Below are 57,671 nucleotides of genomic sequence, written 5' to 3'. Positions count from 1 at the left end.
TTGTTGCATGTAGGAGAGACCTGTTCTTATACAAATTTACAACGGTATCTTAACATCATAGCGCTGCGTGCCCAATTACCATTAGCCTTTTTGTGGCAAAGCACAATCGGTGTGGCCTAGAACTGTGACAAAGCGCGTTTGTATAAATGCTGTTGCAATAAATTTGCTATATTGCCAGTTCTGCGGCGTTAGACTGAAGAAGGGAAGTCATCCGGATATGCAAATGGGCGTCAGAGCACAACAAAAAGAACGCACTCGTCGTTCCCTCATTGAGGCGGCTTTCAGCCAACTGAGTGCCGAGCGCAGTTTTGCCAGCCTGAGCCTGCGTGAAGTCTCACGAGAGGCGGGCATCGCGCCCACGTCTTTCTATCGTCATTTTCGCGATGTGGATGAGCTTGGGCTCACCATGGTTGACGAAAGCGGCCTGATGCTGCGCCAATTGATGCGCCAGGCACGCCAGCGTATTGCCAAAGGCGGCAGCGTGATCCGCACGTCGGTATCGACCTTTATGGAGTTTATCGGCAATAATCCCAACGCCTTTCGGCTGTTGCTGCGTGAACGTTCCGGCACCTCGGCCGCGTTTCGTGCGGCGGTAGCACGGGAAATCCAACATTTTATCGCCGAACTGGCAGATTACCTTGAGCTGGAAAACCATATGCCGCGTAGTTTTACCGAGGCGCAGGCGGAAGCTATGGTGACGATTGTGTTCAGTGCCGGTGCGGAAGCGCTGGATATTGATATTGAACAACGGCGGCAGCTCGAAGAAAGGTTAGTGTTGCAACTGCGGATGATTTCCAAAGGAGCCTATTACTGGTATCGCCGCGAACAAGAAAAAGCATCTGTATCCCACGTATAACAAGGTGAAAGTCATGGAAAAACTAAGCCGTGAGAATGGTACTTTACTGCTGGCGTTGATTGCCGGCCTGTCCGTAAACGGTTCCTTTGCCGCGCTGTTCAGTTCGGTGGTGTCGTTTTCAGCGTTCCCGTTGATTGCTTTGGTGTTGGCGGTATATTGCCTGCATCAGCGTTACCTGAACCAGCCAATGCCGGATGGTATGCCAAAACTGGCGGCTGGCTGTTTCCTGTTGGGCGTCCTGGGATATAGCGCGATCGTGCGTGCGGAATACCCGCAGATCGGCTCGAACTTCCTGCCCTCGATTGTCTGCGTGGTGCTGGTGCTCTGGATTGGTTTTCAATTAAAGAAACGCAATACCGTCACTGTTCAGCATTAAAAATGGTTTTATCGAGAAAAGGCACTCCGCGGAGTGCCTTTTTTGGTTTTTGCGCCTGTCTAGATCAGCGGCGTTCGAGCAATACGCCACATTCCATATGATGGGTGTATGGGAACTGATCGAATAGAGCCAGGCGAGTGATTTTGTGCGTGGTCTGCAGCGTATCCAGATTGGCGCACAGGGTCTCCGGGTTGCAGGAGATGTAAAGGATGCGTGGATAGGTCTGCACCATCTTCACCGTTTCCTCATCCAGCCCGCTGCGCGGCGGATCGACGAAAATCGTCTCACAGTTATAGCTGCTCAGATCGATCCCTTTTAACCGGTTGAACTCGCGAGCGCCGTTCATTGCCTGAGTGAAGTCTTCCGCCGCCATACGGATAATCTGCACGTTGTCGATATTATTGGCCGCGATGTTGTACTGCGCCGCCGCCACCGAAGGCTTGGCAATTTCAGTGGCTAATACCCGCTCGAAGTTGCGGGCCAGGGCCAGCGAGAAGTTGCCGTTACCGCAATACAGCTCCAGCAGATCCCCTTTTGAACCTTGGGTGACATCCAGCGCCCATTCCAGCATTTGCACGTTCATGGCGGCGTTTGGCTGGGTGAAGCTGTTTTCGACCTGGCGATAAATCATTGCGCGGCCAGCGACCGGCAGCACTTCGTCGACGTAGTCCTGATCCAGCATGATTTTCATCTTCGAGGCGCGGCCAATCAGTTGCACATCGAAGCCGTCTGCGCGTAACGCATCACGCAGCGCAGTGGCATCTTGCTGCCATTGTTCGTCCAGCTTGCGGTGATACAGCAGCGAGGCAATGATCTTACCGCTCTGCGTAGAAAGATAATCGATCTGGAACAGCTTGTGGCGCAGCACTGGATTGGGCTTGAGGGCCGCCATCAGGGCGCTCATCAGGCGGTTAATCAGCTCGCTGGCCGCCGGGAAGCTATCGACGCGAATACGCTGCTTGGTCTGCTGATCGAACATGATGTGGTACATATCGTCCTCATCATGCCAGATGCGGAATTCCGCACGCATCCGGTAGTGGCTGACTGGCGAGCGAAACACTTCCGGCTCGGGCGCCGTGAACGGTGACATCATGGTCTTCAGGCGGGCTGTTTTCTCCGCCAGTTGGTCGTCATAGCGTTCAATGGGCAAATTCTCGGGCGTCATGGTTTCTCTCGTCAGGCAAATTGGATCAGCGGGGATTGTAGGGAATCAGCCCGTGAAGTCCAGTTTTGTTGTGGTGCTATTTTGCAACACTGTTGGCAATCTAGACATCCATTTTCATTGATTGTAGCATTGCCGTCCGGTCTCAAGCAGCGAGTGAAAAGGGAATCCAGTGCAAATCTGGAGCTGACGCGCAGCGGTATGGGGAAGTCACGGCGATAGCGTTAAATGACGCAGACACTGTCCACTGCAGGATGGGAAGTCATCGCCCGGTGCGGGTTGCCACAGGCAACCGGCAAATCCCAAGCCCGAAAACCTACCGGTGTACGTCGCAATATCCATAGCCGTCGCGAACTACCGGCCGTGGCCCTGCGGCATCCCCAATGAAGTTTGGATGCTTTTTATAATGACAATGATAAAAAATACACTGCTGGCGGTGGTCTCCTCCGCGACGGCATTTTCTGGATGGGCGCAAGATAACACCACGGCTAAAAGTAGCGATGATCTGGTGGTGACCGCCAACCGCTTCCCTCAACCGGTCTCTTCCGTATTGGCGCCCGCCGATGTGGTAACCCGCGAAGATATCGATCGCTGGCAGGCCAAAAGCCTCAATGATGTAATGCGCCGTTTGCCCGGTGTCGATATTTCACAGTACGGCGGTATGGGGCAGGGGTCATCCCTCTCGGTACGCGGCACTGAAGCTCGCCATGTATTGGTTCTGATTGACGGCGTGCCAATGGCCCGTCTGGGGATCAGCAACGGCGTCGATTTTAACCAGGTTCCGTTGGCGCTGGTTCAGCGTGTGGAGTTTATCCGTGGGCCGCGCTCTGCCATTTACGGTTCTGGTGCCATCGGCGGGGTCATCAACATCATTACCCAGACGGATAAAGAGGGCGGAAAAGTCCAGGCGGGGATCGGTTCTAAAGGATACCAGCAGTACGATGGTGCCTTGCGCCAGCGTTTTGATAACACTGTTGCTACCGTTGCGGGCAGCTACCAGATGACCAACGGTTTCAATGTGCAGCCAGGCTCGCCTTATTCGGTCGACAGCGATCGTGATGGTTTCCGTAATAAAAGCTTCTGGGGCGGGTTGGAACAGCAGTTCAATCAGAATTTCTCAGGCTTCGTGCGGGGTTATGGTTATACCAATAACTCGGACTACGATGTCGGCAGTGTACCTTACAGCCCGAAGTACAGTAATGATGAAGACCGCCTGTATAGCCATACCTATGATATGGGGCTGCGTTTCCTGTCTGGGGCTTTCTCTTCTCAACTGACGGGCAGCTATCAGAAACAGAAAGATTACAACTACAGCAGCCAGAATGGCCGTTATGGCATTAGCACTACGCTGGATGATATGGATCAGCGTAACCTGCAATGGGGCAATACCTATGCTTTCGAGCACGGTAGCGTTACCGCCGGTGCCGATTTCCAGCAACAGCGCCTGACCTCTTCCGACAGTTCCTTTGCCGATACCTATAAAAGAGACAACACGGGGCTGTACCTGAGCGGTCAACAGCAGTTTGGCAGCGTGACGCTGGAAGCCTCTGGGCGTGAAGACAAGGCAGGTGACTTTGGTTGGCACGGCACTTGGCAGACTGCGGCAGGTTGGGAGTTTGTTGATGGCTATCGAGCTACCTTATCTTATGGTACGGGTTTCCTGACGCCGTCATTGGGTCAGCAATATGGCTCAAAACGCTTTGGCATTGATTCCAACAGCAACCTCAAGCCGGAAGAGTCCAAACAGTGGGAAATGGGTCTGGAAGGTTTGACCGGGCCATTGGATTGGCGTCTGTCTGCTTACCATTACAAAATCCAGAACCTGATCAACTATGATTCTGACCCGGTGACCTATCAGGGGCAGTATTACAATGTGGATCGGGCAACGATTAAAGGCGTTGAATGGACCGGTAGCTTTGATACCTGGATGTTCACCCACCGTTTGACGCTGCAATATATCGATCCGCGTAATGACCAGACCGATGAGGTGCTGGCGCGCCGTTCGAAACGTCAGGCCAAATATCAGCTGGATTGGACGATGTTCAACCTGGATATGGATGTCTCGTATCAGTACTACGGCAAGCGTTACGACAATATCTCTTCTACTTATAACCCTGAGCAGCGCGTATTGCCGAGTTACAGCACGGTCGACGTGAGCGCCTCATATCCAATAACCTCTCAGCTGACAGTTCGTGGTAGAATTGCCAACCTGTTTGATAAAGATTATGAGACGGCTTATGGCTACGCTACCCCAGGAAGAGAGTACTACCTCACTGGCAGCTATACCTTCTAACGCCACTGCGGCTCCTCGCCCGACGGCGCTGGTTTTTGATTCCGGCGTCGGCGGGTTGTCAGTGTTTCAGGAGGTTCGGCAACTGCTGCCGGATCTCCACTATATCTATGCCTTCGATAACGTGGCATTCCCCTACGGCGAGAAATCCGAAGAGTTCATCGTTGAGCGCGTGCTGGAAATTGTCAGTGCGGTTCAGGAACGTCATCCTTTGGCAATCGTCATCATTGCCTGCAATACCGCCAGTACCGTTTCCTTACCTGCGCTGCGTGAGCGTTTTGCTTTCCCGGTGGTGGGAGTGGTGCCAGCGATCAAGCCTGCTGCCAAACTGACCGCCAACGGTATCGTCGGTTTACTGGCCACGCGCGGTACGGTTCAGCGTACTTATACTCATGAACTGATCGAGCGTTTCGCGACAGATTGCAAAATTGAGCTGTTAGGCTCTTCTGAGCTGGTGGAGCTGGCAGAAGCCAAGCTGCATGGTGAACCTGTGCCGCTGGCAACGCTGAAGAAAATATTGCAGCCGTGGCTGAGCATGCGCGAGCCTCCGGACACGGTCGTGTTGGGCTGTACTCACTTCCCTCTATTATCTGAAGAGCTGATGCAAGTCCTGCCTGAAGGAACGCGTCTGGTGGATTCCGGTGCGGCAATTGCCCGCAGAGCTGCCTGGCTTATCTCTAATCAGGAAAATCTGGTCTCAACTCAGGAAGAGAATCTGGCGTATTGCATGGCGCTGAATGAAGACACCGATGCTTTATTGCCCGTTTTGCAGGGTTATGGCTTTAAATCGTTGAAAAAACTGCCGCTTTAATGGGGTTTTGCTTAAACATTCGACGGTCAGCAAAAAAAATGAATTTAGGGGTTGCGGCGTTCTGAGAACTCCCTATAATGCGCCTCCACTGACCGGGAACAACGACGAACAAGTCGCCCAGCCAGGAAGAAGCAACCCGGTGAAAACACCGCGTCTCGTAAGAGAAAAAGGTTGACTCTTCAGCGGGAAAGCGTAATATGCACCTCCCGCGTTACCGAGAAACTTCACGGTAACGAACGCTCTTTAACAATTTATCAGACAATCTGTGTGGGCACTCACAAGACGATATCCAGCTACTTCGGTAGCAAAAAAATATCAAGTCTTGAAGAGTGACCAAGCAGTCATTCATGCGAATGAATGATTACGAAAGTTAATTTTCGAGCATCGCTGCACCGTTCTTTAATGAACAGTGTCAGCAAATCAAGCTTTTAATTGAAGAGTTTGATCATGGCTCAGATTGAACGCTGGCGGCAGGCCTAACACATGCAAGTCGAGCGGTAGCACAAGGAGCTTGCTCCTGGGTGACGAGCGGCGGACGGGTGAGTAATGTCTGGGAAACTGCCCGATGGAGGGGGATAACTACTGGAAACGGTAGCTAATACCGCATAACGTCTTCGGACCAAAGTGGGGGACCTTCGGGCCTCACACCATCGGATGTGCCCAGATGGGATTAGCTAGTAGGTGAGGTAATGGCTCACCTAGGCGACGATCCCTAGCTGGTCTGAGAGGATGACCAGCCACACTGGAACTGAGACACGGTCCAGACTCCTACGGGAGGCAGCAGTGGGGAATATTGCACAATGGGCGCAAGCCTGATGCAGCCATGCCGCGTGTGTGAAGAAGGCCTTCGGGTTGTAAAGCACTTTCAGCGAGGAGGAAGGGTTCAGTGTTAATAGCACTGTTCATTGACGTTACTCGCAGAAGAAGCACCGGCTAACTCCGTGCCAGCAGCCGCGGTAATACGGAGGGTGCAAGCGTTAATCGGAATTACTGGGCGTAAAGCGCACGCAGGCGGTTTGTTAAGTCAGATGTGAAATCCCCGAGCTTAACTTGGGAACTGCATTTGAAACTGGCAAGCTAGAGTCTTGTAGAGGGGGGTAGAATTCCAGGTGTAGCGGTGAAATGCGTAGAGATCTGGAGGAATACCGGTGGCGAAGGCGGCCCCCTGGACAAAGACTGACGCTCAGGTGCGAAAGCGTGGGGAGCAAACAGGATTAGATACCCTGGTAGTCCACGCTGTAAACGATGTCGACTTGGAGGTTGTGCCCTTGAGGCGTGGCTTCCGGAGCTAACGCGTTAAGTCGACCGCCTGGGGAGTACGGCCGCAAGGTTAAAACTCAAATGAATTGACGGGGGCCCGCACAAGCGGTGGAGCATGTGGTTTAATTCGATGCAACGCGAAGAACCTTACCTACTCTTGACATCCACAGAACTTTCCAGAGATGGATTGGTGCCTTCGGGAACTGTGAGACAGGTGCTGCATGGCTGTCGTCAGCTCGTGTTGTGAAATGTTGGGTTAAGTCCCGCAACGAGCGCAACCCTTATCCTTTGTTGCCAGCGCGTCATGGCGGGAACTCAAAGGAGACTGCCGGTGATAAACCGGAGGAAGGTGGGGATGACGTCAAGTCATCATGGCCCTTACGAGTAGGGCTACACACGTGCTACAATGGCATATACAAAGAGAAGCGAACTCGCGAGAGCAAGCGGACCTCATAAAGTATGTCGTAGTCCGGATCGGAGTCTGCAACTCGACTCCGTGAAGTCGGAATCGCTAGTAATCGTAGATCAGAATGCTACGGTGAATACGTTCCCGGGCCTTGTACACACCGCCCGTCACACCATGGGAGTGGGTTGCAAAAGAAGTAGGTAGCTTAACCTTCGGGAGGGCGCTTACCACTTTGTGATTCATGACTGGGGTGAAGTCGTAACAAGGTAACCGTAGGGGAACCTGCGGTTGGATCACCTCCTTACCTAAAGATATGCAGTTGAGTGCAGTGTCCACACAGATTGTCTGATGAAAAAGTAACGAGCAGAAATACCTTTATAGGCTTGTAGCTCAGGTGGTTAGAGCGCACCCCTGATAAGGGTGAGGTCGGTGGTTCAAGTCCACTCAGGCCTACCAAATTCGCACTTGTGCTGCGTTGCACGCGATACGTTTACACCGTAAACGTCCAGTGAGCATGCCTTGCCTGAGCGAGTGGTAAATAAAGGTTTCTGCAAGTGACTGTATGGGGCTATAGCTCAGCTGGGAGAGCGCCTGCCTTGCACGCAGGAGGTCAGCGGTTCGATCCCGCTTAGCTCCACCATATCCATATGGTCCTTGATAATACTTCAGAGTGTACTGGCAACAGTATGCTGCGAAGTATTTTGCTCTTTAACAATCTGGAACAAGCTGAAAATTGAAACATGACAGCTGAAACTTATCCCTCCGTAGATGTATTGGGGTAAGGATTAACCTGTCATAGAGTCTCTCAAATAAACAGCACGACAGTGTTCTCTGTTTACAGAAACACCTTCGGGTTGTGAGGTTAAGTGACTAAGCGTACACGGTGGATGCCTAGGCAGTCAGAGGCGATGAAGGGCGTGCTAATCTGCGAAAAGTGTCGGTAAGGTGATATGAACCGTTATAACCGGCAATACCCGAATGGGGAAACCCAGTGTGTTTCGACACACTATCGTATGGTGAATACATAGCCATACGAGGCGAACCGGGGGAACTGAAACATCTAAGTACCCCGAGGAAAAGAAATCAACCGAGATTCCCCTAGTAGCGGCGAGCGAACGGGGAACAGCCCAGAACCTGAATCAGTTCTTGTGTTAGTGGAAGCGTCTGGAAAGTCGCGCAGCAAAGGGTGATAGCCCCGTACACTAAAATGCATTAACTGTGAGTTCGATGAGTAGGGCGGGACACGTGACATCCTGTCTGAATATGGGGGGACCATCCTCCAAGGCTAAATACTCCTGACTGACCGATAGTGAACCAGTACCGTGAGGGAAAGGCGAAAAGAACCCCGGCGAGGGGAGTGAAATAGAACCTGAAACCGTGTACGTACAAGCAGTGGGAGCACCTTCGTGGTGTGACTGCGTACCTTTTGTATAATGGGTCAGCGACTTATATTTTGTAGCAAGGTTAACCGTATAGGGGAGCCGTAGGGAAACCGAGTCTTAACTGGGCGAATAGTTGCAAGGTATAGACCCGAAACCCGGTGATCTAGCCATGGGCAGGTTGAAGGTTGGGTAACACTAACTGGAGGACCGAACCGACTAATGTTGAAAAATTAGCGGATGACTTGTGGCTGGGGGTGAAAGGCCAATCAAACCGGGAGATAGCTGGTTCTCCCCGAAAGCTATTTAGGTAGCGCCTCGTGAACTCATCTTCGGGGGTAGAGCACTGTTTCGGCTAGGGGGCCATCCCGGCTTACCAAACCGATGCAAACTCCGAATACCGAAGAATGTTATCACGGGAGACACACGGCGGGTGCTAACGTCCGTCGTGAAGAGGGAAACAACCCAGACCGCCAGCTAAGGTCCCAAAGTCATGGTTAAGTGGGAAACGATGTGGGAAGGCATAGACAGCCAGGATGTTGGCTTAGAAGCAGCCATCATTTAAAGAAAGCGTAATAGCTCACTGGTCGAGTCGGCCTGCGCGGAAGATGTAACGGGGCTAAACCATGCACCGAAGCTGCGGCAGCGACGCTCAGGCGTTGTTGGGTAGGGGAGCGTTCTGTAAGCCGTTGAAGGTGAACTGTGAGGTTTGCTGGAGGTATCAGAAGTGCGAATGCTGACATAAGTAACGATAAAGCGGGTGAAAAACCCGCTCGCCGGAAGACCAAGGGTTCCTGTCCAACGTTAATCGGGGCAGGGTGAGTCGACCCCTAAGGCGAGGCCGAAAGGCGTAGTCGATGGGAAACAGGTTAATATTCCTGTACTCGGTGTTACTGCGAAGGGGGGACGGAGAAGGCTAGGCTAGCCGGGCGACGGTTGTCCCGGTTTAAGCGTGTAGGGGGGTGTTCCTGGTAAATCCGGAACGCTACCAACCCTGAGGCGTGATGACGATGCACTACGGTGCAGAAGTAGTTGATGCCCTGCTTCCAGGAAAAGCCTCTAAGCATCAGGTAACATCAAATCGTACCCCAAACCGACACAGGTGGTCAGGTAGAGAATACCAAGGCGCTTGAGAGAACTCGGGTGAAGGAACTAGGCAAAATGGTGCCGTAACTTCGGGAGAAGGCACGCTGGCGCGTAGGTGAAGAGACTTGCTCTCGGAGCTGAAGCCAGTCGCAGATACCAGCTGGCTGCAACTGTTTAATAAAAACACAGCACTGTGCAAACACGAAAGTGGACGTATACGGTGTGACGCCTGCCCGGTGCTGGAAGGTTAATTGATGGGGTCAGCCGCAAGGCGAAGCTCTTGATCGAAGCCCCAGTAAACGGCGGCCGTAACTATAACGGTCCTAAGGTAGCGAAATTCCTTGTCGGGTAAGTTCCGACCTGCACGAATGGCGTAATGATGGCCAGGCTGTCTCCACCCGAGACTCAGTGAAATTGAACTCGCTGTGAAGATGCAGTGTACCCGCGGCAAGACGGAAAGACCCCGTGAACCTTTACTATAGCTTGACACTGAACATTGAGCCTTGATGTGTAGGATAGGTGGGAGGCTTTGAAGTGTGGACGCCAGTCTGCATGGAGCCAACCTTGAAATACCACCCTTTAATGTTTGATGTTCTAACTCGGCCCCGTAATCCGGGGTGAGGACAGTGTCTGGTGGGTAGTTTGACTGGGGCGGTCTCCTCCCAAAGAGTAACGGAGGAGCACGAAGGTTAGCTAATCACGGTCGGACATCGTGAGGTTAGTGCAAAGGCATAAGCTAGCTTGACTGCGAGAGTGACGGCTCGAGCAGGTACGAAAGTAGGTCTTAGTGATCCGGTGGTTCTGAATGGAAGGGCCATCGCTCAACGGATAAAAGGTACTCCGGGGATAACAGGCTGATACCGCCCAAGAGTTCATATCGACGGCGGTGTTTGGCACCTCGATGTCGGCTCATCACATCCTGGGGCTGAAGTAGGTCCCAAGGGTATGGCTGTTCGCCATTTAAAGTGGTACGCGAGCTGGGTTTAGAACGTCGTGAGACAGTTCGGTCCCTATCTGCCGTGGGCGTTGGAAGATTGAGAGGGGTTGCTCCTAGTACGAGAGGACCGGAGTGAACGCACCACTGGTGTTCGGGTTGTCATGCCAATGGCACTGCCCGGTAGCTAAGTGCGGAAAAGATAAGCGCTGAAAGCATCTAAGCGCGAAACTTGCCTCGAGATGAGTCTTCCCTGGGCCTTTAAGGTCCCTGAAGGAACGTTTAAGACTAAGACGTTGATAGGCTGGGTGTGTAAGTGCAGCGATGCATTGAGCTAACCAGTACTAATGATCCGTGAGGCTTAACCTTACAACACCGAAGGTGTTTTAGAGTAGACGACAATTTTCAGCGAAGTTCCGAGATTGGTTCTGGTGGTTACGAAAGTAACGGCCAAGAATGAAACAGAATTTGCCTGGCGGCAATAGCGCGGTGGTCCCACCTGACCCCATGCCGAACTCAGAAGTGAAACGCCGTAGCGCCGATGGTAGTGTGGGGTCTCCCCATGCGAGAGTAGGACACTGCCAGGCATCAAATAAACGTTATCAGTATGACACCTGGTAATGCGCGAAATCACCCAGGTGGTTTTGCCAGCATCGAAAGATGCGACGTAAAAGAATCGGTGGAGCGGTAGTTCAGTTGGTTAGAATACCTGCCTGTCACGCAGGGGGTCGCGGGTTCGAGCCCCGTCCGTTCCGCCACTTATTTAAATTATGCCTGCTAACTTTAGCAGGCATAATGTTAAGCGTAATTTAGGGGCGTAGCTCAGTTGGTAGAGCACCGGTCTCCAAAACCGGGTGTCGCGAGTTCGAGTCTCTCCGCCCCTGCCATATTAGAAACCCTTTGCGAAAGCGAAGGGTTTTTTTTGCTTTCTACTCGCCTAAAATTGCCATTCCTGCCGCTAGCGCGTACAAAATTCCCGCCGAAATCGTTCCCAATTTAGACATTTCTAGCTGTATCTATGTACAAAATGGTTGTAATCCCGCGCTGTGATATCGCTCATCATTCCTGTCTGTATTTCAACTACACCTTATAAGCCCCACGAGTTTGTTGGGCACACTCGATGAAAGCGAATATACCCACAGCCATCTCTGTCTGATCGATTCAGGCAGAGCGAGGAGAAAAACATGGTTAAGCGTTTACTGTTAGCGGCCGCCGTAAGCGGCGTGTTGATGGGAGCGGCGCAGGCTGCCCCCTTGGTTGTCGGCTTTTCTCAGATTGGTTCTGAATCAGGATGGCGTTCGGCAGAAACCAAAGTGGCGAAACAGGAGGCGGAAAAACGGGGTATTACGCTGAAAATCGCCGATGCACAGCAAAAGCAGGAAAACCAGATCAAGGCGGTGAGATCCTTTATTGCTCAGGGCGTTGACGCCATCTTCATTGCGCCGGTGGTGGCCACCGGTTGGACTCCGGTATTGCAGGAAGCGAAAGAGGCCAAAATTCCGGTCTTCCTGCTGGATCGCATGATCGAAGTGAACGATCCCTCGCTGTATACCGCAGCCGTCGCCTCTGACAGCGTCCATGAAGGAAAAGTCGCAGGCGAATGGCTAGTGAAAGCCGTTGCGGGCAAGCCCTGTAACGTGGTGGAACTGCAAGGCACCGTTGGGGCCAGCGTGGCCATTAACCGCAAGAAAGGCTTTGCGGATGGTATTGCCTCTGCCGACAACGTCAAAATCATCCGTTCGCAGTCCGGTGACTTTACTCGCAGCAAGGGTAAAGAAGTGATGGAAAGCTTTATCAAGGCTGAACAGAACGGCAAAAACATCTGCGCCGTCTATGCACATAACGACGATATGGCCATTGGTGCCATCCAGGCGATCAAAGAAGCTGGCCTCAAACCGGGCTCACAGATCAAGGTTGTTTCCATCGACGGCGTGCCGGATATCTTTAAAGCAATGATGGAAGGGGAAGCCAACGCCACGGTTGAACTGACGCCAAATATGGCAGGACCTGCGTTTGATGCCTTGATTGCATTGAAAAAAGACGGCACACAGCCACAGAAATTTATCCAGACCGAGTCGAAACTGCTGCAGCCTGAAACGGCCAGACAGGAATACGATATGAAGAAAAGCATGGGATATTGATCGTTAACAGGCGGAGCAGATAATGGCCACACCTCAGGCAGCATTATTGGCAATAAGCGGGTTATCCGTGGAGTTTCCAGGTGTAAAAGCGCTGGATCAGGTTGATTTCACACTACAACGCGGTGAGGTGGTGGCGCTTCTTGGGGAAAACGGCGCGGGTAAGTCCACGCTGATTAAGGCATTAACCGGTGTTTACCAACGCTCCGCCGGTGAGGTCTGGCTAGAAGGCACCGCGATTGCGCCACAGAATACGGCCCAGGCGCAATCGTTGGGGATTGGCACCGTCTATCAGGAAGTTAACCTGCTGCCTAATATCTCGGTGGCCGCCAATCTGTTTATCGGACGCGAACCCACCCGCTTTGGCCTAATCGATCAAAAAACCCTGTTGCGTAATGCCCGTAAGCTGCTGGAAGGGTATGGATTACCGCTGGATGTCAGCCAGCCGCTGGGTAACTACTCTATCGCCATTCAGCAAATTGTCGCGATTGCTCGCGCCGTCGATCTCTCCGCCAAGGTGCTTATCCTAGATGAACCCACCGCCAGCCTGGATGCCAAGGAAGTCACCATGCTGCTGGATATTCTTAGCCAGCTGCGATCTCAGGGAATGGGGATGATCTTCGTCACCCATTTTCTCGAACAGGTTTACCGCATCAGCGATCGTATTACTGTGTTGCGTAACGGCAAGCTGGTCGGGACCCGTGTCACCGCCGAGTTGCCACGGCTCGAGTTGGTACAGATGATGCTTGGCCACAGTTTTGATGAGACGTTGCTCAAACGCAGCGAACATCAGGCCGTGCAGGCTCCGCCGTTAGTGGAGTTTAGCGGTTATGGCCGACGCGGCATGGTTGAGCCCTTTGATCTGGCGATCCGGCCTGGAGAAATAGTTGGTCTGGCTGGTTTATTGGGATCGGGGCGTACTGAGACGGCACAACTGATCTTCGGCATTAAGGCTCGGGATAAAGGTACAGCGAAGGTTGAGGGCAAAATGGTGGCGATCCCTACCCCCCGTAAAGCGGCCAGCCTGGGATTTGGCTATTGCCCAGAAGATCGTAAGACCGACGGTATTGTCGGCGCGGCCACGGTAAGGGAAAACATCATTCTGGCATTGCAGGCGCAGCGTGGCTGGTTACGGCCTATCCCTTTGCGTGAGCAAACCCGAATTGCGGAGGATTTCATCAAACTGCTGGGGATCCGCACACCGGGGCTGGAGCAGCAAATCCAGTACCTTTCCGGCGGTAACCAGCAGAAGGTGCTGCTTTCCCGCTGGCTGGCGACTAAACCCCGTTTCCTGATCCTGGATGAGCCAACCCGTGGCATTGACGTAGGAGCCCATGCGGAAATTATCCGCCTGATTGAACGGCTCTGTGATGAAGGGTTGGCGCTGCTGGTGATCTCCTCCGAACTGGAGGAGCTGGCAGGCTATGCCGATCGCATCGTGGTATTACGCGATAGAAAACATGTGGCGCAGCTTGAGCATGATGCCATTACGGTTCCCGCCATTATGCAGGCCATTGCCGTGCAACAGGGGGCAGCATGAACCACAGGAGTTTTCCCATGACCGGTGGACCGCGCAAAGTAAGGTGGGTAATGCCCGCCGGAGCGACGCAGCTGGGGGCGCTGGCGGTGATTTTGCTTATCGATAGCCTGGTCGCCCCCCATTTCTTTTCAATTCATATCCAGGATGGCCGCCTGTTCGGCAGCGTGATTGATATTTTTAATCGCGGTGCCCCCGTTGCGCTGCTTGCCTTGGGTATGACGCTAGTGATCGCTACCGGTGGGATCGATCTCTCCGTCGGTGCGGTGATGGCGATTGCCGGGGCGACCGCTGCCACCATGACTAGCGCTGGCTACCCATTAGCTTACATCCTGGGGGCCGCATTAGCGGTTGGGGCACTGTGTGGCCTGTGGAACGGTTTCCTGGTGGCGGTGCTGCAAATCCAGCCGATCGTCGCCACCTTGATGCTGATGGTGGCCGGGCGCGGTATCGCGCAGTTGATTACCGAAGGGCAAATCGTCACCTTTGAAAGTGAAGGATTAGCCAAGCTCGGCAGTGGTTCGCTGATGTATCTGCCGATGCCGGTGATCATTGCTGCCATCATGCTGCTGCTGATTTGGTTACTGACACGCAAAACCGCTTTGGGGCTGTTTATTGAGGCGGTCGGTATCAATTTGCGCTCGGCACGTAATGCTGGCGTCAGTACTCGCTGGGTGATTATTGCGGTGTATATCATTTGCGGCCTGTGCGCGGCGGTGGCAGGGGTTATCGTCACGGCGGATATCCGTGGTGCGGATGCCAACAATGCGGGCCTGTGGCTCGAACTGGATGCGATCCTGGCCGTGGTGATTGGTGGTGGGTCACTGCTGGGCGGGCGTTTTAATCTGTTGCTCTCGGTGGTGGGGGCGCTAATCATTCAGGGCATGAATACTGGAATTCTGCTTTCGGGCTATAAACCGGAGTTTAACCTGGTGTTGAAAGCGGTGGTGGTATTAGCCGTGTTGCTGGTGCAATCCCCCAGTGTGTCATTACAGCGGCTGTGGCGGAGACGGAAATCATGATGAAACGTAACCTTCCCCTATTGATCACTATCGCGGTTTTCCTGCTGGGCTATGCCTTTTGCCTTAGCCAATTCCCCAGCTTCGCTTCCACCCGCGTCTGGTGCGATCTGCTGACCGACAACGCCTTTCTCGGCATTGTGGCCGTGGGCATGACCTTTGTGATCCTTTCAGGGGGTATCGATCTTTCGGTGGGCTCAGTGATCGCCTTTACCGGCGTACTGCTGGCCAAGCTGATTGGCACTTATGGTATAGCTCCAGGTTATGCATTTGTCATTGCCTTGCTGATGGGGGCCTCGTTTGGTGCGCTGATGGGTTGGATCATTGACGTGCTGAAATTACCTGCATTTATCATCACGCTCGCGGGGATGTTCTTCGTGCGCGGCATGAGTTTTATCGTGTCAGAAGAGTCTTTGCCGATCGATCACCCGCTGTATGCCACGCTGGCAAACTATGCCTGGAAAGTCCCCGGTGGTGGCCGATTTACCTTATTGGCGCTGGTGATGCTGCTGGTTGTGGCGATTGGCATGATCCTGGCGCATCGCACCCGTTTTGGCCATAACGTCTATGCCATTGGCGGCAATCCGGTCTCCGCTGCCTTGATGGGGGTGCCGGTAAGGCGTACCACCATCCAGATTTACATGCTTTCCAGTACGCTGGCAGCCCTCTCTGGCATAATTTTCTCGCTATACACTTCCGCCGGTTACGCTCTAGCTGCCAGCGGTGTCGAACTGGATGCCATTGCGGCGGTCGTCATTGGGGGAACGTTGCTGACCGGTGGTGTCGGCACCATCTTGGGTACCCTGTTTGGCGTGCTGATCCAGGGCCTAATCCAGAGTTATATCACTTTCGATGGCTCGCTCAGCTCCTGGTGGACCAAAATCGTCATCGGCATCCTGCTGTTCTGCTTTATCGGCCTCCAGAAGGCGATGAGCGCCTTTTGGCAGACCAGACGGGCAAAACCCCGCCATCCACGCCTGAAGCCGTCATAGCGGCTCAGGTTGCGGTATTTAAAGGTATTTTCAGCAGTTGGCGGATTAACGGCTGCTGGTCGCTGTTTTGCAGCCAGACGGCATAAAGCGGGCGGATGATCGGCTGGGCGTCAGCAACGGCGATCAACTGAGGGTACTCTTTTTCCCACTGGCTGGGGAGAAATGCACAGCCACCGGTTGTTTCCAGCAATTGACGCGTCAGATGTGCCGAAGTGGTGGTCAACACGGGCATGCTGTCGCCCTCAAGCATGCGGGCTTCCTGTTGGTGAAAATCGGCACCCCATTCCAGTTTGATGTAAGGCATGGGGGCGGATTTATCGCGTAGCGATGAGGAAAACAGGCGTAGCGAGAAGTTACCCAACAGCTGGCTGGCCAGCTCATCCATCTTTGGCGGTTCGGTGGTGATTAGCAAATCGAGCTGTCTTTCATGTAGCTGTTTCACCAAAGAATGGCGCAGAGCCACCCTGGCTTCGAGCTGCAAGGCCTCCCGCTGCTGGTAGAGAGATTGCAGCCAGGGCGTGAGGTAAGCTTCCCATAGCGACGCGGTGGCGCCGATCGAAAGTTCGCTGTGCTGTAGCGATCGCACCACCTCTTTCTTTGCTAACTGCCAAGTGTTCATCAGGCTCTCGGCATAGGGCAACAGCCGCTCTCCTGCTGGTGTCAGGCGGATGTTGTTGCGGTGGCGGGTGAATAAATTCGCCCCTAATTGAGTTTCAAGCTGACGGATACGGAAACTCACCGCAGACTGCGTTAAGTACAGGGATTCCGCTGCGCGGCCAAAGTGTCGCGTTCTACTGACCTCCAAAAAGGTTTTCAGTAATTCGGTGTCCACACCAATCTCCAAAATTTTTTATCGTTAAGATTTAAATGTTTTGTTTTACACGATGTCAAGCCTATCTAATACTCCGCGCCATAAACAGCACGGCCATGAGAGAATTAGGAGCGTGTCAGATGGCGGATAGCTTCACCACCAACAGTCGTTTTTTTGATAATAAAAACTATCCTCGCGGGTTCTCCCGTCACGGCGATTTCACCATTAAAGAAGCGCAATTGCTAGAGCGTTTCGGGTATGCGTTCAACGAGTTGGATGCCGGCAAACGCCAGCCAGCCACTGAAGAAGAACAGTTGTTCGTTGCAGTGTGTCGCGGTGAGCGTGAACCGGTAACCGAGCAAGAAAAAGTATGGTCTAAATATCTGGCGCGCACCCGCCGCCCGAAAAAATTCCATACGTTGTCAGGTGGCAAGCCGCAGGCTGATGCGGTAGAAGACTACACTGAAAGCGACGATTGATCATCATGGGGCCATTCGGCCCCATTTTTTATTCCAGGCTGCGGTGTAACTGCAGCAGCAGGCGATCCATACTGCGATAGCTGAGCGCTTCGCTGAGATGGCGTTTATCAATCTGTTGTTCCCCCGTCAAATCGGCCAGTGTGCGTGCCACTTTCAGGATGCGATGCCAGGCTCGAACCGATAATCCCAGTTGGCTCAGCGTTCTTTCTAAAAACTCCGCTTCCGCTGCAGGTAAATGGCAATCCCGATCCACCTCGCGGTTACTCAACAGCGCATTCACTTTACCTGCACGTGCCAGCTGCCGCTCGCGCGCCACCAGCACCCTTTGACGTACCTGTTGGCTGCTTTCCCCCGCATGGCGCTGCTTGGCCAGTACGCCTGGTGGCAGCAGTGGCACCTCAATCGACAAATCAAATCGATCGAGGAAGGGGCCAGAGAGCCTGCCGAGGTAGCGCAAAATCTGCTGCGGTGGCGTGCGGTTGTGTATGCCCTGATAGTGTCCGGTTGGGCTGGGGTTCATCGCTGCAATCAGCTGCACCCTGGCTGGGAAGCGTACCTTGGCACTAGCGCGTGAGATGACGATTTCACCGGATTCCAGCGGCTCACGCAGCGCATCCAATACTCGCCGTTCAAATTCCGGTAACTCATCCAGAAATAGCACGCCGTTGTGCGCCATGGAGATTTCCCCTGGCCGTGGCAAGGAACCGCCTCCAACCAGGGCAGCCATCGAAGCGCTGTGATGCGGGGCACGAAACGGCCGCTGTCGCCATGGCAGGGTTTCATCAGGGTGATGCAATAAGCTGGCAACGGCCACGCTTTCCAACGCCTCCCGATCGCTTAACGGCGGCAGCAAACCGTTGAGGCGGCTGGCCAGCATGGTTTTTCCGGTGCCCGGAGGGCCAAGCAGCAATAGGTTGTGGCCCCCGGCCGCGGCAATTTCCAACGCTCGTTTTGCCTGCTCCTGGCCAATGACTTCCTGCAGGTCGGCAGTTTCCGTTGACGTGGCGGCCGCAGGGGGCGCTACGGCGATCGGCAGCTCACCCTTACCTTGCAAAAAAGCGCAAACCTCAAGCAAATGTTCCGCAACTCGGGTCGTGCTGTTGGGAAGCAACCCTGCCTCTTTGCCGTTGGCCGCTGCGAGGATCAGCTCACGTTTGGCCTCGGCAGCCGCTATTGCCGCCGGAATGGCGCCGTGCACCGCCCTCAATGCGCCAGAAAGCGCCAATTCACCCAGGAACTCATAGTGCGCCAACTTATCTGCTGGCAACTGTTCTGAGGCCGCCAGAATGGCCAGCGCAATGGGTAAATCATAGCGCCCCCCTTCCTTAGGCAAATCGGCGGGTGCCAGATTGACGGTGATGCGTTTGGCCGGAAAGGTGAAGCCGTTGTTGATCAGTGCGCTGCGCACCCGGTCACGGGCTTCTTTCACCGTGGTTTCCGGTAGACCGACCAGCGTGAGGCCGGGTAATCCGTTGCTGATATGGACTTCAACCATGACCGAAGGTGCCTGCACGCCGATCGTGGCACGGGTATAGATTACCGCCAGTGACATATTGCTCTCCTCGCTGAAGGCAACATGATGCGGGAACGGACCGATAGCTGCGCTCTATTCATCGTCAACTTGCGTAGTGCTACAAAATTAAAAGTAATTTATTTCATCAGGTTAGTGGTGTTTTTCGAGCCGGCACGCATTTCGCTGTAATACCCCTTAACAATTACCACAAGGTTGCAACAAATTAGCAAGCTAACCAAGTTGCAACAGCAGGGTTAATGGGTGTATTTAACAATTGGTTAAAATAAAAAATCACTTCATTAACAAAGCCCCGACCGCTACCGCACCCGCTGCGGCCGCCGCTAAACCTGATAACTTCATACTCTACGGTAGGGATAACACTATGTTCGGTTGGACTCCGCTGCAGCGCAATGCGGCAATTGCCAGCTTTTCAAGCTGGACGCTCGACGCTTTCGATTTCTTTGTGCTGGTCTTCCTGCTCAGCGATATAGCTCAGGCTTTTCAGGTGGGGATGGAAGAAGTCACCCTGGCGATCCTGCTGACGTTGGCGGTGCGCCCGATTGGCGCCCTGATCTTTGGCCGTGCGGCGGAAAAGTACGGCCGTAAACCAATCCTGATGTTGAATATCGTGTTTTTCTCGGTATTTGAGCTGTTGTCGGCGGCGGCTCCTTCTTTGACCGTCTTCCTGTTGCTGCGTGTGCTTTACGGCGTGGCGATGGGGGGCATCTGGGGCGTGGCCTCTTCGCTGGCGATGGAAAGCATCCCAGATCGTTCGCGCGGCCTGATGTCCGGTATCTTCCAGGCGGGGTATCCGTTTGGCTATCTGTTGGCGGCGGTGGCCTACGGCCTGCTGTTTGAAGTGGTCGGCTGGCGTGGCATGTTCGTGATCGGGGCCGCGCCAATCCTGTTGCTGCCGTTTATCTACTTCTGCGTGGAAGAGTCGCCGGTGTGGCTGGCGGCACGGGCTCGTAAAGAAAGCACCGCTCTGCTGCCAGTTCTGAAGAGCCATTGGAAGCTGTGTGTCTATCTGGTGCTGCTGATGGCGGCGTTTAATTTCTTCTCTCACGGCACCCAGGATATGTATCCGGCCTTCCTGAAAATTCAGCACGGTTTCGATCCTAAAACCGTCAGTATCATCGCCATTAGCTACAATATCGCGTCCATTATCGGCGGTATTTTCTTTGGTGCCCTGTCGGAAAAAATTGGCCGTAAGAAAGCCATTATTATTGCGGCCCTGCTGGCGTTACCGGTGATCCCGCTGTGGGCCTTCGCCAGCGGTTCGCTGATGCTGGGGCTGGGGGCGTTCATGATGCAATTCATGGTGCAGGGCGCGTGGGGTGTGATCCCAACCTACCTCAACGAACTGGTGCCAGCGAATACCCGCGCGGTGTTGCCGGGGTTTGTCTATCAGCTGGGTAATCTTATTGCCTCAGTGAACGCGACCTTGCAGGCCACGATTGCGGAACATCATGGGCAAAACTACGGCCTGGCGATGGCGATGATTGCCGGGACAGTGGCGATCGTGATCGCGGTGCTGGTGTATTTCGGCAAGGATACGCGCGGCAAAGCGATTGCGGTGGAAAGTAAAGCGCCCGGTGCTGGTGTTAGCGTTTGAATTTCATGCACTTTGTTGCAGCTTTGACCCGGCAGCGCCGAATAATAACGCAAAAAAAGTGTTGTCAGGTTACCGGCTGCTATGGTAACTCTGTAGGCATTAGTTCGAAACGAGCACAGTGAACAACCCAATTATGAAAGCCCTAGCCCAAGTGATTAGCCTAGTCGTGATTAGCGTGGTGGTGATTATTATCCCACCGTGCGGGGCTGCACTTGGACGAAGAAAGGCTTAGAAAACAAGCCGGAATCGCAAGATAACCCCCGCACCCAAAAGGTCCGGGGGTTTTTTTATGCCAAGAAAATATGAACAAGGAGCAGAGAATGACCAATAGAATAAAATCCTGCACTTCCCGCAACAAGGCGGGGAAATAACCATGAATGGTGCTCAGTGGGTAGTTCAAGCGTTGCGTGCGCAGGGGGTAGACAAGGTATTCGGCTATCCCGGTGGTGCGATCATGCCGGTCTACGATGCGTTGTATGACGGCGGAGTTGAACATCTGCTGTGTCGTCATGAGCAGGGTGCGGCGATTGCGGCCATTGGCTATGCTCGTTCCAGCGGCAAAGTTGGCGTCTGTATCGCCACCTCTGGCCCCGGCGCGACCAACCTGATCACCGGGTTGGCGGATGCGCTGCTGGACTCGGTGCCAGTGGTTGCGATCACCGGTCAGGTAGGCTCTGCGCTTATCGGTACCGATGCTTTTCAGGAGATCGATGTTCTTGGCCTGTCTCTGGCCTGTACCAAACACAGTTTCCTGGTGGAGTCGCTGGAAGCGCTGCCAGGGATCATGGCAGAGGCTTTTGCCATCGCCACCAGCGGCCGCCCAGGCCCGGTACTGATCGACATCCCGAAAGACATCCAACTGGCGCAGGGCGATTTGCCTCCTCATCTGATGCCGGTAGAAGACCAGTTTGAACATCCTACGGCGGAGCTGGCTATGGCCACGCAGTTGCTGGCACAGGCGCAGAAGCCAATGCTGTACGTGGGCGGTGGCGTGGGGATGGCGCAGGCAGTCCCGGCATTACGGGAATTTGTCGAGCTGACGCAGATCCCAACCGTGGCGACCTTGAAAGGCTTGGGCGCACCGGATGCCAACCATCCGTATTATCTCGGCATGTTGGGTATGCATGGCACCAAAGCTGCCAACTTCGCCGTGCAGGAGTGTGATTTATTGATAGCCGTGGGCGCGCGTTTTGACGATCGGGTGACCGGCAAGCTGAACGCCTTTGCGCCGCAGGCCAAGGTGATCCACATGGATATCGACCCGGCGGAAATGAGCAAGCTGCGTCAGGCGCATGTGGCCCTGCAAGGGGATCTGAGAACCCTGCTGCCAGCGCTGCAACAGCCGATGCAGATCACCCCTTGGCTGCAACGAGTGGCCGAACTGAAAGAAACCCACCCTTGGCGTTACGACCACCCGGGCCAACCGATCTATGCGCCGTTGCTGCTCAAGCAACTGTCTGAACGCAAACCGGCCAATACCGTGGTGACCACCGACGTGGGCCAGCACCAGATGTGGACCGCGCAGCACATGAGCTTTGAACGCCCAGAGAACTTCATCACCTCCAGCGGGTTGGGGACGATGGGCTTCGGTATCCCCGCAGCGGTAGGTGCGCAGATGGCACGCCCGGAGGATATGGTGATCTGCGTGTCCGGAGATGGTTCCTTCATGATGAACGTGCAGGAGCTGGGTACCATCAAACGCAAACAGTTACCGCTGAAAATCGTGTTACTGGATAACCAGCGTTTAGGGATGGTTCGTCAGTGGCAGCAACTGTTCTTTGATGGCCGTTACAGCGAAACCAACCTCTCCGATAACCCCGATTTCCTGATATTGGCCAGCGCTTTCGGCATCCCCGGCCAACGTATTACCCGCAAAGACCAGGTCGCAGACGCGCTCGATACCTTGCTTAACAGCGAAGGGCCTTATCTGCTGCAGGTTTCCATTGATGAACTCGAGAACGTCTGGCCGCTGGTGCCGCCGGGCGCAGGCAACGAAACCATGTTGGAGAAAGTATCATGATGCAGCATCAACTCTCGATCCAGGCCCGCTTCCGCCCTGAAATGTTAGAGCGCGTATTGCGCGTTGTTCGTCACCGTGGCTTCCAGGTCTGTGCTATGAATATGGCTTCGGGCAGCAATAGCGACGATATAAATATTGAATTGACCGTTGCCAGCCAGCGCCCTGTGGATTTACTGTCATCTCAGTTGAGCAAACTGATGGATGTCTCCAGCGTTGAGATCCAGCAACAATCATCACAACAAATACGCGCCTGATTGCGCAAAAGGAACAGAACAATGACGAAGAAAGCCGATTATATTTGGTTCAATGGTGAGATGGTTCCTTGGGCCGATGCCAAGGTTCACGTAATGTCGCATGCGCTGCACTACGGAACGTCGGTATTTGAAGGGGTTCGCTGCTACGACTCCCATAAAGGCCCGGTGGTATTCCGCCACCGTGAACATATGCAGCGTCTGCATGACTCGGCAAAAATTTACCGCATGCCGGTAACGCAAAGCGTCGATGAGCTGATGGAAGCCTGCCGTGCTACGCTGCGTAAAAACAATCTGGTCAGCGCGTATATTCGTCCTTTGGTGTTTGTTGGTGATGTTGGCATGGGCGTTAACCCACCGGCAGGCTATAAAACCGACGTGATTATCGCGGCGTTTCCTTGGGGCGCGTATCTGGGTGAAGAAGCGCTGGATCAAGGTATCGATGCGATGGTCTCTTCCTGGCACCGTGTAGCACCAAACACCATTCCTACCGCGGCGAAAGCCGGGGGCAACTACCTTTCCTCACTGCTGGTGGGCAGCGAAGCACGCCGCCACGGCTATCAGGAAGGTATCGCGCTAGACGTTCACGGCTATATCTCTGAAGGCGCAGGCGAGAACCTGTTTGAAGTGAAAGACGGCGTACTGTTTACTCCACCGTTCACCTCTTCTGCCCTGCCAGGTATCACGCGTGACGCGATCATCAAGCTGGCAAAAGACATGGGCTTCGAAGTGCGCGAGCAAGTGCTTTCCCGTGAGTCTCTGTATCTGGCGGACGAAGTGTTTATGTCCGGCACCGCGGCGGAAATCACGCCGGTGCGCAGCGTGGATGGCATTCAGGTAGGGATCGGCAAGTGCGGCCCAATTACCAAGCAGATCCAGCAGGCGTTCTTTGGCCTGTTCAGCGGCAAAACCGAAGACAAGTACGGCTGGTTGGATCCGGTAAACCAATAACGACAGACAACACTAAACGGATGGTTCGTTCGCCGTCCGTAAAATGACTATTTTTGGAGTGAAGAGCATGCCTAAGTACCGTTCCGCCACCACCACCCACGGCCGCAACATGGCGGGTGCCCGCGCATTATGGCGCGCGACCGGGATGACCGACGACGATTTCGGCAAACCGATTATTGCGGTGGTCAACTCCTTCACCCAGTTTGTGCCGGGCCATGTGCACCTGCGCGACCTGGGCAAGCTGGTTGCAGAACAGATCGAAGCCTCCGGCGGCGTCGCCAAAGAGTTCAACACCATTGCGGTGGATGATGGGATCGCCATGGGCCACGGCGGCATGCTCTATTCTCTGCCGTCGCGCGAGCTGATCGCCGACTCGGTGGAGTATATGGTGAATGCCCACTGCGCCGATGCGATGGTATGTATCTCCAACTGCGACAAGATCACCCCAGGGATGCTGATGGCGTCACTGCGCCTGAATATTCCGGTGATCTTCGTTTCCGGCGGCCCGATGGAAGCCGGTAAAACCAAGCTTTCCGACAAAATCATCAAGCTGGACCTGATCGATGCGATGATCCAGGGTGCCAACCCGAACGTCAGCGACGCCGACAGCGCGCAGATCGAGCGTTCCGCTTGCCCAACCTGCGGCTCGTGCTCCGGGATGTTTACCGCCAACTCCATGAACTGCCTGACCGAAGCGTTGGGCCTGTCTCAGCCGGGCAACGGTTCGCTGCTGGCGACCCACGCCGATCGTAAGGATCTGTTCCTGAACGCCGGTAAGCGCATCGTCGAACTGACCAAGCGTTACTACGAGCAGGACGATGAGAGTGCACTGCCACGCAGCATCGCCAACAAGGCCGCATTCGAAAATGCGATGACTCTGGACATCGCGATGGGGGGCTCCACCAATACCGTGTTGCACCTGTTGGCGGCAGCGCAGGAAGGTGAGATAGACTTCGCCATGGCGGATATCGATCGCCTGTCCCGCAAAGTGCCACACCTGTGCAAGGTGGCGCCAAGCACTCAGAAATACCACATGGAAGACGTACACCGTGCCGGTGGCGTACTTGCCATTCTTGGCGAGCTGGATCGCGCCGGGCTGATGAACCGCGATGTGGATAACATCCTGGGGATGAAGCTGCCAGAGACCCTGGAAAAGTACGACATCATGCTGACCCAGGATGAGGCCGTGAAGAAAATGTTCCGCGCAGGTCCGGCGGGCATCCGCACCACCCAGGCATTCTCACAGGACTGCCGTTGGGACACGCTGGACAACGATCGTGCCGATGGCTGTATCCGCTCCTTGGAAAACGCCTTCAGTCTGGAAGGGGGCTTGGCGGTGCTGTATGGCAACATGGCCGAAGACGGCAGCATCGTTAAAACCGCTGGCGTGGATAAAGACAACCTGACTTTCCGTGGGCCAGCCAAAGTTTATGAGAGCCAGGATACGGCCGTTGAGGCGATTCTTGGCGGTAAAGTGGTGGCCGGCGACGTAGTGGTGATCCGCTATGAAGGGCCAAAAGGCGGGCCGGGCATGCAGGAAATGCTCTACCCAACCACCTATCTGAAATCGATGGGGCTGGGCAAGGCCTGTGCGCTGATCACCGATGGTCGCTTCTCAGGCGGCACCTCCGGTTTATCCATTGGTCACGTTTCGCCGGAAGCGGCCAGCGGCGGCCTGATTGCGCTGGTGGAAGAAGGGGACATGATCGATATCGATATCCCGAAACGCAGCATGGTGCTGGATGTGCCGGAGAGCGTACTGGCTGCACGCCGTGAGGCGGAACTGGCACGCGGTGATGCGGCCTGGACACCGAAAGCGCGTGAGCGCCAGGTATCTTATGCGTTACGTGCTTACGCTACGCTGGCCACCAGTGCTGATAAAGGCGCAGTGCGGGACAAGAGCAAGCTGGGAGGCTAACCACCATGGCGGTATCACAACCCCTACCCGACGCCCCCTGTGGCGCCGAATATTTGCGAGCGGTACTCCGCTCGCCAGTTTACGAGGTGGCTCAGGTCACCCCGTTACAGACCATGGGCAAGATCTCTGCGCGCCTCGGCAATACCATTCTGGTGAAGCGCGAAGATCGCCAGCCGGTGCACAGCTTTAAGCTGCGCGGGGCTTACGCGATGATTGCCAGCCTGGATGAAGAGCAGAGGGCGCGTGGTGTGGTCACGGCCTCTGCGGGCAACCATGCGCAGGGCGTCGCCTTTTCCGGCAACCGTTTGGGGATCAAAACCCTGATCGTGATGCCGGTGTCGACGGCGGATATCAAGGTTGATGCGGTGCGCGGTTTCGGCGGTGAAGTGTTGCTGCACGGCGCCAACTTCGACGAAGCCAAGGTCAAGGCGATTGAGCTTTCGCAGCAACAGGGCATGACCTTTGTACCCCCGTTCGATCACCCGGCAGTCATTGCCGGGCAGGGCACTTTGGCGATGGAGCTATTGCAGCAGGACGCGCACCTGGACCGGGTGTTTGTGCCGGTGGGCGGTGGCGGCCTGGCGGCCGGTGTCGCGGTGCTGATCAAGCAACTGATGCCGCAAATCAAAGTGATTGGCGTGGAAGCTGAGGATTCGGCCTGTCTGCGTGCGGCGCTGGATGCCGGGCAGCCGGTCGATCTGGCGCGCGTCGGGTTGTTTGCTGAAGGCGTGGCAGTAAAGCGCATCGGTGATGAAACCTTCCGTCTGTGCCGTGAATACCTTGATGATGTGATCACCGTCGATAGCGATGCGATCTGCGCAGCGGTGAAAGATCTGTTCGAAGACGTGCGGGCCATCGCCGAACCTTCTGGCGCGCTGGCGTTGGCAGGGCTGAAAAAATACGTGCAGCAGCACAATATTCAGGGCGAGCGGCTGGCCCATGTGCTTTCCGGTGCCAATGTGAATTTCCACGGACTGCGCTACGTTTCCGAACGTTGCGAACTGGGCGAACAACGCGAAGCGCTGCTGGCGGTGACCATTCCAGAACAGAAGGGCAGCTTCCTGAAGTTCTGCCAGCTGTTGGGTGGCCGTGCGGTTACCGAGTTCAACTACCGCTATGCCGATGCTGACAACGCCTGCATCTTTGTCGGGGTCCGCCTGACCAGGGGCCATACCGAGCGGCTGGAAATCATCGATGAGCTGAACCGTGATGGCTATCAGGTGGTAGACCTGTCCGACGATGAGATGGCAAAACTGCACGTGCGTTACATGGTGGGCGGGCGGCCTTCGAAACCGCTGCGTGAGCGTCTGTACAGCTTTGAGTTCCCAGAGTCACCGGGCGCTCTGCTCAAGTTCCTGCAAACGCTGGGCACGCACTGGAATATTTCGCTGTTCCACTACCGCAGCCACGGTACCGATTTTGGTCGCGTGCTGGCAGGGTTTGAGCTTTCTCAGACTGAGCCAGAGTTTGAGCAACACCTGCAGGCGCTGGGTTACGACTGCCATGATGAGACCGACAACCCGGCCTTCCGGTTCTTCCTGCAGGGCTAACATCGGCGACAAGGATAGCGTATGAGTAATGAGTTCACCGGGTTCAGCCAACAAGGGCTGGACTTCCTGCAACAGGTGCGGATCGAGAACGACAAGGAGTGGTTTGATGCCAATCGGGGCGTGTATGACCGTGAGCTGTTAACGCCGTTCCGTTCGCTGGTGGATGCGCTGAGTCCTGCGATGCTGATGATTGACCCGCAGTTTGAAACCCGTCCGGCCATTGGCAAAACGCTGTCGCGCATTCATCGCGACACGCGTTTTTCCCATGATAAATCCCGCTACCGTAGCCGCATGTGGCTGACCTTCAAGCGGCCAAGCAAAGACTGGAAGCTGGCACCGGTGTACTTCTTTGAACTAGGGCCGGACATGCTGCGTTATGGCCTGGGTTATTACAGCGCCGACAAAGCCACCATGGATCTGTTTCGCCATACCTTGCTGCGCAGGCCACAGCCGTTTTTGGAGGTGGCCGAGTGCTGCCGTGCGCCGTTCGAGCTGGTGGGGGAAAGCTATAAGCGCCCGTTGGTGAAGGAACAGGCACCGGAGATTGCCACCTGGTACAACCGTAAGTCCTTTGCGGTGATGGCCACAGATAATCAGGTGGAAAAACTGTTCAGCGCCGATCTGGTCGCTACCCTTACGCAGAGTTTCCAGCAGTTGGAGCCGCTGTACCAGTGGCTGATGCAGGTGGAAGCGATGAAGCAGATCGACCCTGCAGACTTATGAGAGCAAACGCCAGAACGCCTCAATCAGCGGTTCGTTGAGGCGTTTTTTCGGCACGCAGACCCCCAGTTCGAACGGTTCGACCATCGAGATATTTTCCAACTGAGAGATGCGGTTGCGAACGGGCTCCGGGCTATTATCTACCACCACGCTGGGGATCAGCGCGATACCGCAGCCTAATGCCACCATCGAAACAATCGCCTCATGCCCGCCGACGGTGGCGTAAATCAGCGGATTGGTGATGTGCTGGCGGCGGAACCACAGCTCGATGCGTTTTCTTGATGGGCCATGCTCCGGCAGGATAAACGGCATATTGGCCCAGTCCGGCTGCTCTGCAAAAGCCTGCGTTCGAACCGCACACGGCAGAGCGGGAGCAATCAGCACCAGCGGGATCTCACCGATTTGGGTGAAGGCGACGCTGGTGGGGAGTGTTTCAGGCCGCCCGGCGATACCAAGGTCGGCCTCGTTGGATTGTACTTTGTCCACCGCATCGGCGGCATCACCGGTAGTCAATTTGATTTCAACCAGGGGATGCTGGGCACGGAAGCGGTCGAGGATCGGCGGCAGATGACTGTAAGCGGCAGTGACCGAGCAGAACAAGCGTAGCTCGCCACTCAGAGAAGGGCCGTGCTGGCCAAGCGAATGTTTCAACTGCTGATACTGCAGCAGCGTTTGTTGAGCAAACACTTTCAACTGTTCGCCAGCATCGGTCAGCTCTACGGTTCGGTTATCACGCAGAAACAGCGACTGTCCAAGCGTTTCTTCCAGCCGCTGGATTTGGCGGGAAAGCGTAGAGGGGCTGACGTGCATCGCCTTGGCCGTGCGGCCAAAGTGATGGCTTTCAGCCAGGTGCAGGAACAGCTTGAGATCACGTAAGTCCATAATCAGTACGCTCGCAGCGGGGTGTTGCAGAAATTGCAACGTCACGTTCGTAATATATCAATTTAAGCAACGCAATTCCTGTTATACATTGGTTTCAACGGATCCCGCATAGACAGGGCGGGAATGAGAATAATATTGCACGACACAACATCTAACTGGAGCATCACCATGGCTAACTATTTCAACACATTGAACCTGCGTCAGCAGTTGGCGCAATTGGGTAAGTGCCGTTTCATGGCGCGTGACGAATTTGCGGATGAAGCCGGTTACCTGAAAGGGAAAAAAGTGGTGATCGTCGGCTGTGGTGCTCAGGGTCTGAACCAGGGTCTGAACATGCGTGATTCCGGCCTGGACGTGGCTTATGCGCTGCGTAAAGAAGCGATTGCCGAGAAGCGTGCCTCATGGCGCAAAGCCACCGAGAACGGCTTCAAGGTTGGCACCTACGAAGATCTGATCCCGCAGGCCGATCTGGTCGTTAACCTGACGCCAGACAAGCAGCACACCTCCGTAGTTCGTGCCGTACAGCCGCTGATGAAAGACGGTGCTGCGCTGGGCTACTCCCACGGCTTCAACATCGTTGAAGTTGGCGAGCAGGTTCGTAAAGACATCACCGTAGTGATGGTTGCACCTAAGTGCCCAGGTACCGAAGTGCGTGAAGAATACAAACGTGGTTTCGGTGTACCAACGCTGATCGCGGTTCACCCGGAAAACGATCCAAAAGGCGAAGGCATGGCGATTGCCAAGGCATGGGCGGCAGCCACTGGCGGCCATCGTGCAGGTGTGCTGGAATCTTCCTTCGTTGCAGAAGTGAAATCTGACCTGATGGGCGAGCAGACCATCCTGTGCGGTATGCTGCAAGCGGGTTCTCTGCTGTGCTTCGACAAGCTGGTATCTGAAGGTACCGACCCGGCGTACGCAGAAAAACTGATCCAGTTCGGCTGGGAAACCATCACCGAAGCGCTGAAACAGGGCGGTATCACCCTGATGATGGATCGCCTGTCCAACCCGGCGAAACTGCGTGCCTATGCGCTGTCTGAGCAACTGAAAGGCATCATGGCTCCGCTGTTCCAGAAGCACATGGACGACATCATCTCTGGCGAATTCTCCAGCGGTATGATGGCAGACTGGGCCGCAGACGATGTGAAACTGCTGACCTGGCGTGAAGAGACCGGCAAAACCGCTTTCGAAACTGCGCCGCAGTTTGAAGGCAAAATCAGCGAGCAGGAATACTTCGACAACGGCGTACTGATGGTAGCAATGGTGAAAGCGGGCGTTGAGCTGGCCTTCGAAACCATGGTGGATTCAGGCATCATCGAAGAGTCTGCTTACTACGAATCACTGCACGAGCTGCCACTGATCGCCAATACCATCGCGCGTAAGCGTCTGTATGAAATGAACGTGGTGATCTCCGATACTGCAGAATACGGTAACTACCTGTTCTCTTATGCGGCGGTACCGTTGCTGAAAGAGTTCATGACCACTCTGCAGGCGGGCGATCTGGGTAAATCAGTTGCAGGTACCACCGTTGACAACGCGCAGCTGCGTGACGTGAACGAGGCGGTGCGCAACCACCCGATCGAATCCGTTGGCCGCAAACTGCGTGGTTATATGACCGATATGAAACGTATCGCAGTAGCCGGTTAAGCACCAAGATTGTAGAGGCCCGATTTATCGGGCCAACTAAAAAGGCCAGCATCGTTGCTGGCCTTGTGCATTTCTGGCGTTCGGGAATTATTGTGGCATCGCCTCGCGTGGGATGATGGCCCCGCGATGCTGGATCACCGTGCTTGCGGTCAGGTGACCACGTTTGGCCGCGCTAACCGCATCACCGCCGGTCAGGCGTACAGCCAGATAACCCGCGCTGAAGGAATCTCCGGCGGCGGTGGTATCAATCACTTTCTCTTTTGGCAGTTTGACCGCCGGTACGTCGTGGGTTCCCCCATCGGCGCTGAACACCAGGCAGGAATCTGCGCCACGCTTAATCACAATCTCACTCACGCCAAAGTCGCGGGTACGGCTCACCACCTGCTCAACCGGCTGCTTGCCCCACAGTAAATCTTCATCATCCAGCGTCAGGAAGGCGATGTCGGTACAGGCCAGGATCTCGCGATAGGCCTGCTGAGTCTCTTGCTGGCTTTGCCACAGCCGCGGCCGATAGTTGTTATCGAAGATCACTTTGCCGCCGTTGGCCCGGCATTGGCGCAGCAGGGTCAGCAGTTTTTCCCGGCTGGCAGGGTTGAGGATCGCCACGCTGATACCGCTCAGATACAGGTAATCAAACCGCGCCAGCTGTGCGCACAGGCTCTCTGCCTGCGGGCCATCCAGCCAGTAGCGTGCGGCCGCATCGTTGCGCCAGTAATAGAAGGTGCGCTCGCCGGTATCGTCGGTTTCGATCACGTACAGCCCCGGCAGCTTGTTGTCCAATTGCTGGATCAAATCGGTTTTTACCTGCTCCTGCTGCCAGGTTTGCAGCATTTCCCGGCTGAAGCTGTCGGTGCCTAGCGCGGTGACGTAATGCACGTTCAGCGCCTGTTGCGGCACCTGACGGGCGATATAGACGGCAGTGTTGAGGGTGTCGCCGCCGAATCCACGGCTGAGATCGGCGCCTTTCTGCGACAGTTCGATCATGCATTCGCCGATCACGGCGAGGTTTTTGCTGTTCATGATAATCCCTGGCTTGATAATGAGTCTGGTTGCTGCGAATACGTCCAGTCTCAACGCAAGGGCGAAGCGAGTCAATAGGAATAAAACAGCGTTTTAATTAGTTTATGATCGCGATCGGGAAACGCGTGGTTTCCCGCCGCTGAGGAAGGAAAACTACTTGGCCGCCGCGCGCAGATCGGTGACACATTGACCACCAATCCCCCAGTTATCGGTTTCCACTTCATCGATAACCACCACGGTAGTGGCCGGATTTTTGCCGAGCGTATCGACCAACAGTTGGGTCACGCCTGCAATTAGCTGTTTTTTCTGCTCCGCGGTTGCGCCTTCGCGGGTAATTTTGATATTTACGTAGGGCATTAAATTTTCCTCTTGTTATAGAAACGTTGCATGTAGGTAATGGTTTAATGTAGGGACCTTTTACCCAGGCTTAAAGTTTTATTGTGCGTTGCCGATAACAAGATCGACAAATTTCCGGCAACGTTATCGTTCCCATTCCCTAATGGCGATAGAACCGATGATAACCAACATGATCTCTGGTCTACTGACGCCATTGTTTGCCGCCTGGCAGCGTGCCAAGGTCTTCCGTTACTGGCGGCAGTGTCGGCGTTTGTATACTTTTCAGCCCATTTACCGCACCTGCGGCAAATTGCTGGCGGTAGAGCTGCTTACTGCTGTGCATCATCCGGCGGCACCGAGCAAGCCGGTCTCCCCAGAGGACTACTTTGCCGCGCTGGGGTTGCGCCAGCGCCTGGCGGTGCTTCAGGAACAGCTCAATTTACTGCAGCAATGGCAGGCCATGTTTATCCACCATGCGTTGATGGTCTCCATCAATATCGACGGCAAGGCCTTACAGGCCCTGCAGCGACACCCGGCGATGCAGCGGCAAATCAGCGTCATGCCTTACCTGCGTTTTGAGCTGGTTGAGCAGGCAGACAGGGCGTTGAATGGGCCGCTGCAGCATATCCGCGGAGCGGAGCGCCTGTGGCTGGATGATTTTGGTAGCGGGTTGGCGAATTTCTCTGCGGTCAGCAGTTGGCGTTATCAGTATATCAAGGTGGCGCGCGAGCTGTTCATGTTGCTCAAGCAAAGCGACGAGGGCATCCAGCTGTTTTTTACCCTGGTGCGCCTGATGAGCCAGCATAGCGACGGAGTGATTGTCGAAGGGGTAGAAACAGAGCAGGAATGGCTGCTGGTACAGCGCTCTGGCGCGTTTGCAGCCCAAGGGTATTACCTGAGCCGCCCTGCACATTTTGACCAGCTGAAAACGCTGCCTACGCGGTTTATTGCCCCCATCCCTTGACCCATTAGTTCCCATCGCGTGAACTTAGGCTTATCCTCGACTAGGCTTTCAGTAAGGCTGCTTATCAATTTTCGCAGTCAGCTATCGCCTCAAGGGAGCCGCTATGACAAGAACAGGCAAAACTTTTAGCTGGATTGGCGGCATCGTACTGCTGATTATCGTGGTTTTGGTGGTGTTCATTGCCACCTTCGATTGGAACCGCCTCAAACCCACCATCAATAGCAAAGTCTCTGCCGAGCTGCAGCGCCCGTTTGCTATTCGTGGCGGTCTGGGCGTTAACTGGGAACGTCACCAGGATGAGGGAGGCTGGCGTGCCTGGGTACCTTGGCCGCATATTCACGCCGAAGATATTATGCTGGGCAACCCTGCCAAGATCCCCGGTGATGAGATGGTCACACTGCAACGCGTCGATGCTTCGATCGCGCCATTGGCGCTGCTGGGCAAAGAGGTGCTGATCCCGCGTATCTGGTTGAAACAGCCAAATGCCTCGCTACAGCGCCTGGCGAACGGTGACAATAACTGGACCTTCAACCTGGCTAACAGCGCCGAAAAAGACCCCAACCAACCGCAGTCAGACTGGTCTGTCAGCATTCACGATATCGTGTTCGATCGCGGCCAGATTGATTTTAAAGACGCCACGCTCAAGGCCGATTTCCAGGCGCTGATCGACCCACTTGGCAAGCCTCTGCCCTTTAGTGAAGTTGCGGGTAAGCAGCCGGGAGATAAAGCGACGACGCCGGATTATGTCTTCGGCTGGAAGATTAAAGGAAAATACCACGGTGAAGCGCTGTCAGGCAGCGGCAAAATAGGTGGCATGCTGTCACTGCAAAGTGCTGATATTCCGTTCCCGCTGCAGGCCGATGTCCGTTCCGGCAATACCATAGTGCAGGTTGCGGGGACGTTGTCCGATCCGCTGAACCTTGGCGGCCTGGATCTACGGCTGAAATTCTCCGGTGACAGCCTGGGAAACCTGTATGCGCTGACCGGCGTGCTGTTACCCAACACTCCACCTTATTCTACCGATGGTCATCTTATCGCCCAGTTGCATCAACCGGGCGGTGCGGTATTCGAGTATCAGGGCTTTGACGGCAAGATCGGTGACAGCGATATCCATGGGGACTTGAAGTACGTTGCGAGCCACCCGCGGCCCAAGTTGAGCGGTGAAATGCTTTCCAAACAGCTGCGTTTTGCCGATCTTGCGCCATTGATCGGCGCGGACTCCAATCAGCAGAAAGCCAATCGCGGCGAGAAAACCCGCCAGCCGAGCGACAAAGTGCTGCCGGTTGAGAAGTTCGAAACCAAAAGCTGGGGGGTAATGGATGCCGACGTCAAATTTACCGCTAAACGCATTGAGCATGGCAGTTCGCTGCCGTTGAGCGATCTGAATACCCATCTTAAGCTGGATAACGCAGTGATCCTGATGGACCCGCTGCGCTTCGGCGTGGCCGGGGGCAACCTGAATGCCACCGTCCGTCTTGATGGTAGCAAGAGCCCGATGCAGGGCCGGGTGGATATGCACGCGCGTAAGTTCCAGCTGAAGCAGTTGCTGCCGAACGTGGAGTCGATGAAGCGCAGCCTGGGGGAATTGAACGGCGATGCCAAGCTAACAGGCAGCGGCAACTCGGTGGCCGATTTGCTGGCGACCAGCAGCGGCGATCTGCGCCTGCTGATCAATGACGGCGTGATCAGCCGCAGCCTGATGGAAATCCTGGGCCTCAACGTAGGTAACTACCTGGTCGCTCAACTGTTTGGTGATGACGAGGTGGGGATCAACTGCGCGGCGGCGGATGTCGGCATTCGCAGCGGGTTGGCGACACCACGACTGTTCGTGTTTGATACGGAAAATGCCATCATCAACATCACCGGCAACATCAATTTCGCCACCGAGCGGCTGGATCTGTCCATCGATCCGGAAAGCAAAGGGATGCGGGTGCTGACCTTGCGTTCGCCGCTGTATGTCAAAGGGACGTTTAAAAAACCGGACGCTGGCGTGAAGGCTGGGCCGTTGATTGCCCGCGGGGTGGCTGCGGTGGCGTTGGGTGTGGTTGTCGCCCCGGCAGCAGCGTTGCTGGCTCTGGTTTCACCGAGTGACGGTGGCGAAGAAAACCAGTGTGGCAAGATCCTGCAGCAGATGAAGAACAAGAAGTGACCCAAGATTACTGTAGTACCCGGCAGCTGTGATCCTGGATCTCTTCGGCGGAGGCCAGATTCAGCTGCCATAGGTTACGTTTCACAGCCAACAGCAGGAAATCCCCTCCCGGCAAGGCCGTCATCGCCATGCCGTAGCTCCCCATGCTTTCACGTGCGCCCTCAACGCCCTGAGCCAGCAAACGGAATGCCCCAAGCTGCTTGAGTTCAGCAGCGCTGGCGCGGCGAGCCAAATAATCATGCCCCAGCAATCCACCGGGTAGCGGCTGCCAGCTTTCGCTGAAATCCCCTTGCAGCTGCGCCAGCCGGTTTTTTACCGCCGGTTGCAGGCAGGAGATATGAATATGCAGCTGATTTTGCGTACGGCCATATTCGGAGTTGATCGCCAGAGAGATGGCGGCATCGTCGATCGGTTTACCGAGTTTATCCGCCATAAAATGCCGGGCCTGCCAGGCTAAGGCGAAGAAGTTGGCGGTATCGGGCTTCAGTACCTGCGGACTTTCAATGCCGGTGATTTTGGCCGTTGGCATCAACAGGTATTGCAAAGGCCCAGTGCGGTCTTTCAGCACCACGAACCCTGCCTGCTCATCTACCTGTGCGCAGGGGGCCGGATTATGGTTTTGTTGCTGATTCGGCAGGCATTGTTGGCTGACGATATGCCACAGCGCATCCGGGTGGGCCGGTTTCAGCCAGAAATAGGCGGCAATGGCGATAATTATCAGCAACGTAATAGACAAACAGAGCCAACGGCGCAATGACATGGGCGGGTTTCCTCAGCAAATGGGGGAATAGCATAGCCGGGATTTGTGACAACAGACAAACGGCCCCCATAGGCAGGGGGCCGGGAGAGGATTACAGAGAAGTGTGGCGGGTCTCTTTCATCAGCAGCAGCGCGATCAGCGTCAGGCTGGCCATGGCCGCCAGGTACATGCCAACGTAGAACAGCCCGTAGTTGTTAGCCAACCAGGTCGCAATATAAGGCGCTACCGAAGCCCCCAGGATCGAGGCCACGTTATACGAGAACGAGGCTCCGGTGTAGCGCACTTCGGTTGGGAACAGTTCAGGCAGCAGTGCGCCCATCGGGCCAAAGGTCAGGCCCATAATGCTCAGCCCCAGCAGCAGGAAAGCCATCACCAACAGCTGATTGCCGGAACCCAGCATGCTCGGGAACAGGAAGGCAAAGCCGATCATCAACAGGGTGATGACAATCATGGTCTTGCGGCGGCCAAAGGCATCGGCCAGCAAACCGGCGATCGGCACCATCACGCCAAAACCAATCACCGCTACCATCAGCATCCACAGGAAGCTGTTACGTGAATATCCCAGCCCCAGCGGCTCTGCGGCCGTGCCGTAGGTCATGGAGTAAACGGTCATCAGGTAGAACAGCGTATAGGTAGCCAGCATGATGAAGGTACCCAGGATGGTAGCCTTTTTGTGTTTGCTCAACAGCGTCCCGAGCGGGACCTTCACCTGTTTGCCCGCTTTGGCCACCTTGGCAAAAACCGGAGTCTCGTGCAGCGAAATACGCACATACAGGCCCACCAGCACCAGCGCGGCAGAGAGGATAAACGGTACGCGCCAGCCCCAGGTCATGAACTGTTCGTCAGTCAGCAACCAGGAGAGCAGCAGGAAGGTGCCGTTGGCGAAGAAGAAGCCGATCGGTGCACCCAACTGCGGGAAAGAGCCGTACAGCGCACGTTTGTTGGCAGGCGCATTCTCGGTGGCCAGCAACGCGGCACCGCCCCATTCGCCACCCAGACCCAGGCCTTGGCCAAAGCGTGCCAGCGCCAGCAGGATCGGTGCAAAGATGCCAATGGTTGCATAGCTTGGCAGCAGGCCGATCAGCACGGTGGAAATCCCCATGGTCAGCAGTGAAGCCACCAAGGTGACCTTCCGCCCGACGCGGTCGCCGAAGTGGCCGAACAGAGCAGAGCCGATGGGCCGTGCCACAAAGGCGATGGCGAAGGTGGCCAGCGATTGTAGCGTTGCAGCTGCCGGGTCACCCTGTGGGAAGAAGATATGCGGGAATACGATCACCGCAGCGGTGGCATAAATATAGAAATCAAAGAACTCGATGGCGGTACCGACCAGAGAGGCGACGATGACTTTTCCCCGGGAGTTAACCGGTGTGGACGCGGCATCGGCGTCCAAGGGGGTTGCGATGGTGGCTTGCATAGTTATTTCTTATATTTTGACTAGGGAAAAATTCATCTTAGTCATAGCAAAATGGCTTTTCAACGGGGAGATTTTGTACTATCTGGCAAATAAACTGTTAAAAAGACTAATGTTTTAACGAGTTGACGTTCTATGGTCGTTAACGTGGCGAAGTGAGCTATAAGCAGAGAGAATGACTGGAAAAGGTGCAAAGAAAAGTTATAGGGTAGTTTGTTATGCTGGTTTTTGCCGATCGGTTAGTCTGGTTTTAGAGTTATTGACTGCTTTTTGAGTTGATTATTGAAATAAAAAACCAGTCGCAACCTTGCGACTGGCATGAATACCATGCTGATGGTGGATATTCACTTGCCCTGCGGCAGGGTTTTGTCCTCTTTATACTGTGCCGTGGCGATCCAGGCGGCGCAAAACAGCGTCAGGCGGGCAAAAAAGTAGAAGAACGCCATCAGCCCGATCACCGAGCCAAAGGCGGCACCGGAAGGTGATTTGGCGACCTGTGGCAGCGTCATGGTCATCACAAACTTGATGGCTTCAAAGCCAATTGCGGCGATCAGGGTGCCGCGCAGCAGCGCTTTTTTCTTCGGCTTATGGCGTGGCAGCATCCAGAAGATCCACAGAAACAGCAGGTAGTTGGCAAAAATGGAGATCGACAGCGCGATCAGCGTCATCGCCGGCCGCAGCCATTCAATGCCATCCAGTCCCAACGCATGCACGATGGCCGCCTGGGCAGAACCCGCAATCGAGGTTAAAGACAGAGTGACGATCAGCGCCACCACCAAGCCAGTTAATGAAATAAAATCGCGGGTGTAGCGAAAATAGATTTTCTCCTGATCCTGCGGATTACGTTCCCAGACGTCACGGGACTGGGCGCGGATCGCCTCACGCAGGTTACCCATCCAACTGATGCCGGAGTACAGCGCCAGCGCCAGACCGGTCAGGCCGACGGTGGTACGTTGCTGGATGGCGGTATTCACCGTGTTCTTCAAGGTACTGGCCAGCGTGGGATCGCTGATGCTGTTGACGATCTTGTTGATCAGTTCGGCCAGCAAATCCGGATTAGATGCCAGCACAAAGCCCACGGCGGCAAACGACACCATCAGGATCGGGATCAGTGAGAGAAACGAGAAGTAGGTAATGGCGGCGCCAAACTGGCTGCCGAGACGGTCGTTGAAGCGTTCGGTGGCTCGCAGCAGGTGAGCGATGGTGGGCCAGGCTTTAACGCGCTCTATCAGGCGAGCGAACCCCGAAAGGCCTTTATCCAGTTTTTGATTGCCGGTTTTGATGGCGATCGTCGGTTTCTCAATGGCCTCAGGCTGCTCTGGAGCGGCTTTATTCTGCATTACGTCACGGTATCCTTCAGGTAAATCAATGGGCATGTGCTTGATTATAGCCAAATATGCCCTCGATTTGGTCGCTAATGGACGAGATTGGGTTAATTCTGATGATGGCCTCTACCAACAACTGCGAGTAAGAACGTTCGATTTTGTCCTATTCACCACACGTCTGTTTTTCTGCCGGATCCCTGCAATTTTATCTATCTCAGCGCCAGGAAGGCTTTTACTCATCTTATGGCGCGCGCTTTTTTATCCGGCATGCGCCTACTGCAGCCGTAGGGGCTGGAACGGTTATTTCCTGAATCAATAGATAAAATGGAAGGTCTTATGAAATTATTCAATCATCCCACCTGTCGTCCATTTACCGAAGCGGGCAACCTGTCGCAACTTTCCGCTTATTACGAGGAAGATCGCCACATCATGTGGATGTTACTGCGTGCAGAGCCGCGTCCTTGCTTCAATCAGGCGCTGATAGAAGACATCATGACGCTGGCGCAGGCGGCGAAAGAGTCGACGTTGCAGTTCGACTTCTGGGTCACCGGCTCGCTGGTGCAAAACATGTTTAACGTCGGCGGGGATCTGAGCTTTTTTGCCGAAGCGATCAAAAACCGCAAGCGTGAGGCGATGATGGCATATGCCCGGGCCTGTATCGACTGTGTGCATGCGGCAGCACGAGGTTTTGATACCGGGGCCATCAGCATTGCCATGGTGGAGGGCAGCGCGCTAGGGGGCGGTTTTGAGGCGGCATTGGCGCACCATTTTGTTTTGGCGCAGAACAACGCACGGATGGGGTTCCCAGAAATCGCCTTCAATCTGTTTCCCGGTATGGGCGGTTATTCACTGGTAGCCCGCAAGGCAGGTATGCGCCTGGCGGAAGAACTGATCTGGAGCGGTGAGTCTCACACTGCCGAATGGTTCGAAAACTATGGGCTGGTGGATAAGCTGTTTCAACCAGGTGATGCCTATATGGCGACTCGTACCTTCATCGACACCATCAGGCCCAAGCTGAATGGTATGCGTGCCATGTTGCGCGCGCGTCAGCGGGTATTACAGTTAACCCGCTCCGAGCTGATGGACATTACCGAGGATTGGGTGCACGCGGCCTTTACCATCGAGGAGAAGGATCGCCTGTACATTGAGCGGTTGGTGATGTTGCAGGATCGGCACACGCTTAATCAGCGTCACGCTGGCTAAGCGTTAATTCCCGCCCGCATCACTCTGGTGATTGCGGGCTATAGGTTTTCAGCCACTGCTCCAACTGTTCGGGCAGCATCGGCCGGGCGAAAAGAAATCCCTGTTTTTCATCGACCCCAACGCAGTCCAGGAAGCGATTTTCACTGTCCGTCTCGACCCCTTCGGCAATCACCTTGAACTGTAGCGCTTCGGCGACCGCGACGATGGCGCGTATCAATGACTGTGATACCGGGGCCAGATTGACGCCGCGAACAAAGCTTTGATCCAGCTTGATAGCGTCCAGCGGGATACGTGCCAACTGGGCCAGAGAGGAGTAACCGGTGCCAAAATCATCCAGGTGTACCTGGGCGCCCAAGGCCCGTAGCCGGGCGATCACCTCACGCGCCCGATTCTCATCTTCTATCAGGCTGCTCTCGGTCAGCTCAAAGTCCAGAGTGCAGGGAGAAAGCTGGTTTTCTCGCAGTACCTCAACCAGATCGTCTACCACGCTGTCATCCACCAACTGCCTGGCGGAAAGGTTAACCGCAATGCGTAAATTCAGCCCCTGCTGCTGCCAAATGGCAGCCTGTTTAGCGGCGGTTTGCAGCACCCAGCGGCCAAGTGGGGCAATCAGCCCGGACTCTTCGGCATAGGAGATAAACTGCAGCGGTGGGATCAGCCCGCGCTCCGGTGAATCCCAGCGGACCAGCGCCTCTACGCTGTTCACGGCTCCGTTGAGCGTTGTGACCTTGGGTTGGTAATACACCACCAGTTGCTCCTGTTCCAGCCCCTTACGCAGGTTGGTATCCAGCCACATGTATTCGGCAACGCGGCGGTTCATGTCCGGCGAGAAGACGATAAAGGTGCGTTTGCCGTGCTCTTTGGCGACGTACATGGCGGTATCGGCGCTGCGGATCAGGCTGTCCAGATCGTGGCCATGTTGCGGGCAGAGGGCAATGCCAATCGAACAGCCGGTGTAGACCTCGATCAGGCCAATGCGGAAGGGCATTTGCAAGCGATCGATAATGCGCTGAGCCAGCTCTTGCAGCATGATCCGGTCGGCCTGGGTGACCAGCACCAGAAATTCATCGCCCCCCAGACGGGCAAGTTTTTCTCCATGATCCAGGCAACTGAGAATGGCGTGGGACACCTCGATCAGCAAGCGATCGCCAAACATATGGCCATAGGCGTCGTTCACTTTTTTGAAGTTATCCAGATCGAGATAGACCAGCCCTACGTGGCTTTCACCGCGTTCGCTTATCGCCCGGTTGATATCATCCTGAATGGCGTTGCGGTTTGGCAGGCCGGTGATGGTATCGGTATTGGCCAATAGCCGCAGGCGTTCCTGGGCACGGCGTTCTTCGGTGATATCCGTGCCGGAACAGATCAGGAACACCTCTTTTTTGCCGCTGCCGCTGTGGACAAACTTGTTGCGGAACAGGAATAACCGCTCGCCTTTGACCGTTTTGATCCAGCGCTCCACCTCATAGGAGGCCCCGTTGTGAAAGAAGTTGGCAATATTGCGCCGGGATGCTGCGGCCTCTTCGGGGCTCATAAACATCTTGAAGACGTTTTTGCCAATCACGTCCTGTTCCTGCAGGCCGGTATACTCTTCGCTCAGGCGGTTAAAGCGCTGGACGCGGCCGTGTTGGTCAACGATGACAATGACGGAATTAGCCTCTGACACCACCTGTTCGGCAAACGATAGGCCGTGCACCAAATCACGTGCCACGGCCTCGGTATCGGTATAGGCAGAGGCGGTGCCAGCCCACTCAAATTTATTGATCCGGCGGCCGACCAAATGCAGGTGGATGGGCTGGCCGCTGAGTTGGATGGTCAGATCCAGGCTGGCGGTGACCCCGCTCAGACGGCGGATTTTCGCCGCCTGCATTTCGTCGAGGGCCACGGCAAGGTGTGTTTTGCCTTTGATTGCCGTCAACTGCAGGGCATTGCTGTCAAACGCCAGATGCCAGTAAGGGCTGCTGGTGCCAAAATGGGTGTTAAGGAGTATCGGGCCTTGGTCTGCGAACATGTTCATTCCTCAAAATGGGACAGCCGGACCCTACGCTGCAGCCTGAAAGACGATGGGGATCGCGTGAACGACGTCTGTATAGAGTGTAAAAGAGAACCGCGCAGTGTGCGAAAATCAGTTTTTGGCTTCGTTGAGCCAGAGTTGTGGCTAGGGATGCTAAATTAATCCCAAGCTGGAGGTGGACAAAAGCCACACTAATAATTACGCTTGGGTCATGTAATCTTCCAAATAACAGACGCCTTCTCCATAATTTATTCATAATTGACGAATATTGCCATTTTTGATTTTAAAAAATTTACACTCCCTCGCATTACTATATATTCATGCGCATACTATTATTTCCGACGACGAGATAGTGAGCCTGTTAACGTACAGCGCTCCTGATGAAGAATAACTTTTAAGGAAATAATTATGCGTAAACTGACTGCTTTATTTGTCGCTTCAACCTTAGCCCTGGGTTCTGCTTCTGCCGCCTTTGCTGCCGATGCAACTACCGCCCCGGCAACCGCATCGGCCACACCTGCCGCCCCGGTAAAAATGATGCACTATAAAGAGGCGAAAAGAGACAATCTCTTTGCTGGTTTGAACTTGACCAAAGATCAACGCCAGCAGATGCGCGATATTATGAAAGAGTCGCATCAAAAACGCGGCCCGGGAGCTAAAGACGAACGCCAGGCGCTACACAGTATGATCGCTTCGGAAAACTTTGACGAAGCCAAGGTAAAAGCCCAGATCGATGCAATCGGCAAAGCGCAATCCGAGCACATGCTGGAACGTGCCAAAGCGGAAAACAAAATGTATAACCTGCTAACGCCAGAGCAGAAAAAACAATACAATGAGAATTATCAGAAACGCGAGCAGAAGATGATGGAGCATATGAAGAAAATGCGCGATCATGTCCCTGCTGCTGAATAATTCACATTGCTGTCAAAATAAAAATGCCGGGTTATTTGCCCGGCTTTTTTTATTTTCTGACAGGATTATTTAGCCGAAGCAGCAATGGCATTAAATTGTTCGATAATAACCGCGGCGAACAGGGGATCGTTGATATGGTACGGTACCTTGAGCAACCGGCGTTTTGCGGTCTGTACCAGCGTCCGTTCCAGCGAGTGAACAAAAGCGCTCAGCGCTTGTGGATCCCAGAAGGGTTGCCCTGGCGCATCCAAGGTTGAAAAGCCACCCAGCGGTACGACAAAGCATACTTCCCCGGCGCAGGCGTTCAGCTTGTCACCAATCCAGCGCCCTAACTGGGTATTCTCCTGCGCCGTGGTGCGCATCAGCGTTACCTGGCTGTTGTGGCAATAAAATTGACGATTGGCGTAGCGGGCCGGAATGGTTTTCGGGTGACCGAAGTTGATCATATCCAGCCCTCCGCATGACATCACACCAGGGATCTCGGTGCGGGCAATGGCCCCAAAGCGATCTTCGTTGCAGGCCAACACGCCATCAAACAGATAGTCGCACACCTCGGTGGTGGTCAGATCCAATACGGCGTTGAGCAAGCGGCTGTCGATCAGCTTCTCCATTGCCTGGCCACCACTGCCGGTAGCGTGAAACACCAGGCAATCCCAGTCGTGCTCAATGGCGCTGGTCACGGCCTTGATACAAGGCGTAGTGACGCCAAACATGGTCAGGCCGGTGGCAGGTTTGCTGTCGGCATCATCATCGATATGAAAGCGGATGGCGCCGGCTATCTGGTTGGCGGCATTGCTCAATACCTTGCGTGAAATGCGATTTAGCCCGGCGATATCGGTGACGGAATACAGCATGGCAATATCGCTGGAGCCGACATAGCCAGCGACATCACCCGCCGCCATACTCGACACCATCAGCTTTGGCAGGCCGATGGGCAACTGTTGCATGGCGGGCGTGATGATCGCGGTGCCACCAGACCCGCCCAAACCGAGCAGCGCAGCAACATCACGACGTGAGAGCATGAAGCGCTCAAAAGCGATAGCCATGGCCGCAATCGCCTGCCCGCGATTAGCACAAAAAACGGCTTGTTCACCTTCCGGATGGTAACCCGCGATCTCATGCGCAGAAACGTCCGCGTGATACAGAGAAGGCTTACCGGAAGTGGAGAGGTCGAGGGTGATGACGGGTAAATCGAGATTGGCGATCAGATGACGGACATATTCCAGTTCTTGTCCTTTAGTATCTGCTGTGGTAGCAATATAGACAAAACCCGGGGTGCTGCTCATCATCTGTTCCTGAAAAAGGTTCAGACAAAGGCCTGAACAAATTGATTTTAATGCTATTTTTTATAGTAGGTGGTGAACCCTGGTGTCGGACAATAAGGTACTATCGTTTATTTGTTGGTCATAATGAGACTGCCGTATCATTTTTGCAAGCATTAATTTGTTTAAAGTGAGACTTGAGTCCCGTTTTTGGCTATCTTAGCTGTAATTTTTTACGTTGCCGATGGGCCAGGATCTGTCGGTGAGGCTGTCTATCGTATTGACTCCAAGGCTGGAAGATACGAGGAAGTTCGAGGAAAACGTGCCAATATCCGCATTTCCCGCTCCACGGGATGAATCTTTGACACATACTCGTGCCAAAACCCGCAGCTTGCTGCTGGCCTGTGCGATGGAGCTCTACGATGGTGGAGTCTTCCCTTCGATTACTGAGCTAGCGGCGCATGCGCAGGTCTCTCGTGCCACCGCTTATCGCTATTTTCCCACCCAAAGTGCCCTGATCTCCGCCGTTGTGGCGAAAAGCCTGGGGCCGATCCTTGAATGGCAACCGCAGGATAACGATGCGCTCAAGCGCATTCATCAACTGTTGGCGTTTGCCTACCCGCAGATGGAGCAGCATGAAGGCGCGCTACGTGCGGCGTTACAGCTATCGCTCCAGCAATGGGCTAACGCGACGCCGGGCGAAAAGTTTGTGCGTGGCAATCGCAAGCGGCTGTTGAAGCTGGCGGTTGAGCCCTTGCAGAACAAACTCCCTGCTGAAGCCCTGCAACGCGTGATCCACGCCTTTTCGCTGATTTATGGTTCCGAGGTGTTCCTGGTGCTGAAGGACATTTGGGGTTTAGAGCTCGATGATATTCAGGATGTAACCCAGTGGATGGCCAAAGCCATCATTCGTCAGGCTGAGGAAGATGCCAGAGTTGAGGGATAATCCGCGAACGAGTGACGGGCCGGGGAGTGCTCTCCGGCCTTTTCATTGGTTTTTTGGCAAATAAAAAACCGGAACCCTTGCGGGCCCCGGCTTAACGAGGGGTGAAGCAATTAACTCTGCGGTTAAACTTGCTCAGCTTGCAACTCCCTGTTGATACTTTAATCAGGTGTTGTGGCCGGCTTATAATTTCCCTGGTGTTGGTATGGTTATTACTAACTTATCGTTCTACTATCGTTTTTATAATACATCACTTCTGATACCATGTTTGACCATAAAAGATGGTATGTCAAGCAAGCTATTAGGCTAAGATTGTATAGTATGCGAGATTTCGATAACGTTTCTGTACGGATGGGTGTCAAAGCGACTGAAAAATCAGCGAGATATATCGAAGGATAACATGTTTAACAATCATCAAAAATTCGATTCGCAGTCGATTGCCGGCAAGGTCAGGGAACTCTTTTTGCAACATGGGATCGGCAAGCGACAACATGCCAAGGAACTCAGCCGCATTTTGGATCTGAGTTTTTCCCATGCTCACCGCAAGCTGAAAGGCCAGAGCCCATGGACGCTGGAGCAAATCAACAGCGTGGCACTGGCCTTGGGAGAAACGCCAGCCTCCATCGTCGACATTCTCCCCGAAAGCGAGTCTGTTGGGTCCACTGTGGCACAGGATGCCATCTTTTCTGTGGCCGGGGTGGCGTTACCTTGCGTGGCGCACATTAGCAGCGAACTAGTGGGCAGCAAGCAGGCCGAGTTTGTTGGCTTGCAGCAGGATGGGCAGTGGATCGTTTATCGAGCCGGCGAAGCCCCACAGGGCAAGTATTTTGCTGTCGAACTGATCGAGATCCGCCCCGGCCTTAGCGAGGACGATCGCCTGAGCATTGCAGTATTGGACGATGCACATCAGGCCGCTGATGAGCTAACCAAGTATCTCAATAGCCAAGGATTTAACGCGGTGGCTTTCTATGACGTCAGCAGTTTCTGCCAGGCGTTGGCCAAAAGCCCGTTTGATGGCTACGTGGTGGATTGGTTGATAGGCCATGAGACGGCGCAGACATGCATCGAAACCATTCGCACTTCCGATCATGCGGATGCGCCGATCCTGGTGCTGACCGGCCAGTTGGGCACCGATTTGCGTGAGTCAGAGATTGCCAGAGCAATGCGTGATTATGACGTGCTCGGCCCGTATGAAAAGCCGGTGCGGCTCCATGTGATCGAAGCCGCACTGCAACGGTGCTTTAATCTGTAGCGACAAACAGCGACGTGAGTGAGGTGGATAGCGCCTCCATGCGTACCGGTTTCATCAGGTAATCGTCAAACATGGCGCGTTGCTCGCTAGGGAGCAGCTCCGGCGTATAGGCGCTGATACCGATAATCGGGATATTACGGTTCGGGCCACGCTGGTCACGCAACTGTTGCGCCACTGCCACACCATCGATGCCGGGCATTTGCAGGTCGAGCAGCAAGGCATCGTAAGGCCGCCGCAACAGCTTTTGCAGCGCACGTTCCGACGAGTCACACAGCTCATATTGATAGCCCAACTTATCCAGCAGGGCGATAAAGGCCATGCCTGCGGCAGGATTGTCGTCCACCACCAGGATTTGCTGCTCTTTTTTCAACAGCGTCGCTGCCGGACGTGGGCTTTGCTCCGGCAACTGTTCTTCACTGATCTCAACGGGGATGCTGACGATAAAGGTGCTGCCTTCTCCCACTTCGCTGTACACCGTGATCGTGCCATCGAGCAATTCGACCAGGCCGTGGACGATCGCCAATCCCATGCCAACCCCGCTGTATTGGCGAGTATTTGACTGATCGAGCTGGGTAAAGGGCTCGAAAATCTGCGGTAGCAGGGCATTGTCGATACCGATGCCGGTATCCGTGACTTCAATGATTAACGAGCTTCCCGCCGGTTGGCTACGCAGGCAGCTGTGCAGCGTGATGGTGCCGCTTTCGGTATATTTAAAGGCGTTGGTCAGCAGGTTAACCACGATTTGCCGAAGCCGCTGAGGGTCTGAATAGACCTGCGCATGGGTAAACTCCACTTCACGTACCAGTTTGACCCCAGGTTTATGGGTCAGCATGGCGATTTCATCCGTCGTTTCGTCGATCACCTGCTGGGCATTAAAGGGAACAATGCGCAGCTCCATCATGCCGCTGTCCAGGCGTGCATAATCGGTGAGATCCTTCATCTGGCTTTCTATCTGCTCGGCGGCGGTTTCCAGCCGGTGGAAGGTATCCTTGTGCTCATGGGATACGCGGGTATTGGTCAGCACATCAATGGCGGACATAATGCTTTGCAGCGAGGTGCGCAGTTCATGGCCGATGGCCCCGAGGAAGGCGTTTTTGGTGCGGATAGCCTTTTGCTCTGCGCGAATGGCCTTCGACTGCTGGCTGATGGTTTGGCGCTGCTGGCGGATGACGATCAGCGTGATGGCAATCAGCGCGATCACCGAGAACATAATGATCACCAGGCCATAAAAGATGATGTGCCTTTTCTCGATAAAATCTTCGTAAGCGCCGGTGCGCTGCTTCACTTCAGCGTGGTCCGCCAGGTTGGCCATCATAATCGCGGAGGGTTTGATCTGTTGCATGGCTTGCGAAATCAGCCCCAGATCTACCTGAGGGCTGTTGACCAACTGATCCAACTGGGTAATTTCATTGCGCATCCGTTCAACGAGCTCGGGATATCCAGGCTCGTGATACAGCGGCAGGGTCGATTCTGACGGGCGGGCGAGCACCGAATAGCGAGAATAGAGAATATCGAACCTTAGCCTCAGGTTATCGATATCCACCTGATTGGTACTTTTTTGCTGTTCCACCAGGGTTTCAAATTCCGCCAGCTTGATGGCGAACTTGGCGATCGACCAAGAGTAGTTTTCCTGCGTACCGGCAACGGCATACAGCCCTTTTTTGGACAAGGTGGCACTGTAGTAATACAGCGTCACCGTCGAGGCGAGCAGGAATAAGGCGGCAAAAATGGCCGGAATGGCCAACCTGCCGCTGTCTTTGAAGCGGACTAACTTCATTTAATTACTATCCTGTTGATCTGCCAGATAAAGCGCGAGTTATACAGCGGAGAGTTGAGCTCCGCGCCCCCGGCATCGCGGGGATAGATCAGAAACAGCGGCCCGAAATCGCGCACCTTTAACATTTCCCCGCCCATTTTATAGGCCAGGATCATATTGTATTTAGCCACGTCCGAGATGGGCACATCAATATAATAATCGTTCAGCGCGTAGAGCGTCATCATGGTGCCTTCGGCCCCCACTTTAGCCAAAATATCTGCCAGCAATACGCCATCGAATTTTACTCTTGGCGTCCACGACGTGGTGGTCGTGATGCTGTGGACCGGCATGGCAAACAGCTCTTTATCGGTAAAGACATAGGTTTTGTTCTCGGCGTCGGTGGTGTTTTTAATCTTGCCGCCAACTTCCAGGGTAAAGCTGAGTGCGCTGGTTTGGGTAATGACCAAAGCCAGCAGGGCAAATGCGGTATTTCTTATTGCGGTCAACAGCATCGGTAGTTCTCCAGACCGGGGATCAGGCCCACGGCAATTCGTTTAGCATCAGGGTAGTAAAGGCTAGTTCGACCTGCTCCAGGTCATGCTTTCTGGCGCTGGCCTGCACGTTGTTCAGCTCGGGGATGGCAAAATAGACAGGCTGACATAAAGGATAGTCTCGCACCCGCAATTCGGGAGCGATTGAGGTAAAGAAGGCGGTGGTTGGCACATCGTAACCAGCGGCAATATGCACCGCAGCGGTATCCGATGTCAGAACATAGCGGGCATGCTTCACCCAGGCCAGGAAATCCGCGGTCGTGGTGGAAAGCGGTTGAATATCCACATAATGCGGATGATCTACCGCGCCAAATCCTAGCACTGGGCAGGCAAATTTCTCCCACAGGGCATTCACCAGTGGCACATGGGCACTGGCCGGAATGCTGCGTAACGGCGTACTGGCGGTGGGGCAAAACAGCACGTAGGGCTTGTTCTGCCAGCGTTCAGGTAATGGCGGCAGACATAGTTTTTGCATCCAGCGGTTGGCTTTCGCCGTAGCAGGAATAGCGGTAGGTTCAACGCCCAGCGCCTGCAGAAAAAAATCGATCATCGGCAACGTGGTGAAGGCTGGCCAGAACAGTTGATTACCGGCATCGATACACAGTTCTTGTTCTGGAATATGCTCTGCCTTCCACGGCAGCCAACGGAGATCCGCCACCACGCCTGCCGCCAGATGATAAAGCTGATCGACATAGTGGGGCGCGCGCCCTGGCCGATAAATAATAGTGTGCAAGTTGGGATTAAACTCGCGCAGAGCCTCAAGTGCAGTCAGGCCAATAATGGAATCGCCCAGCGTTACGCCCATGCCATTAATGATGTGCACGACAGATTCGTTGCAATAATCCACGTTGAAAGGGGCCGCAGCGGCATTGCGGATACCGCGGTAGCCAGCCAGGCTAAAATAATCACCGGAAAAACTCTCCTGTTGTTCAAGATCCCATGAGGCGACCATGACGCCGTCTGCCGTCAGCAAACTTCCCCGGTGATATAACACTTCATCCTTTGTTAACACTTCCATTATTTGTCCTGTCTACGAAGGCGTGGCTAAGGCTAGGAGGAATAGGCAAAAGAATGGCAGAAAACGCCGCGCTTTGCAGGTGAGAATAAGCGAAATAGCATTAAAAAGATTGGAGTTTACGCCTTACCTGAATAGCCGCAGGAAGGCAGCCCCAATAGATAAGATGTCATCCGTGTTATTTTCCGCTAGATTGAGGTGATTTTGTGGTCAATGGATAATGATAAGCAGGATAATGAGATGAAAAATAGCGTAATGGCCTTGGTTTTGGTGATGATGGCTGCCACTGCCGTTCAGGCTGAAGAGACCGCCGTGGTGAAAGACAGCGTGAAAAGCGTGGTCTCTGGCGTCATTGCCTCAGGTAAAGATGCTCTCAGCGGTCTGAAAGATGGCGTGGATGATGGCCGTCAGTCAGGTAGCAGCATTGATGGGGCCATCATTGTGACCGACAAAGACAATCTGGTTAAAAATGTCACCGCATCGGTTTCCGCCATTGAGAAAGTCGCGCTCCAAGAATATAAAGTGACCCTTTCCCTACGTAATAAAACCAACAAAATCGTACGTCTTAGCAATCTGAATGAAAGTAAATCATTGATGCTGTTAGACAAGGAGGGGTTTGTTTCACCACTGAAAACCGCATTGGTGCCTGGGGATGCGAATATTACCATCCCGGAAAATGCGGCAGTCCGAGTGCGGTATGTTTTTGCTGACGTTGAAGACACGCCTGCCATGCTGCGCCTTTATGGATTGGATATTCCGGTCCCCGCAGTCGTAAATCAGTAAGCTAAACCATCTGGTGTCCGTGATCGATTGATTCTGGATCGCGGCCTGGCCTGGTAACCGCCCACCAACGTTGACCTATTACCGCCCGTCTGAAAACGACCGGGGTGGCAATTTGTCGTGCCTCCGTTTTTTGACGGGCAAAAAATGAGCCTTGAATCAGCCAGTATTTGGCCTTGATGGTGGGCGCGCTGGCATTGTTTGATAGAGCGGTAAAGTAAACCAGGGGCCAGATATTGGCTGCTCCAAGCCCTAAAGGACGAGGATTCCCACTTCAACGAGCCGAACCTAAGCCGCGTGCTGCGATTCAGGATTTACAGGCTCTCCGTGGGCTAACACTGCCAGCCCGGCAGCTTTGATATTTCGGGCCGCGTTGATATCCCGATCATGGTCTTCCCCGCATTCAGGGCAGTGCCAATTACGAATATCAAGAGGCATTTTTTCCATGGTGAAGCCGCAACTGCTACAGCGTTTTGAGGTTGGGAAAAACGGGTCGATAGCGACAACGCTACGCCCCGCCCATGCGCCTTTGTACTGTAGCTGGCGAACAAGTTCGCTCCAGCCAGCATCTGCTATCGCTCTAGACAGCTTTGGATTGCGGAGCATGTTTTTACCTTAAGGGATTCGACGCAAACAACTTGGTTTTCGTTAATCAGTTTGCGGGACAACTTGTGCAGGTTATCCATCCGGCAATCGGCGATTTTCGCGTGGAGTCGGGCGACCTTTAAGCGCGCTTTGGTTCGGTTTTTCGAACCTCTGGCTTTTTTGCTTAATCTGCGCTGTAGCAACGCAAGGCGTACAGCGTATTTAGCTGTATGGCGGGGATTGCTGGTTTTGAGTCCAGAGTCGGTGACGAACAAATCTTTTAAGCCAACATCAATGCCAACTGTTTTGGCACTAAGCGGCAGTGATACAGGTTCAAACTCACAAAGGCAGGAGACGAAGTACCTACCGGTAGCATCTCTGGAAAGGGTGACGGTAGACGGCACGGATGGCAACGGGCGTGACCAGCGGACATCAAGAGGCGTTTTGCTTTTAGCCATGTACAACTTGCCTTCACGGTCTTTAAACGCGCTGGTTGTCAATTCTGCCGTCTGCTTGTGGCGTTTGCTCTTGAAAGCCGGATATGCAGCCCGTCCAGCAAAGAAGTGAGTAAATGCCGCTTGTTGGTGCCGCAAAGACTGCTGGAGGGGGACGCAGGAGACGTCATTCAGCCAGGTGAACTCAGGCTCTTTTTTGAGAGCAGTAAGGCGCGCATTGGCCTGTATGTAGCCGATTTTTTCCTGTCGTTCGTAGTACGCATCAGTGCGCCAGTGAAGGATTGAATTATAGACGAAACGCACGCAGCCGAACGTCTGAGCTAAAAGCGCAGACTGTTCCGGTGTTGGGTAAAACCGATACTTATATGCACGTTTCATGGATCCACATACTAGAGAGGAAAATGTGATTATGCCAAACCACGTTAGTCTGAAAACAGCCTCCTTTCCTCCCCGGCCTGAAGGTCGAGGTTTCTCGGAAGCATCCTGAGGAATGACCCGCGCTCCGGGGTTATCAAATCCAACCGGATCGTATTCCCCGACGGTATCAAGGCCGGTTATCTATGGGTGGAACAAGGGAAAATAAGCGGTTTCGCCAGCCACTTTTCCGGTTGCTGCATCGACCATAGTCATCGGATCATCATGCCCGGCTTTGTCGATATTCATGTGCACGGCTGGGGGCGGGGTTCGTTCGGCTGCAAGGGCAATAAGGAGTCGCTGAAGTGGATGAACCACGATTTGGTCAAGGCCGGTGTCACTTCTTACCTGCCCACTTCCGGCATGGGCATACAGATTATTGTGCCCCAATTGGCAGACATAAAACCACCGTCATATTGGATTTTGTCACCAGTCTGAGGCCGCTTGAGCGGCCTGGGTTTGCTGCAGACTCTCGCCAGTTTCACTGTCTCCCTCCATCAGGGATATACCGACGCTTTTGGCGCATTTATAGTGACGACCCCTTAAAGCTGTTTATCAGGCCTGACGATGTGCTCGTGACACAGCTAACATACCCCTTTTCTTGGGGTCAATCATCGATATTCCGGCAATAGAAAGAAGGCAAAAAATATCGGCCGAAAATATAGCCATTAGGATATTGAGGTTGGATGAAAAAACCACTGCGTATTCCTTTTTGATACCAAATATCAGGCAGGAAGGTATCCACTTTTTCGCCAAAAATTGTACTCTGAGAGAGGTTTACTATATCTTCTACGTAGATCTTATAAAAAGATCCACTTTGAATATAATCAAACGAAATATCCCTGCTTATAATTCCAGCACTCTCTCCGTTTTCATACAATTTACCTTGCAGGAAAATCATGCCATTACCTTTCTGCATAAGATATCTTAACCTGAGGGAAAGTATTTTGTCATCTTTATGTATATTTACATTTGCGTAGCAGGATATTCTATTGTGCTGAGTGTATAAATACCTTCTTAATTCTAATACAGATAGTGAACTAATGGCAAAAATAGCCATGATAATTAAAGGGATTTTGAGCTTTCTTATGCTTAATCTAGATAAAATTCTGTTGAACATTCGCCACCCTCCTGAAATGTACTATCACATGTGATAATGGCCCGATAACCAATTTGCTGTCTTGAGGCATAATAAACTTTTTCTCCTTTATTGCAGGAGAATTTTTTACTTTTTAAAAATGATGTGACGCTCTCTACGGAGTTAGTATTGTTGGAGAGGTAAATATCACATGGGTAGCCACTGTTCATATGGTGAAAAGTATCAAAGAACCTACCCGAATTTATATTTAAAATGAGTCCTGTTATGCAGCCAAGGGTGAGGGTTAATAATAAAATAGCATAGAAACCTCTTCTCTTTGACTGGGGGGGATTGTTGGTTGGGGACTCAATGGTATCTTGCTGAGTATCCTGGCAGGCCACCTCATCTATCGTACCTTCCAACGGCAGAGTTCTTGTCTCTACACTGCCTGATGAAAGCTGTGTCTTTAAAATAATTGAGGTTTTTTTTTCTATAACCAGACCTCTTCTATATCTTGTTGCAATTACATCATCCAAGCCAAGTGTTGAAAACGCCTTTCTGATGGTGAGTATCGTCTGGTAAAAGTTATTGTCAGAAGCGATAACGCCTCTTTTTTTCCAGATACTGTCCATTAGTTCTTCTCTGGGGATTATCTGCCCCTGACGCGAGATAAGAGTAGAAAGGCACTCTGTTGCTGTACTTAAAAGTTTAATCTTCTCATCATAATTTTTTGAAATGAGTAGGTTTTCATCGGGTATGAAGTATACTTTTTGGTCAATGAGGTAAATGCAGCGATTGCTGATTTCTGCATCTTCTTTATCTACGTCGTTCATTTTTTGCCTTATCAAATCATCACTTAAGTTTCATTTAAGATTGTATGTTGAGCAAGAAAACTCCATTTTAAATTACCTGTGGACAAATTGGTTTATGTTTTTAAAATCATTATGTTAGGCGAAATCTAAGAAGGAGTTAATAACTTTATAGGTTCATTAATTTATCATATGATCGCATTTTTTTAAGCAAAATGCACTTTAGGAAAAATCTTAAAAATTATAAGAATCTCAGATGATTATTTTTGATTTTTTTTGATTATTTTAAGTGGTGTCACGATGATACTGTGGTTGCCATTGAGAGGGACCTTGGGTATTTGATGACTAATATGGCGCGGGACTTTCTACCCGTGTAAAAATGTGTGATGTCATAATTACCTGCCAGATTTCTGCGTGGTTAAGAAAACTATGTATGCTAAGAAAACAAGATTCATAACATGGAGTGACGATCATTTTTTTATATCTGGCCTGAAATCTTTGCATTCGGAATGGAGATTCATTGAGTCGAGACGTTTTCCATCAGAGAAAAAAATGCGTAGTGCACTTAAGAAAACATCCGAAAATAGTATATTTATTGTAAATGTAAATATGGAAAATATTCATTTTTTCTCAAAAATTTTAGGGTTTTTGTTAGCGAATGATATTCTAACAGTTTGTTTTATCGACGTTCCTGTGAAGGTCAGGCCCAATCCAAAGGGCAGTGTATTTTTTTTATCCTCAAAAACGGAAGTTTCTGAAGTTGTAAACTTTATTAACGACGTTAAAACCAATAGAGCGGATAAAAGACACGTTAGAGAAAAAATGTTTTTGTGGCAACGGTTTACTGCTGACGAGGTCAGTATCATGCGCTCGATGATTAATGACGGTATGGACATTAATAGAGTCTCTAAAGTGCTGCTGATGAATTCAAAAACCGTTTATAGGAAAAGGAATAATGCATTATATAAAGCCGGGCTGTCTAATCTTAATGACTTAAGTATGCTTTTGTTTAAGTTTCTCTGGCTTTCTGATAAGGCATTAAATCATCATTAATTCATTCAGGTAAGTAACATCGTTACTCACTGAGTACATGATGTTTTGAAATGGTATTTTCAAGAATTCCGTATAGTTATATGGATATGCACCACACTACCTTAGTTTAAATAAGGTTACTCACTCATATGTTTAAAGGAATACACATGAAAATTAATAAACTGGGCGCCATTGCACTGTCAATCCTGGCCTTGAACTCTACATCCGTATTGGCTGCGGAAGCTGGTGCGACGAAGAGCATTGTGAATGGAGGTAAGGTTTATTTTAAAGGGGAAGTAATTAACGCAGCTTGTGCTGTAGACGCGGGCTCTATCGATCAGACCGTTCAGTTAGGCCAGGTGCGTTCCGCAAAACTGGCTAAAGCGGGCGACACCAGTCCGGCGGTTGGCTTCAATATTCAGCTTAACGATTGCGATACTGCTGTTTCGACTAAAGCTTCTATTGCTTTCTCCGGTACAGCGGTTGACAGCACTAACACTACCGTACTTGCAACGCAGAGTTCAACTTCCGGTGGGGCAAAGAATATCGGTGTACAGATCCTTGATAAAACGGGTACTCCGCTGGTATTGGATGGCTCAACTTTCAGCACTGCGATGGCTCTGAATGATGGCAGTACGGCTGTTCCTTTCCAGGCTCGTTTCTACGCTACTGGTGCAGCAACGGCCGGTACTGTCAGTGCTGATGCCTCCTTTAAGGTGCAATACGAGTAATCCATTTGCCAGGCAAGGAGGCATTCAGGGCCAGGATGGCCCGTTATACACAATAAAACTGGGATGATAACGATGCAGAAAGTGAAATCGGTATTCTGCTATCTGTTTTAGGTAATTGCTTGAGCATCACCTTACCCAAGGGAGCCGCCAGTATTGGTTCTCCCTGAACTACCAATAAGAAATAGAAAATAACAACGAATAAAAAGGGAAATATGTGAGAAAAATACTGGAGATAACGCGCTGCTTATTCGTGGGATGTTTGATAATTGCCGCCACCGGCTTTTCCGTGCGTAGCGAAGCGGGTGTAGCGCTGGGGACCACCCGGGTTATCTATCCGGCAGGCCAGAAACAGGTTGCGCTGGCGGTCACCAATAATGAGCAGGACAGCACCTACCTTATTCAATCATGGGTGGAAAATGCTGAAGGTGGCAAAGACGGTCGCTTTGTCATCACCCCCCCGCTGTTTGCCATGCAGGGTAAAAAAGAGAACACCCTGCGCATTATCGATGCCACTAATAATCAGCTACCGCAGGATCGGGAAAGCCTGTTTTGGGTAAACGTTAAAGCGATCCCATCGATGGATAAATCGAAGCTGAGTGAAAACACGCTGCAATTGGCAATCATCAGCCGTATCAAGCTCTATTATCGCCCAGGGAAACTGAGCCTGCCGCCGGAGTTGGCAGCGGAAAAACTGACATTCAGCCGTAGTGGCTCAACGCTGACGCTTCACAACCCTACTCCCTATTACCTGACGGTCACGGAGCTGAAGGCTGGGAACCAGGTGCTGGAAAATGCGCTGGTACCACCGATGGGTAAAGCTTCGGTGACGCTTCCTGCCAACACTGGCGGCGAAATCACCTACCAGACGATTAATGACTATGGCGCATTGACTCCAAAAATGACGGGCGCACAGCAATAACCAACAGGGAAGATCCCAGCGGTTTGTTCCCTGGGTATAAAGAAAGAACTGACAGCCGGCCAATTTCAGACCGGAGGGACTATGTCGCAGCTAAAACATGGAACAGGCCATTTAGGCTCACGGTTCAATATGCACTTCAGCCAGTATTCGGGGCGTTTTTTTATCGCCTTATTGGCGACGATACCGACATATACAATACCAGCCGAGCTTTACTTTAATCCCCGTTTTCTGGCGGACGATCCTGCTGCTGTGGCAGATCTTTCCGGGTTTGAAAATGGTCAGGAAGTGCCGCCTGATACTTATCGAGTAGATATCTATCTTAACGACGACTTTATGACCACTCGTGATGTTGCCTTTAGTGCGGGTGAAAACGGCCTCGGTCTGGTTCCGTGCCTGACCGGCAGCCAGCTCGTTGGCATGGGCGTCAATACCTCCGTAGTCAGTGGTATGGATACGTTCGCGCCAGACGCCTGTGTCCCCTTGACCGATATGATCGAGGGGGCCACAAGCCGTTTCGACGTCGGCCAGCAACGTCTTTATCTGACCGTACCACAGGCCTTTATGGGTAACCGTGTGCGTGGTTATATTCCGCCTGAGCTCTGGGATGAAGGGATTACTGCCGGCCTGCTGAACTACAACTTTACCGGTAATAATATTGGTGATGGCAGAAATAATGCTTATCTGAACCTGCAAAGTGGATTGAACATGGGCTCCTGGCGGTTGCGCGACAATACCATTTGGAGCTACAGCAGAGGTGGTTCATCCGACAGTAAAAATCAGTGGCAACACATCAATACCTGGATAGAGCGCGGTATTACCTTACTACGCTCACGTCTGACGGTGGGTGACAGCTATACCAGCAGCGACATTCTTGGCGGCATTAACTTCCGTGGTGCGCAGTTGGTCTCCGATGACAATATGCTGCCAGAAAGCCAGAGGGGCTTTGCGCCGGTTATTCATGGTATTGCCCGTAGTACGGCACAGGTGTCGATCACGCAAAATGGTTATGAGACTTATAACATTACGGTGCCACCTGGGCCGTTCACCATCAACGATCTTTATGCGGCAGGCAACGGTGGCGATCTGCAGGTCACCATAAAAGAATCTGACGGTACCAGCCAGGTATTCAGCGTGCCTTATTCCTCTGTGCCGATGTTGCTGCGCAGTGGCCAAATCCGCTACAGCGTAGCGGCGGGTGAATATCGTAGCGGCAGCAGCCAGCAGGAGAAACCCAAATTCATCCAGAGTACGCTGATGCATGGTATGCCGGCAGGCTGGACGCTGTACGGTGGCACCTTACTGGCGGATCGCTATCGTGCGTTTAACTTTGGGTTCGGCAAGAATATCGGCGATTTCGGTGCCTTCTCGCTGGATATCACGCAGGCAAACGCCATG

General features: G+C 53.4%; 47 protein-coding genes, 4 tRNA genes, 3 rRNA genes, 1 pseudogene and 1 riboswitch (2 of these 56 cut by a window edge). Of the genes and pseudogenes, 37 read left to right on the top strand and 18 right to left on the bottom strand.

What is annotated here, in order from left to right; genetic code table 11:
• Nucleotides 1–9 carry the start of a Si-specific NAD(P)(+) transhydrogenase gene (sthA, locus tag KGP16_RS25535; protein WP_021807209.1) on the bottom strand. 1,389 nt of this gene lie to the left of the window's left edge, so the window shows 9 of its 1,398 coding nt (coding positions 1–9); the start codon lies at nt 7–9; the stop codon falls past the left edge of the window.
• Between the two features lie 214 nt (nt 10–223).
• Between sthA and fabR the strand changes: the two genes are divergently transcribed.
• A complete protein-coding gene (fabR, locus tag KGP16_RS25530) occupies nt 224–856 on the top strand; it encodes an HTH-type transcriptional repressor FabR (protein WP_024482854.1) in 633 nt (210 codons plus the stop codon).
• 13 nt (nt 857–869) lie between these two features.
• Nucleotides 870–1,232 (top strand): YijD family membrane protein, encoded by a 363-nt coding sequence (locus KGP16_RS25525; protein WP_021807207.1) that lies wholly within the window; start codon nt 870–872, stop codon nt 1,230–1,232.
• A gap of 64 nt (nt 1,233–1,296) precedes the next feature.
• On the opposite strand, the gene trmA is transcribed toward KGP16_RS25525, so the two are convergent.
• Complete coding sequence (gene trmA / locus KGP16_RS25520) at nt 1,297–2,397, bottom strand: tRNA (uridine(54)-C5)-methyltransferase TrmA (RefSeq protein WP_021807206.1); 1,101 nt, start codon at nt 2,395–2,397, stop codon at nt 1,297–1,299.
• A 120-nt stretch (nt 2,398–2,517) separates the two neighbouring features.
• Nucleotides 2,518–2,733: riboswitch (cobalamin riboswitch) on the top strand.
• A 73-nt stretch (nt 2,734–2,806) separates the two neighbouring features.
• On the opposite strand from trmA, the gene btuB reads away from it, so the two are divergent.
• The 13 genes from btuB to yjfF all read left to right on the top strand — a co-directional run bounded on the left by btuB (nt 2,807) and on the right by yjfF (nt 16,246).
• A complete protein-coding gene (gene btuB, locus KGP16_RS25515; RefSeq protein ID WP_371822723.1) occupies nt 2,807–4,687 on the top strand; it encodes a TonB-dependent vitamin B12 receptor BtuB in 1,881 nt (626 codons plus the stop codon).
• The gene (murI, locus tag KGP16_RS25510) at nt 4,632–5,495 is read left to right on the top strand and encodes a glutamate racemase (protein WP_037376430.1); all 864 of its coding nucleotides are present in this window, start codon (nt 4,632–4,634) and stop codon (nt 5,493–5,495) included. Before btuB ends, murI begins: the two co-directional genes overlap by 56 nt.
• A gap of 429 nt (nt 5,496–5,924) precedes the next feature.
• Nucleotides 5,925–7,465, top strand: a 16S ribosomal RNA gene (locus tag KGP16_RS25505).
• A gap of 75 nt (nt 7,466–7,540) precedes the next feature.
• Nucleotides 7,541–7,617 (top strand) — tRNA-Ile (locus tag KGP16_RS25500).
• Between the two features lie 108 nt (nt 7,618–7,725).
• Nucleotides 7,726–7,801 (top strand) — tRNA-Ala (locus KGP16_RS25495).
• A 220-nt stretch (nt 7,802–8,021) separates the two neighbouring features.
• A 23S ribosomal RNA gene (locus KGP16_RS25490) occupies nt 8,022–10,929 on the top strand.
• A 102-nt stretch (nt 10,930–11,031) separates the two neighbouring features.
• Nucleotides 11,032–11,147 (top strand): 5S ribosomal RNA (gene rrf / locus KGP16_RS25485).
• Together the 16S, 23S and 5S rRNA genes with 4 tRNA genes alongside form the textbook arrangement of a ribosomal RNA operon.
• A gap of 94 nt (nt 11,148–11,241) precedes the next feature.
• Nucleotides 11,242–11,318, top strand: a tRNA-Asp gene (locus tag KGP16_RS25480).
• 53 nt (nt 11,319–11,371) lie between these two features.
• Nucleotides 11,372–11,447, top strand: a tRNA-Trp gene (locus tag KGP16_RS25475).
• 297 nt (nt 11,448–11,744) lie between these two features.
• A complete protein-coding gene (ytfQ, locus tag KGP16_RS25470) occupies nt 11,745–12,701 on the top strand; it encodes a galactofuranose ABC transporter, galactofuranose-binding protein YtfQ (protein WP_021807362.1) in 957 nt (318 codons plus the stop codon).
• 22 nt (nt 12,702–12,723) lie between these two features.
• Nucleotides 12,724–14,238 (top strand): galactofuranose ABC transporter, ATP-binding protein YtfR, encoded by a 1,515-nt coding sequence (ytfR, locus tag KGP16_RS25465; protein ID WP_223500525.1) that lies wholly within the window; start codon nt 12,724–12,726, stop codon nt 14,236–14,238.
• Nucleotides 14,239–14,255: 17 nt separating this feature from the next.
• A complete protein-coding gene (gene ytfT, locus KGP16_RS25460) occupies nt 14,256–15,257 on the top strand; it encodes a galactofuranose ABC transporter, ATP-binding protein YtfT (protein WP_037376499.1) in 1,002 nt (333 codons plus the stop codon).
• Nucleotides 15,254–16,246, top strand: coding sequence for a galactofuranose ABC transporter, permease protein YjfF (gene yjfF / locus KGP16_RS25455; RefSeq protein ID WP_037376500.1), 993 nt, complete (start codon nt 15,254–15,256; stop codon nt 16,244–16,246). Before ytfT ends, yjfF begins: the two co-directional genes overlap by 4 nt.
• Before the next feature lie 4 nt (nt 16,247–16,250).
• On the opposite strand, the gene hdfR is transcribed toward yjfF, so the two are convergent.
• A complete protein-coding gene (hdfR, locus tag KGP16_RS25450; RefSeq protein WP_021807365.1) occupies nt 16,251–17,078 on the bottom strand; it encodes an HTH-type transcriptional regulator HdfR in 828 nt (275 codons plus the stop codon).
• Between the two features lie 119 nt (nt 17,079–17,197).
• On the opposite strand from hdfR, the gene KGP16_RS25445 reads away from it, so the two are divergent.
• Nucleotides 17,198–17,536 carry a DUF413 domain-containing protein gene (locus tag KGP16_RS25445; RefSeq protein WP_021181829.1) on the top strand — a complete coding sequence of 113 codons (339 nt, stop codon included), beginning with the start codon at nt 17,198–17,200 and terminating at the stop codon, nt 17,534–17,536.
• Nucleotides 17,537–17,564: 28 nt separating this feature from the next.
• Here the strand turns inward: KGP16_RS25445 and KGP16_RS25440 are convergent, their stop codons facing one another.
• Complete coding sequence (locus tag KGP16_RS25440) at nt 17,565–19,088, bottom strand: YifB family Mg chelatase-like AAA ATPase (RefSeq protein ID WP_094982438.1); 1,524 nt, start codon at nt 19,086–19,088, stop codon at nt 17,565–17,567.
• A 343-nt stretch (nt 19,089–19,431) separates the two neighbouring features.
• On the opposite strand from KGP16_RS25440, the gene KGP16_RS25435 reads away from it, so the two are divergent.
• From KGP16_RS25435 to KGP16_RS25400, 8 genes are all read left to right on the top strand, one after another.
• Nucleotides 19,432–20,664: an MFS transporter gene (locus KGP16_RS25435; protein ID WP_021807367.1), complete on the top strand. Its 1,233-nt coding sequence runs from the start codon at nt 19,432–19,434 to the stop codon at nt 20,662–20,664.
• 133 nt (nt 20,665–20,797) lie between these two features.
• The gene (gene ilvL / locus KGP16_RS25430; protein ID WP_071681478.1) at nt 20,798–20,896 is read left to right on the top strand and encodes an ilv operon leader peptide; all 99 of its coding nucleotides are present in this window, start codon (nt 20,798–20,800) and stop codon (nt 20,894–20,896) included.
• Nucleotides 20,897–21,037: 141 nt separating this feature from the next.
• Nucleotides 21,038–22,684, top strand: coding sequence for an acetolactate synthase 2 catalytic subunit (gene ilvG / locus KGP16_RS25425; protein ID WP_218520155.1), 1,647 nt, complete (start codon nt 21,038–21,040; stop codon nt 22,682–22,684).
• On the top strand, nt 22,681–22,938 hold the full coding sequence (gene ilvM / locus KGP16_RS25420) for an acetolactate synthase 2 small subunit (RefSeq protein WP_021181824.1): 258 nt from the start codon (nt 22,681–22,683) through the stop codon (nt 22,936–22,938). Before ilvG ends, ilvM begins: the two co-directional genes overlap by 4 nt.
• Before the next feature lie 21 nt (nt 22,939–22,959).
• Entirely contained in the window at nt 22,960–23,886 is a 927-nt protein-coding gene (ilvE, locus tag KGP16_RS25415) for a branched-chain-amino-acid transaminase (RefSeq protein WP_021181823.1), read from the top strand.
• Nucleotides 23,887–23,953: 67 nt separating this feature from the next.
• On the top strand, nt 23,954–25,804 hold the full coding sequence (gene ilvD / locus KGP16_RS25410) for a dihydroxy-acid dehydratase (protein ID WP_021181822.1): 1,851 nt from the start codon (nt 23,954–23,956) through the stop codon (nt 25,802–25,804).
• A gap of 5 nt (nt 25,805–25,809) precedes the next feature.
• On the top strand, nt 25,810–27,354 hold the full coding sequence (gene ilvA, locus KGP16_RS25405) for a threonine ammonia-lyase, biosynthetic (protein ID WP_021181821.1): 1,545 nt from the start codon (nt 25,810–25,812) through the stop codon (nt 27,352–27,354).
• A 21-nt stretch (nt 27,355–27,375) separates the two neighbouring features.
• Entirely contained in the window at nt 27,376–28,077 is a 702-nt protein-coding gene (locus tag KGP16_RS25400) for a DUF2461 domain-containing protein (RefSeq protein ID WP_021807370.1), read from the top strand.
• On the opposite strand, the gene ilvY is transcribed toward KGP16_RS25400, so the two are convergent.
• Nucleotides 28,072–28,956, bottom strand: coding sequence for an HTH-type transcriptional activator IlvY (gene ilvY / locus KGP16_RS25395; RefSeq protein ID WP_059201933.1), 885 nt, complete (start codon nt 28,954–28,956; stop codon nt 28,072–28,074). The genes KGP16_RS25400 and ilvY overlap by 6 nt on opposite strands.
• A gap of 168 nt (nt 28,957–29,124) precedes the next feature.
• On the opposite strand from ilvY, the gene ilvC reads away from it, so the two are divergent.
• Nucleotides 29,125–30,600 carry a ketol-acid reductoisomerase gene (gene ilvC / locus KGP16_RS25390; protein ID WP_021181818.1) on the top strand — a complete coding sequence of 492 codons (1,476 nt, stop codon included), beginning with the start codon at nt 29,125–29,127 and terminating at the stop codon, nt 30,598–30,600.
• Between the two features lie 87 nt (nt 30,601–30,687).
• On the opposite strand, the gene KGP16_RS25385 is transcribed toward ilvC, so the two are convergent.
• Nucleotides 30,688–31,620 carry a sugar kinase gene (locus tag KGP16_RS25385; RefSeq protein ID WP_218520156.1) on the bottom strand — a complete coding sequence of 311 codons (933 nt, stop codon included), beginning with the start codon at nt 31,618–31,620 and terminating at the stop codon, nt 30,688–30,690.
• 153 nt (nt 31,621–31,773) lie between these two features.
• A complete protein-coding gene (locus KGP16_RS25380) occupies nt 31,774–31,977 on the bottom strand; it encodes a 2-hydroxymuconate tautomerase family protein (RefSeq protein ID WP_021181815.1) in 204 nt (67 codons plus the stop codon).
• Between the two features lie 142 nt (nt 31,978–32,119).
• On the opposite strand from KGP16_RS25380, the gene pdeH reads away from it, so the two are divergent.
• Nucleotides 32,120–32,920 carry a cyclic-guanylate-specific phosphodiesterase gene (gene pdeH, locus KGP16_RS25375; RefSeq protein WP_071784888.1) on the top strand — a complete coding sequence of 267 codons (801 nt, stop codon included), beginning with the start codon at nt 32,120–32,122 and terminating at the stop codon, nt 32,918–32,920.
• A gap of 103 nt (nt 32,921–33,023) precedes the next feature.
• Nucleotides 33,024–35,069, top strand: coding sequence for an AsmA family protein (locus tag KGP16_RS25370; RefSeq protein WP_223500524.1), 2,046 nt, complete (start codon nt 33,024–33,026; stop codon nt 35,067–35,069).
• A 7-nt stretch (nt 35,070–35,076) separates the two neighbouring features.
• On the opposite strand, the gene KGP16_RS25365 is transcribed toward KGP16_RS25370, so the two are convergent.
• From KGP16_RS25365 to yhjD, 3 genes are all read right to left on the bottom strand, one after another.
• Entirely contained in the window at nt 35,077–35,829 is a 753-nt protein-coding gene (locus tag KGP16_RS25365; protein ID WP_223500522.1) for a CDP-diacylglycerol diphosphatase, read from the bottom strand.
• A gap of 91 nt (nt 35,830–35,920) precedes the next feature.
• On the bottom strand, nt 35,921–37,243 hold the full coding sequence (locus KGP16_RS25360; protein ID WP_021807376.1) for an MFS transporter: 1,323 nt from the start codon (nt 37,241–37,243) through the stop codon (nt 35,921–35,923).
• Between the two features lie 341 nt (nt 37,244–37,584).
• Nucleotides 37,585–38,580, bottom strand: coding sequence for an inner membrane protein YhjD (yhjD, locus tag KGP16_RS25355; protein ID WP_021181810.1), 996 nt, complete (start codon nt 38,578–38,580; stop codon nt 37,585–37,587).
• A gap of 321 nt (nt 38,581–38,901) precedes the next feature.
• Between yhjD and KGP16_RS25350 the strand changes: the two genes are divergently transcribed.
• The gene (locus KGP16_RS25350) at nt 38,902–39,768 is read left to right on the top strand and encodes a crotonase/enoyl-CoA hydratase family protein (RefSeq protein ID WP_071681458.1); all 867 of its coding nucleotides are present in this window, start codon (nt 38,902–38,904) and stop codon (nt 39,766–39,768) included.
• Between the two features lie 19 nt (nt 39,769–39,787).
• On the opposite strand, the gene pdeR is transcribed toward KGP16_RS25350, so the two are convergent.
• On the bottom strand, nt 39,788–41,779 hold the full coding sequence (gene pdeR, locus KGP16_RS25345) for a cyclic di-GMP phosphodiesterase (protein WP_223500521.1): 1,992 nt from the start codon (nt 41,777–41,779) through the stop codon (nt 39,788–39,790).
• A gap of 411 nt (nt 41,780–42,190) precedes the next feature.
• On the opposite strand from pdeR, the gene spy reads away from it, so the two are divergent.
• Entirely contained in the window at nt 42,191–42,694 is a 504-nt protein-coding gene (spy, locus tag KGP16_RS25340; protein ID WP_094982431.1) for an ATP-independent periplasmic protein-refolding chaperone Spy, read from the top strand.
• Between the two features lie 65 nt (nt 42,695–42,759).
• Here the strand turns inward: spy and KGP16_RS25335 are convergent, their stop codons facing one another.
• Nucleotides 42,760–43,980, bottom strand: a complete 1,221-nt coding sequence (locus KGP16_RS25335; RefSeq protein ID WP_094982430.1) for a Tm-1-like ATP-binding domain-containing protein — start codon at nt 43,978–43,980, stop codon at nt 42,760–42,762.
• A gap of 385 nt (nt 43,981–44,365) precedes the next feature.
• Here KGP16_RS25335 and KGP16_RS25330 point away from each other — a divergent pair, with 385 nt between their 5' ends.
• Both KGP16_RS25330 and KGP16_RS25325 read left to right on the top strand, forming a co-directional pair.
• Entirely contained in the window at nt 44,366–44,902 is a 537-nt protein-coding gene (locus tag KGP16_RS25330) for a TetR/AcrR family transcriptional regulator (protein ID WP_223499731.1), read from the top strand.
• 397 nt (nt 44,903–45,299) lie between these two features.
• A complete protein-coding gene (locus tag KGP16_RS25325) occupies nt 45,300–46,151 on the top strand; it encodes a helix-turn-helix domain-containing protein (protein WP_021807381.1) in 852 nt (283 codons plus the stop codon).
• On the opposite strand, the gene KGP16_RS25320 is transcribed toward KGP16_RS25325, so the two are convergent.
• The 3 genes from KGP16_RS25320 to KGP16_RS25310 are packed head-to-tail and all read right to left on the bottom strand — an operon-like array spanning nt 46,141 to nt 49,476.
• Entirely contained in the window at nt 46,141–47,928 is a 1,788-nt protein-coding gene (locus KGP16_RS25320; protein WP_021807382.1) for an ATP-binding protein, read from the bottom strand. The two genes, KGP16_RS25325 and KGP16_RS25320, sit on opposite strands and share 11 nt — an antisense overlap.
• Complete coding sequence (locus KGP16_RS25315) at nt 47,925–48,419, bottom strand: molybdopterin-dependent oxidoreductase (RefSeq protein ID WP_024527650.1); 495 nt, start codon at nt 48,417–48,419, stop codon at nt 47,925–47,927. The genes KGP16_RS25320 and KGP16_RS25315 overlap by 4 nt, the downstream gene beginning before the upstream one ends.
• A 22-nt stretch (nt 48,420–48,441) precedes the next feature.
• Nucleotides 48,442–49,476, bottom strand: coding sequence for a glycosyltransferase family 9 protein (locus tag KGP16_RS25310; RefSeq protein ID WP_218520160.1), 1,035 nt, complete (start codon nt 49,474–49,476; stop codon nt 48,442–48,444).
• Nucleotides 49,477–49,713: 237 nt separating this feature from the next.
• Between KGP16_RS25310 and KGP16_RS25305 the strand changes: the two genes are divergently transcribed.
• Nucleotides 49,714–50,256, top strand: coding sequence for a hypothetical protein (locus KGP16_RS25305; RefSeq protein ID WP_218520161.1), 543 nt, complete (start codon nt 49,714–49,716; stop codon nt 50,254–50,256).
• Between the two features lie 285 nt (nt 50,257–50,541).
• On the opposite strand, the pseudogene KGP16_RS25300 reads toward KGP16_RS25305, so the two are convergent.
• A pseudogene (locus KGP16_RS25300) lies at nt 50,542–51,671 on the bottom strand (RNA-guided endonuclease InsQ/TnpB family protein).
• A gap of 186 nt (nt 51,672–51,857) precedes the next feature.
• Between KGP16_RS25300 and KGP16_RS25295 the strand changes: the two are divergent.
• On the top strand, nt 51,858–52,145 hold the full coding sequence (locus KGP16_RS25295) for a hypothetical protein (RefSeq protein WP_223500520.1): 288 nt from the start codon (nt 51,858–51,860) through the stop codon (nt 52,143–52,145).
• Between the two features lie 169 nt (nt 52,146–52,314).
• Here the strand turns inward: KGP16_RS25295 and KGP16_RS25290 are convergent, their stop codons facing one another.
• Both KGP16_RS25290 and KGP16_RS25285 read right to left on the bottom strand, forming a co-directional pair.
• Nucleotides 52,315–52,827 (bottom strand): hypothetical protein, encoded by a 513-nt coding sequence (locus tag KGP16_RS25290; RefSeq protein ID WP_141234360.1) that lies wholly within the window; start codon nt 52,825–52,827, stop codon nt 52,315–52,317.
• The gene (locus tag KGP16_RS25285; protein WP_223500519.1) at nt 52,800–53,618 is read right to left on the bottom strand and encodes a winged helix-turn-helix domain-containing protein; all 819 of its coding nucleotides are present in this window, start codon (nt 53,616–53,618) and stop codon (nt 52,800–52,802) included. Before KGP16_RS25285 ends, KGP16_RS25290 begins: the two co-directional genes overlap by 28 nt.
• Before the next feature lie 390 nt (nt 53,619–54,008).
• Between KGP16_RS25285 and KGP16_RS25280 the strand changes: the two genes are divergently transcribed.
• The 4 genes from KGP16_RS25280 to KGP16_RS25265 all read left to right on the top strand — a co-directional run.
• A complete protein-coding gene (locus tag KGP16_RS25280) occupies nt 54,009–54,647 on the top strand; it encodes a hypothetical protein (protein ID WP_223500518.1) in 639 nt (212 codons plus the stop codon).
• A gap of 146 nt (nt 54,648–54,793) precedes the next feature.
• Nucleotides 54,794–55,357: a type 1 fimbrial major subunit FimA gene (gene fimA, locus KGP16_RS25275; RefSeq protein WP_094982423.1), complete on the top strand. Its 564-nt coding sequence runs from the start codon at nt 54,794–54,796 to the stop codon at nt 55,355–55,357.
• 214 nt (nt 55,358–55,571) lie between these two features.
• Nucleotides 55,572–56,276 carry a fimbria/pilus periplasmic chaperone gene (locus KGP16_RS25270; protein WP_071784889.1) on the top strand — a complete coding sequence of 235 codons (705 nt, stop codon included), beginning with the start codon at nt 55,572–55,574 and terminating at the stop codon, nt 56,274–56,276.
• An 81-nt stretch (nt 56,277–56,357) separates the two neighbouring features.
• On the top strand, nt 56,358–57,671 hold the 5' portion of the coding sequence (locus KGP16_RS25265) for a fimbrial biogenesis usher protein (protein ID WP_223500517.1). It continues 1,296 nt past the right edge of the window; the window shows 1,314 of its 2,610 coding nt (coding positions 1–1,314); the start codon lies at nt 56,358–56,360; its stop codon lies off the right edge, out of view.

It is taken from the genome of Serratia sp. JSRIV006 (assembly GCF_019968685.1).
GTDB lineage: Bacteria > Pseudomonadota > Gammaproteobacteria > Enterobacterales > Enterobacteriaceae > Chania > Chania fonticola_B.
This window is presented reverse-complemented; position numbering and strand designations above follow the sequence as displayed.

Excerpts from the sequence above, each read along its gene's own strand:
- fabR (WP_024482854.1), top strand. The coding sequence starts at position 224 with ATGGGCGTCAGAGCACAACAAAAAGAACGCACTCGTCGTTCCCTCATT.
- KGP16_RS25525 (WP_021807207.1), top strand. The coding sequence starts at position 870 with ATGGAAAAACTAAGCCGTGAGAATGGTACTTTACTGCTGGCGTTGATT.
- trmA (WP_021807206.1), bottom strand. The coding sequence starts at position 2,397 with ATGACGCCCGAGAATTTGCCCATTGAACGCTATGACGACCAACTGGCG.
- btuB (WP_371822723.1), top strand. The coding sequence starts at position 2,807 with ATGATAAAAAATACACTGCTGGCGGTGGTCTCCTCCGCGACGGCATTT.
- murI (WP_037376430.1), top strand. The coding sequence starts at position 4,632 with ATGGCTACGCTACCCCAGGAAGAGAGTACTACCTCACTGGCAGCTATA.
- ytfQ (WP_021807362.1), top strand. The coding sequence starts at position 11,745 with ATGGTTAAGCGTTTACTGTTAGCGGCCGCCGTAAGCGGCGTGTTGATG.
- ytfR (WP_223500525.1), top strand. The coding sequence starts at position 12,724 with ATGGCCACACCTCAGGCAGCATTATTGGCAATAAGCGGGTTATCCGTG.
- ytfT (WP_037376499.1), top strand. The coding sequence starts at position 14,256 with ATGACCGGTGGACCGCGCAAAGTAAGGTGGGTAATGCCCGCCGGAGCG.
- yjfF (WP_037376500.1), top strand. The coding sequence starts at position 15,254 with ATGATGAAACGTAACCTTCCCCTATTGATCACTATCGCGGTTTTCCTG.
- KGP16_RS25445 (WP_021181829.1), top strand. The coding sequence starts at position 17,198 with ATGGCGGATAGCTTCACCACCAACAGTCGTTTTTTTGATAATAAAAAC.
- KGP16_RS25440 (WP_094982438.1), bottom strand. The coding sequence starts at position 19,088 with ATGTCACTGGCGGTAATCTATACCCGTGCCACGATCGGCGTGCAGGCA.
- KGP16_RS25435 (WP_021807367.1), top strand. The coding sequence starts at position 19,432 with ATGTTCGGTTGGACTCCGCTGCAGCGCAATGCGGCAATTGCCAGCTTT.
- ilvL (WP_071681478.1), top strand. The coding sequence starts at position 20,798 with ATGAAAGCCCTAGCCCAAGTGATTAGCCTAGTCGTGATTAGCGTGGTG.
- ilvG (WP_218520155.1), top strand. The coding sequence starts at position 21,038 with ATGAATGGTGCTCAGTGGGTAGTTCAAGCGTTGCGTGCGCAGGGGGTA.
- ilvM (WP_021181824.1), top strand. The coding sequence starts at position 22,681 with ATGATGCAGCATCAACTCTCGATCCAGGCCCGCTTCCGCCCTGAAATG.
- ilvE (WP_021181823.1), top strand. The coding sequence starts at position 22,960 with ATGACGAAGAAAGCCGATTATATTTGGTTCAATGGTGAGATGGTTCCT.
- ilvD (WP_021181822.1), top strand. The coding sequence starts at position 23,954 with ATGCCTAAGTACCGTTCCGCCACCACCACCCACGGCCGCAACATGGCG.
- ilvA (WP_021181821.1), top strand. The coding sequence starts at position 25,810 with ATGGCGGTATCACAACCCCTACCCGACGCCCCCTGTGGCGCCGAATAT.
- KGP16_RS25400 (WP_021807370.1), top strand. The coding sequence starts at position 27,376 with ATGAGTAATGAGTTCACCGGGTTCAGCCAACAAGGGCTGGACTTCCTG.
- ilvY (WP_059201933.1), bottom strand. The coding sequence starts at position 28,956 with ATGGACTTACGTGATCTCAAGCTGTTCCTGCACCTGGCTGAAAGCCAT.
- ilvC (WP_021181818.1), top strand. The coding sequence starts at position 29,125 with ATGGCTAACTATTTCAACACATTGAACCTGCGTCAGCAGTTGGCGCAA.
- KGP16_RS25385 (WP_218520156.1), bottom strand. The coding sequence starts at position 31,620 with ATGAACAGCAAAAACCTCGCCGTGATCGGCGAATGCATGATCGAACTG.
- KGP16_RS25380 (WP_021181815.1), bottom strand. The coding sequence starts at position 31,977 with ATGCCCTACGTAAATATCAAAATTACCCGCGAAGGCGCAACCGCGGAG.
- pdeH (WP_071784888.1), top strand. The coding sequence starts at position 32,120 with ATGGCGATAGAACCGATGATAACCAACATGATCTCTGGTCTACTGACG.
- KGP16_RS25370 (WP_223500524.1), top strand. The coding sequence starts at position 33,024 with ATGACAAGAACAGGCAAAACTTTTAGCTGGATTGGCGGCATCGTACTG.
- KGP16_RS25365 (WP_223500522.1), bottom strand. The coding sequence starts at position 35,829 with ATGTCATTGCGCCGTTGGCTCTGTTTGTCTATTACGTTGCTGATAATT.
- KGP16_RS25360 (WP_021807376.1), bottom strand. The coding sequence starts at position 37,243 with ATGCAAGCCACCATCGCAACCCCCTTGGACGCCGATGCCGCGTCCACA.
- yhjD (WP_021181810.1), bottom strand. The coding sequence starts at position 38,580 with ATGCAGAATAAAGCCGCTCCAGAGCAGCCTGAGGCCATTGAGAAACCG.
- KGP16_RS25350 (WP_071681458.1), top strand. The coding sequence starts at position 38,902 with ATGAAATTATTCAATCATCCCACCTGTCGTCCATTTACCGAAGCGGGC.
- pdeR (WP_223500521.1), bottom strand. The coding sequence starts at position 41,779 with ATGTTCGCAGACCAAGGCCCGATACTCCTTAACACCCATTTTGGCACC.
- spy (WP_094982431.1), top strand. The coding sequence starts at position 42,191 with ATGCGTAAACTGACTGCTTTATTTGTCGCTTCAACCTTAGCCCTGGGT.
- KGP16_RS25335 (WP_094982430.1), bottom strand. The coding sequence starts at position 43,980 with ATGAGCAGCACCCCGGGTTTTGTCTATATTGCTACCACAGCAGATACT.
- KGP16_RS25330 (WP_223499731.1), top strand. The coding sequence starts at position 44,366 with ATGGAGCTCTACGATGGTGGAGTCTTCCCTTCGATTACTGAGCTAGCG.
- KGP16_RS25325 (WP_021807381.1), top strand. The coding sequence starts at position 45,300 with ATGTTTAACAATCATCAAAAATTCGATTCGCAGTCGATTGCCGGCAAG.
- KGP16_RS25320 (WP_021807382.1), bottom strand. The coding sequence starts at position 47,928 with ATGAAGTTAGTCCGCTTCAAAGACAGCGGCAGGTTGGCCATTCCGGCC.
- KGP16_RS25315 (WP_024527650.1), bottom strand. The coding sequence starts at position 48,419 with ATGCTGTTGACCGCAATAAGAAATACCGCATTTGCCCTGCTGGCTTTG.
- KGP16_RS25310 (WP_218520160.1), bottom strand. The coding sequence starts at position 49,476 with ATGGAAGTGTTAACAAAGGATGAAGTGTTATATCACCGGGGAAGTTTG.
- KGP16_RS25305 (WP_218520161.1), top strand. The coding sequence starts at position 49,714 with ATGAAAAATAGCGTAATGGCCTTGGTTTTGGTGATGATGGCTGCCACT.
- KGP16_RS25290 (WP_141234360.1), bottom strand. The coding sequence starts at position 52,827 with ATGTTCAACAGAATTTTATCTAGATTAAGCATAAGAAAGCTCAAAATC.
- KGP16_RS25285 (WP_223500519.1), bottom strand. The coding sequence starts at position 53,618 with ATGAACGACGTAGATAAAGAAGATGCAGAAATCAGCAATCGCTGCATT.
- fimA (WP_094982423.1), top strand. The coding sequence starts at position 54,794 with ATGAAAATTAATAAACTGGGCGCCATTGCACTGTCAATCCTGGCCTTG.